General features: G+C 71.7%; 50 protein-coding genes, 1 tRNA gene and 2 pseudogenes (2 of these 53 running past the window's edge). 22 read left to right on the forward strand and 31 right to left on the reverse strand.

What is annotated here, in order from left to right; translation table 11 throughout:
• Positions 1–390, forward strand: the end of a protein-coding gene (locus tag ACZ5Y0_RS14915) for a helix-turn-helix transcriptional regulator (protein ID WP_469129067.1). It extends 627 nt beyond the left edge of the window; 390 of the gene's 1,017 nt are visible here — the last part of the coding sequence; its start codon lies beyond the left edge, outside the window; the stop codon is at positions 388–390.
• Positions 387–1,370, forward strand: coding sequence for a LuxR C-terminal-related transcriptional regulator (locus tag ACZ5Y0_RS14920; RefSeq protein ID WP_469129068.1), 984 nt, complete (start codon positions 387–389; stop codon positions 1,368–1,370). Before ACZ5Y0_RS14915 ends, ACZ5Y0_RS14920 begins: the two co-directional genes overlap by 4 nt.
• Here the strand turns inward: ACZ5Y0_RS14920 and ACZ5Y0_RS14925 are convergent.
• The 8 genes from ACZ5Y0_RS14925 to ACZ5Y0_RS14960 form a co-directional block, all read right to left on the reverse strand.
• Positions 1,328–2,299, reverse strand: a complete 972-nt coding sequence (locus tag ACZ5Y0_RS14925) for a helix-turn-helix transcriptional regulator (protein WP_469129069.1) — start codon at positions 2,297–2,299, stop codon at positions 1,328–1,330. The two genes, ACZ5Y0_RS14920 and ACZ5Y0_RS14925, sit on opposite strands and share 43 nt — an antisense overlap.
• Before the next feature lie 1,491 nt (positions 2,300–3,790).
• A complete protein-coding gene (locus tag ACZ5Y0_RS14930) occupies positions 3,791–4,906 on the reverse strand; it encodes a sugar ABC transporter substrate-binding protein (protein WP_469129070.1) in 1,116 nt (371 codons plus the stop codon).
• 439 nt (positions 4,907–5,345) lie between these two features.
• On the reverse strand, positions 5,346–5,678 hold the full coding sequence (locus ACZ5Y0_RS14935) for a DUF5925 domain-containing protein (protein ID WP_469129071.1): 333 nt from the start codon (positions 5,676–5,678) through the stop codon (positions 5,346–5,348).
• 55 nt (positions 5,679–5,733) lie between these two features.
• A complete protein-coding gene (locus ACZ5Y0_RS14940) occupies positions 5,734–6,186 on the reverse strand; it encodes a heat shock protein transcriptional repressor HspR (protein ID WP_469129072.1) in 453 nt (150 codons plus the stop codon).
• Positions 6,187–6,191: 5 nt separating this feature from the next.
• A complete protein-coding gene (dnaJ, locus tag ACZ5Y0_RS14945) occupies positions 6,192–7,373 on the reverse strand; it encodes a molecular chaperone DnaJ (RefSeq protein ID WP_469129073.1) in 1,182 nt (393 codons plus the stop codon).
• Positions 7,374–7,409: 36 nt separating this feature from the next.
• On the reverse strand, positions 7,410–8,063 hold the full coding sequence (grpE, locus tag ACZ5Y0_RS14950) for a nucleotide exchange factor GrpE (RefSeq protein ID WP_469129074.1): 654 nt from the start codon (positions 8,061–8,063) through the stop codon (positions 7,410–7,412).
• Entirely contained in the window at positions 8,060–9,904 is a 1,845-nt protein-coding gene (gene dnaK, locus ACZ5Y0_RS14955; RefSeq protein WP_469129075.1) for a molecular chaperone DnaK, read from the reverse strand. The genes grpE and dnaK overlap by 4 nt, the downstream gene beginning before the upstream one ends.
• Positions 9,905–9,999: 95 nt before the next feature.
• Complete coding sequence (locus ACZ5Y0_RS14960) at positions 10,000–11,187, reverse strand: MraY family glycosyltransferase (protein WP_469129076.1); 1,188 nt, start codon at positions 11,185–11,187, stop codon at positions 10,000–10,002.
• A gap of 217 nt (positions 11,188–11,404) precedes the next feature.
• On the opposite strand from ACZ5Y0_RS14960, the gene ACZ5Y0_RS14965 reads away from it, so the two are divergent.
• Both ACZ5Y0_RS14965 and ACZ5Y0_RS14970 read left to right on the forward strand, forming a co-directional pair.
• A complete protein-coding gene (locus tag ACZ5Y0_RS14965; RefSeq protein ID WP_469129077.1) occupies positions 11,405–13,696 on the forward strand; it encodes a (Fe-S)-binding protein in 2,292 nt (763 codons plus the stop codon).
• A 262-nt stretch (positions 13,697–13,958) separates the two neighbouring features.
• Positions 13,959–14,963 (forward strand): Yip1 family protein, encoded by a 1,005-nt coding sequence (locus tag ACZ5Y0_RS14970; RefSeq protein ID WP_469129078.1) that lies wholly within the window; start codon positions 13,959–13,961, stop codon positions 14,961–14,963.
• Positions 14,964–15,056: 93 nt separating this feature from the next.
• Here ACZ5Y0_RS14970 and ACZ5Y0_RS14975 read toward each other — a convergent pair whose 3' ends face one another.
• The 3 genes from ACZ5Y0_RS14975 to dcd all read right to left on the reverse strand — a co-directional run bounded on the left by ACZ5Y0_RS14975 (position 15,057) and on the right by dcd (position 17,926).
• A complete protein-coding gene (locus tag ACZ5Y0_RS14975; protein ID WP_469129079.1) occupies positions 15,057–16,415 on the reverse strand; it encodes a phosphatase PAP2 family protein in 1,359 nt (452 codons plus the stop codon).
• Positions 16,416–16,833: 418 nt separating this feature from the next.
• A complete protein-coding gene (locus ACZ5Y0_RS14980) occupies positions 16,834–17,343 on the reverse strand; it encodes a phosphoribosyltransferase (protein ID WP_467509861.1) in 510 nt (169 codons plus the stop codon).
• Positions 17,344–17,350: 7 nt separating this feature from the next.
• A complete protein-coding gene (gene dcd / locus ACZ5Y0_RS14985) occupies positions 17,351–17,926 on the reverse strand; it encodes a dCTP deaminase (protein WP_137307896.1) in 576 nt (191 codons plus the stop codon).
• Positions 17,927–18,542: 616 nt separating this feature from the next.
• Between dcd and ACZ5Y0_RS14990 the strand changes: the two genes are divergently transcribed.
• Positions 18,543–18,616 (forward strand) — tRNA-Gly (locus ACZ5Y0_RS14990).
• A gap of 715 nt (positions 18,617–19,331) precedes the next feature.
• Positions 19,332–21,995 (forward strand): RICIN domain-containing protein, encoded by a 2,664-nt coding sequence (locus ACZ5Y0_RS14995; protein ID WP_469129080.1) that lies wholly within the window; start codon positions 19,332–19,334, stop codon positions 21,993–21,995.
• 344 nt (positions 21,996–22,339) lie between these two features.
• Here ACZ5Y0_RS14995 and ACZ5Y0_RS15000 read toward each other — a convergent pair whose 3' ends face one another.
• The 3 genes from ACZ5Y0_RS15000 to ACZ5Y0_RS15010 all read right to left on the reverse strand — a co-directional run bounded on the left by ACZ5Y0_RS15000 (position 22,340) and on the right by ACZ5Y0_RS15010 (position 25,575).
• Positions 22,340–23,206 carry an AraC family transcriptional regulator gene (locus ACZ5Y0_RS15000; protein WP_469129081.1) on the reverse strand — a complete coding sequence of 289 codons (867 nt, stop codon included), beginning with the start codon at positions 23,204–23,206 and terminating at the stop codon, positions 22,340–22,342.
• A gap of 164 nt (positions 23,207–23,370) precedes the next feature.
• A complete protein-coding gene (locus ACZ5Y0_RS15005) occupies positions 23,371–24,267 on the reverse strand; it encodes a L,D-transpeptidase family protein (RefSeq protein ID WP_469129082.1) in 897 nt (298 codons plus the stop codon).
• A gap of 102 nt (positions 24,268–24,369) precedes the next feature.
• The gene (locus tag ACZ5Y0_RS15010; RefSeq protein WP_469129083.1) at positions 24,370–25,575 is read right to left on the reverse strand and encodes a L,D-transpeptidase; all 1,206 of its coding nucleotides are present in this window, start codon (positions 25,573–25,575) and stop codon (positions 24,370–24,372) included.
• A gap of 223 nt (positions 25,576–25,798) precedes the next feature.
• Between ACZ5Y0_RS15010 and ACZ5Y0_RS15015 the strand changes: the two genes are divergently transcribed.
• The 7 genes from ACZ5Y0_RS15015 (at position 25,799) to ACZ5Y0_RS15045 (ending at position 32,668) form a co-directional block, all read left to right on the forward strand.
• Positions 25,799–26,488: a response regulator gene (locus ACZ5Y0_RS15015; RefSeq protein ID WP_469129084.1), complete on the forward strand. Its 690-nt coding sequence runs from the start codon at positions 25,799–25,801 to the stop codon at positions 26,486–26,488.
• Entirely contained in the window at positions 26,485–28,311 is a 1,827-nt protein-coding gene (locus ACZ5Y0_RS15020; RefSeq protein ID WP_469129085.1) for a sensor histidine kinase, read from the forward strand. Before ACZ5Y0_RS15015 ends, ACZ5Y0_RS15020 begins: the two co-directional genes overlap by 4 nt.
• 185 nt (positions 28,312–28,496) lie before the next feature.
• On the forward strand, positions 28,497–29,057 hold the full coding sequence (locus tag ACZ5Y0_RS15025) for an RNA polymerase sigma factor (protein WP_469129086.1): 561 nt from the start codon (positions 28,497–28,499) through the stop codon (positions 29,055–29,057).
• Complete coding sequence (locus ACZ5Y0_RS15030) at positions 29,054–29,872, forward strand: zf-HC2 domain-containing protein (protein WP_469129087.1); 819 nt, start codon at positions 29,054–29,056, stop codon at positions 29,870–29,872. The genes ACZ5Y0_RS15025 and ACZ5Y0_RS15030 overlap by 4 nt, the downstream gene beginning before the upstream one ends.
• A 20-nt stretch (positions 29,873–29,892) precedes the next feature.
• Positions 29,893–30,702 (forward strand): ATP-binding cassette domain-containing protein, encoded by an 810-nt coding sequence (locus ACZ5Y0_RS15035; protein ID WP_469129187.1) that lies wholly within the window; start codon positions 29,893–29,895, stop codon positions 30,700–30,702.
• A complete protein-coding gene (locus ACZ5Y0_RS15040) occupies positions 30,699–32,096 on the forward strand; it encodes a hypothetical protein (protein ID WP_469129088.1) in 1,398 nt (465 codons plus the stop codon). The genes ACZ5Y0_RS15035 and ACZ5Y0_RS15040 overlap by 4 nt, the downstream gene beginning before the upstream one ends.
• The gene (locus tag ACZ5Y0_RS15045) at positions 32,093–32,668 is read left to right on the forward strand and encodes a hypothetical protein (RefSeq protein ID WP_469129089.1); all 576 of its coding nucleotides are present in this window, start codon (positions 32,093–32,095) and stop codon (positions 32,666–32,668) included. Before ACZ5Y0_RS15040 ends, ACZ5Y0_RS15045 begins: the two co-directional genes overlap by 4 nt.
• Positions 32,669–32,767: 99 nt before the next feature.
• Here ACZ5Y0_RS15045 and ACZ5Y0_RS15050 read toward each other — a convergent pair whose 3' ends face one another.
• The 5 genes from ACZ5Y0_RS15050 to ACZ5Y0_RS15070 all read right to left on the reverse strand — a co-directional run bounded on the left by ACZ5Y0_RS15050 (position 32,768) and on the right by ACZ5Y0_RS15070 (position 40,933).
• Positions 32,768–34,738, reverse strand: a complete 1,971-nt coding sequence (locus ACZ5Y0_RS15050) for an Ig-like domain repeat protein (RefSeq protein ID WP_469129090.1) — start codon at positions 34,736–34,738, stop codon at positions 32,768–32,770.
• A gap of 277 nt (positions 34,739–35,015) precedes the next feature.
• Positions 35,016–36,350: a type III PLP-dependent enzyme domain-containing protein gene (locus ACZ5Y0_RS15055; protein ID WP_469129091.1), complete on the reverse strand. Its 1,335-nt coding sequence runs from the start codon at positions 36,348–36,350 to the stop codon at positions 35,016–35,018.
• A gap of 364 nt (positions 36,351–36,714) precedes the next feature.
• Entirely contained in the window at positions 36,715–38,367 is a 1,653-nt protein-coding gene (locus tag ACZ5Y0_RS15060) for a PucR family transcriptional regulator (RefSeq protein WP_469129092.1), read from the reverse strand.
• A 325-nt stretch (positions 38,368–38,692) separates the two neighbouring features.
• Positions 38,693–39,895: an NAD(P)/FAD-dependent oxidoreductase gene (locus ACZ5Y0_RS15065; RefSeq protein WP_469129093.1), complete on the reverse strand. Its 1,203-nt coding sequence runs from the start codon at positions 39,893–39,895 to the stop codon at positions 38,693–38,695.
• A gap of 93 nt (positions 39,896–39,988) precedes the next feature.
• Positions 39,989–40,933: an RNA polymerase sigma-70 factor gene (locus tag ACZ5Y0_RS15070; protein ID WP_469129094.1), complete on the reverse strand. Its 945-nt coding sequence runs from the start codon at positions 40,931–40,933 to the stop codon at positions 39,989–39,991.
• A 431-nt stretch (positions 40,934–41,364) separates the two neighbouring features.
• On the opposite strand from ACZ5Y0_RS15070, the gene ACZ5Y0_RS15075 reads away from it, so the two are divergent.
• Positions 41,365–41,661 (forward strand): hypothetical protein, encoded by a 297-nt coding sequence (locus ACZ5Y0_RS15075; RefSeq protein WP_469129095.1) that lies wholly within the window; start codon positions 41,365–41,367, stop codon positions 41,659–41,661.
• A 9-nt stretch (positions 41,662–41,670) separates the two neighbouring features.
• On the opposite strand, the gene ACZ5Y0_RS15080 is transcribed toward ACZ5Y0_RS15075, so the two are convergent.
• Entirely contained in the window at positions 41,671–42,366 is a 696-nt protein-coding gene (locus tag ACZ5Y0_RS15080) for a hypothetical protein (RefSeq protein WP_469129096.1), read from the reverse strand.
• Between the two features lie 434 nt (positions 42,367–42,800).
• Here ACZ5Y0_RS15080 and ACZ5Y0_RS15085 point away from each other — a divergent pair, with 434 nt between their 5' ends.
• From ACZ5Y0_RS15085 to ACZ5Y0_RS15105, 5 genes and pseudogenes are all read left to right on the forward strand, one after another.
• On the forward strand, positions 42,801–43,124 hold the full coding sequence (locus ACZ5Y0_RS15085) for an SCO5918 family protein (protein ID WP_469129097.1): 324 nt from the start codon (positions 42,801–42,803) through the stop codon (positions 43,122–43,124).
• A gap of 179 nt (positions 43,125–43,303) precedes the next feature.
• Positions 43,304–43,852 carry a tellurite resistance TerB family protein gene (locus ACZ5Y0_RS15090; RefSeq protein ID WP_469129098.1) on the forward strand — a complete coding sequence of 183 codons (549 nt, stop codon included), beginning with the start codon at positions 43,304–43,306 and terminating at the stop codon, positions 43,850–43,852.
• Between the two features lie 676 nt (positions 43,853–44,528).
• Positions 44,529–44,732 (forward strand): cold-shock protein, encoded by a 204-nt coding sequence (locus ACZ5Y0_RS15095; protein ID WP_073493870.1) that lies wholly within the window; start codon positions 44,529–44,531, stop codon positions 44,730–44,732.
• 229 nt (positions 44,733–44,961) lie between these two features.
• Positions 44,962–46,524, forward strand: coding sequence for a DEAD/DEAH box helicase (locus ACZ5Y0_RS15100; protein ID WP_469129099.1), 1,563 nt, complete (start codon positions 44,962–44,964; stop codon positions 46,522–46,524).
• Between the two features lie 266 nt (positions 46,525–46,790).
• Positions 46,791–47,123: pseudogene (locus ACZ5Y0_RS15105) on the forward strand (helix-turn-helix domain-containing protein); the annotation flags it as partial.
• Here the strand turns inward: ACZ5Y0_RS15105 and ACZ5Y0_RS15110 are convergent.
• A complete protein-coding gene (locus ACZ5Y0_RS15110; protein WP_469129100.1) occupies positions 47,077–47,928 on the reverse strand; it encodes a ferritin-like domain-containing protein in 852 nt (283 codons plus the stop codon). The pseudogene ACZ5Y0_RS15105 and the gene ACZ5Y0_RS15110 sit on opposite strands and share 47 nt — an antisense overlap.
• 401 nt (positions 47,929–48,329) lie before the next feature.
• On the opposite strand from ACZ5Y0_RS15110, the gene ACZ5Y0_RS15115 reads away from it, so the two are divergent.
• Entirely contained in the window at positions 48,330–48,674 is a 345-nt protein-coding gene (locus tag ACZ5Y0_RS15115) for an antibiotic biosynthesis monooxygenase family protein (RefSeq protein ID WP_469129101.1), read from the forward strand.
• 11 nt (positions 48,675–48,685) lie between these two features.
• Positions 48,686–49,066, forward strand: coding sequence for a hypothetical protein (locus ACZ5Y0_RS15120; protein ID WP_469129188.1), 381 nt, complete (start codon positions 48,686–48,688; stop codon positions 49,064–49,066).
• A gap of 51 nt (positions 49,067–49,117) precedes the next feature.
• Here ACZ5Y0_RS15120 and ACZ5Y0_RS15125 read toward each other — a convergent pair.
• Positions 49,118–49,918, reverse strand: a pseudogene (locus ACZ5Y0_RS15125) (HEAT repeat domain-containing protein); the annotation flags it as partial.
• A 274-nt stretch (positions 49,919–50,192) separates the two neighbouring features.
• Between ACZ5Y0_RS15125 and ACZ5Y0_RS15130 the strand changes: the two are divergent.
• Complete coding sequence (locus ACZ5Y0_RS15130; RefSeq protein WP_469129102.1) at positions 50,193–50,609, forward strand: luciferase domain-containing protein; 417 nt, start codon at positions 50,193–50,195, stop codon at positions 50,607–50,609.
• A 387-nt stretch (positions 50,610–50,996) separates the two neighbouring features.
• On the opposite strand, the gene ACZ5Y0_RS15135 is transcribed toward ACZ5Y0_RS15130, so the two are convergent.
• From ACZ5Y0_RS15135 to ACZ5Y0_RS15175, 9 genes are all read right to left on the reverse strand, one after another.
• The gene (locus ACZ5Y0_RS15135) at positions 50,997–51,368 is read right to left on the reverse strand and encodes a DUF952 domain-containing protein (protein ID WP_469129103.1); all 372 of its coding nucleotides are present in this window, start codon (positions 51,366–51,368) and stop codon (positions 50,997–50,999) included.
• A gap of 39 nt (positions 51,369–51,407) precedes the next feature.
• Positions 51,408–51,767 carry a hypothetical protein gene (locus tag ACZ5Y0_RS15140; protein ID WP_469129104.1) on the reverse strand — a complete coding sequence of 120 codons (360 nt, stop codon included), beginning with the start codon at positions 51,765–51,767 and terminating at the stop codon, positions 51,408–51,410.
• On the reverse strand, positions 51,743–51,964 hold the full coding sequence (locus ACZ5Y0_RS15145; RefSeq protein WP_469129105.1) for a DUF397 domain-containing protein: 222 nt from the start codon (positions 51,962–51,964) through the stop codon (positions 51,743–51,745). The genes ACZ5Y0_RS15140 and ACZ5Y0_RS15145 overlap by 25 nt, the downstream gene beginning before the upstream one ends.
• A gap of 142 nt (positions 51,965–52,106) precedes the next feature.
• The gene (locus ACZ5Y0_RS15150; RefSeq protein ID WP_469129106.1) at positions 52,107–53,345 is read right to left on the reverse strand and encodes a PP2C family protein-serine/threonine phosphatase; all 1,239 of its coding nucleotides are present in this window, start codon (positions 53,343–53,345) and stop codon (positions 52,107–52,109) included.
• Between the two features lie 250 nt (positions 53,346–53,595).
• A complete protein-coding gene (trhA, locus tag ACZ5Y0_RS15155) occupies positions 53,596–54,387 on the reverse strand; it encodes a PAQR family membrane homeostasis protein TrhA (protein WP_469129107.1) in 792 nt (263 codons plus the stop codon).
• 60 nt (positions 54,388–54,447) lie between these two features.
• Positions 54,448–54,780 carry a MerR family transcriptional regulator gene (locus ACZ5Y0_RS15160; RefSeq protein ID WP_469129108.1) on the reverse strand — a complete coding sequence of 111 codons (333 nt, stop codon included), beginning with the start codon at positions 54,778–54,780 and terminating at the stop codon, positions 54,448–54,450.
• A 231-nt stretch (positions 54,781–55,011) separates the two neighbouring features.
• A complete protein-coding gene (locus ACZ5Y0_RS15165; protein ID WP_469129109.1) occupies positions 55,012–55,728 on the reverse strand; it encodes an ABC transporter ATP-binding protein in 717 nt (238 codons plus the stop codon).
• The gene (locus ACZ5Y0_RS15170) at positions 55,725–56,621 is read right to left on the reverse strand and encodes an ABC transporter ATP-binding protein (protein WP_469129110.1); all 897 of its coding nucleotides are present in this window, start codon (positions 56,619–56,621) and stop codon (positions 55,725–55,727) included. Before ACZ5Y0_RS15170 ends, ACZ5Y0_RS15165 begins: the two co-directional genes overlap by 4 nt.
• A 5-nt stretch (positions 56,622–56,626) precedes the next feature.
• Positions 56,627–57,148: the final stretch of a branched-chain amino acid ABC transporter permease gene (locus ACZ5Y0_RS15175; RefSeq protein ID WP_469129111.1), read on the reverse strand. The gene runs 1,305 nt beyond the window's last position; the window shows 522 of its 1,827 coding nt (coding positions 1,306–1,827); its start codon lies beyond the right edge, outside the window — the gene reads right to left on this strand; the stop codon is at positions 56,627–56,629.

Consider the following 57,148-nt stretch of genomic DNA (forward strand, 5'->3'; position numbering starts at 1 on the left):
GTGGTCGAGCGGCTGATCATCTGTGACGAGACGGTCGCCTTCATCCCGGCGCGCGAGGACCAGCAGGTCGCCCTGGAACTGCGCCACCCCGGCCTGGTGCGCTACCTGATCAAGGTGTTCGAGTTCCTCTGGGACCGCGCCGTCCCGCTCACCACCGGCGCCCCCTACGAGACGGCCCCCGACGGCATCACCGAGATTCAGCACTCCATCGCCAAGCTCCTCGTCGAGGGTCACGTGGACGAGGCCATCGCCCGCCGTCTCGGCATGAACGTGCGCACCTGCCGGGCCCACATCGCCAAACTCGCGGCGATCCTCGGCAGCGGCAGCCGGGCTCAACTGGGCTTCCTCATCGCGCAGTCGGGAATCCTGGAACAGGACACCGCCGGATGACGACGTCCGTCCACGACCACGGCCCGGACGAGCCCTGTGAGGCGGCTCTGGAGCTGTACGCGCGCGCCCTGCGGTCGGGCCACGTCCCCGCGCGCGAGGGCGCCTCGCCGCCGTGTGCGGTCCATGCCGGGCTGCTCCGCCCGGACCACCGGGACCCGGACCGGCTGCGTCCGGTGCCGCCGGCTGTCGCCCTGCCCCGGCTGCTGCGCGCCGTCGCCGAGGACATCGCCGTCCACCGCCGGCGGGAGACCCGGCTGGCCGAGGCGTTCGAACCGCTCCTCGCCTTCGCCACACCGGACGGCGACGCCACCGGCACCGGTGAGATCCACACGCTGAGCGGGCTCGACCGGATCAACGCGGTCATCACCCGGACCATGGCGGAGGCCTCACAGGAGGTGCTGGCCATCCAGCCGCACGCCGGCCACGCCGGCCCGCCCCGCGAGATCCACAGTCAGGCCCTGGACCGCGACCAGGCCTTCCTGGACCGCGGCGGCCGCATCCGCACCCTCTACCAGCACACCACCCGCCACGCCCCCACGGTGCTGGCCCGTTACGAGCGGCTCCACGGGGACGTCGAGGCCCGCTCCCTCGACGAGGTGACCGAGCGGCTGCTGGTCATCGACCGCGGTGTGGCCTTCATCCCGGCCGCCAAGGACCGCACGCTCGCCCTGGAGATCCGGCTGCCCGCGCTGGTGGACTACCTGGGCACCACCTTCGACCGCCTGTGGCGGCTGGCCACGCCCATGTTCCCCGAGACGGTCACCCAGCCCACCCTGAACGGAGTCACCCCGCGCCAGCGCGCCATCGCCGCGCTGCTCGTCGAGGGCCACACCGACGCCGTCATCGCCGACCGCCTCGGCATGAACATCCGTACGGCCCGGGTGCACATCGCCAAACTCGCCGCCACCCTCGGCAGCGAGAGCCGCGCACAGCTCGGCTACCTCATCGGGCGCTCGGAGATGCTCGACCCGGAGGGCTGAGCGGAGTCCGCGGCGCGCGGCACGTCGAGGCCGACCTGCGCGATACGCACGCCGAGTTGGGTACGGCTGGCCGCCCCGAGCGTCTCCGAGAGGCGGGCGATGTGCGCGCGGCAGGTGCGTACGCTGATGCCGAGGCGTTCGGCGATCACCGCGTCCTGGTGCCCCTCCGCCAGCAGCGCCGCGATGGACTGCTCGCGGTGGGAGACGCCCTCGACACCGGTGTCGGGCAGCGGGGCGGTCAGCGGGACCGCCAGCCGCCACAGCCGTTCGAAGACCGTCCCGAGGTAGGCGACGAGCGCCGGGTGGCGCAGCTCCAGCGCCATCGTGCGGTCGGCGTTGGCGGGAATGAAGGCGACCGTGCGGTCGAAGAGGATCAGCCGGTCGATGACCTCGTCGAGGGTGCGGGCCTCGACCGCGTCGCCCATCAGCTCCAGGTAGTTGAGCAGGCCCTGGCCGTGCCGGGCCACGTGGTTGTAGAGGTCGCGCATCCGCACGCCCCGCCCGCGCAGCGCGAGCGCCCGGTGCAGCCCCTCGGACAGTTCGTGCTCGCGCCGGATGCCACCGGGCTGCACCGTCAGCACCTCGGTGGTGCACGCCTCGGTGGCCTCGTCGAGGGCCGCCTGGATGCGGGAGGCGCCGTCCAGGACGCGGATCGCGGCGCCCTCCCCGGCCAGGGTGCCCGGCGCGGGCCCGCCGAGCCCGGCGTACCACTCGAAGGCGGCGACCGCCGAGCCCATCCGCAGCCGGCTGGCGCTCACCTCGTCGTAGAGGCCGCGCAGCAGCCGGGTCATGACCTCCTGCGGGGAGGTCGGGACCAGCCAGTCCATGTCGTCGGGGTCGGGGTGCAGCAGGGCGAGGTCCAGCAGGCAGGGGACCGGCTCGGCGTCCTGGCGCGGCACCCGGCCCCGCCGTACGGCCCGGGAGTACACGCGGTCCCCGGCCTCGCACAGTCGGTCAGCACCGTGAGGATGCTCCTCCGCCCCGTGCCCGGCCATCGCCCATCCCACCCCCGCTGTCCGCGTGTCGCGCGTCGTCCGCGTTTTCCGCAGCGCAACTATGCGTGGCCCCGGACCGGCTCCGCAACACGGCTCCTCCCGTCGGCCCGCTGGAATTCCGGCCATTTTCGCGGGTTCCTCCCGGCCTCCGCCCCTCCACCGCAACAAGCTGATGCTCCCCGCGTGCGCCCGGCGGCAACCTGGCCGGGTCCTCGTACGCCCGTGCGCTCCCGGTGACCACCGAGTGGCCGCCGCGTCGCGTCCCGCACCCGGCGTCCCCTCATGGCGGACGTGTCGGACGCGTGCACGTCGGCCGATGCGCGGGACGAGGTGTTCGAGCGGCCGGGTGCGGCCAGGAACGCCTACGAGCAGCACCGGCGGTGCCCCAGCCGATCCCACCGGGTGAACCGCTGTCGCCTGTCGCGGAGCCCGGCGGATGGCCGCGTGTTCACCGAGCGGGGCGGGACGTACGCCTTCGCGGATGAGGAACGCCCCTGACCCTGCACCTCGTGACGAACATCCTGGACACCTTCGAGCGGGACCGCGTGACAACGGCCCGCGTGGCCGTGGCGCGCCTCGGACGGCTCGGGTGGCTCCTCGTGCGCGCCACGGACGGGGAGAGGCGCCGGACGGCCGCCGTTCGCCACGGCCGCGGCGCGCCTCGGCCCGTCGTACGGCCGGCGACCGCCTCTCCCCGCCCGTCGCCGACCGGGCGACCCACCCGCCCGGCGTCACGGGCGCGAACACCTCGCCCGCCGAGGCACGGGGCAGGACGGCGGGGCCTGCCGGGACATCGCCCACCCCACCATCGCTCGCCGGTACGCCGTCGGCCGCGGGTCCGGCCGCCCCCTCGCTGCGCCCACCGACCGCCGCCGTGGGCGCCGGCCCCGCGCCCTGATCTTCCTGTCCGGCACCGTGGACGGCCTGGTAGGGGCCTCGTCGGCAGGCCCCCGCACCGACGACCCCGCGATCCGGGACCGGCGACGGCAGACCGGACGTCCCGTCGGCCCGGTACCGACGGCCGAGCGAGTCCGGGCCCGGCTCGCCGCCCCGAGCCCTCGTCCCCCGCTCCGACCGCGGGCGGAGACCTGCGTCCGCCCCCTCGCCCAACCCGACCGGGCGGGGGCCGACTTCGCACGCGCGACCGTACGGCCGACGCGCGCTGCCCGCGCCGAAGGCCGCCGTCCAGGCATACGGGAGACGTCTGGACGGCGGCCTTCGGCAAGGCGTACGGCCGTGCGGCGGCATGGCCCGACCGGGACCGAACCGGCCCGCGTACCGGTCTCCTCGGCCGCCGCACGCACCGGCGAGGACGGCGCCGCACGCCCGCACCGGCGGGGTGCTCCGGGGCGCCTGCTCGACCTGTCCGGCACGGACGACGTCCGCCGGGTGGGCACCGCCGGCCGGTTCCCCGGCTCGCGCCGCTCAGTTCAGCTTGAGGGCCTGGCAGGCGGCCGCGTACTTGGCGGTGCAGATGTCGGACGCCTTGTAGATGCCGTCCGCGATGACGGTCTCCTTGATGTTCTTCTTGGTCAGCGCCACCACCGTGACCAGCTGGGCCGGGATCTTCTTGTCGGTGGGGCTGTCGACCTTGTCGCGGGTCAGGGCGTCGAACTCGATGTCACGGCCCTGCACCCTGGCGACGGCCATCTCCGCGGCCGCCTCCGCCATCTGCGGGTAGGGCTTGTACACGCTCATGTACTGCTCGCCGCCGATGATCCGCTGCACCGCGGGCAGCTCCGCGTCCTGTCCGGTGATCGGCGGCAGTTCCTCGACGCCCGCGGCGCGCAGCGCCTTGATGATGCCGCCCGCCATGGCGTCGTTGGCGGAGTAGACGGCCGCGATGTTGCCCTTGCCGATCTTCGCGATCGCCTCGGCCATGTTGGACTGGGCGATCTCCGGGCTCCAGTCCTTGGTGTCGAAGGACTCGGCGATCGTCACCCGGCCGCTCAGCTCCGACATCGCGCCGTCCTTGAACTGCTTGGCGTTCGGGTCGGTGGGCGAGCCGTTCATCATGACGATCTTGTCGGCGGTGCTGGGCGACTCGATCGACTCCACCAGCGTGCGGCCCTGCACCTCGCCGACCAGCTCGTTGTCGAAGGAGACGTACGCGTCGATCGGACCCTCGGCGAGACGGTCGTAGGCGATGACCGGGATACCGGCGTCCTTCGCCTTCTGCACGGTGTCCGCGATGGCGTGCGAGTCGACGGCGTCGAGCAGGATGATGTCGACCTTCTCGTCGATCATCCGCTCCATCTGGGTCACCTGCGTCGCGCTCTTGGCGCCCGCGTTGGCGTACTCGGTCTTGCCCTTGTTGCCGGTGAGGGAGGCGACCTTCGCCTTGATGATGGGGTAGTCGAACTCCTCGTAACGGGTGTTCGTCTTCTCCGGCATCAGCACACCGACGGTGATGTCGTTGCTCTTCGTCGGCGTCGCTTCGCCGCTGTCCTCCGTCGCGCTCAGCATCCCGCATCCGGCGAGCGAGAGGGACATCGTGGAGGCAGCCACGGCTATGGCGATACGACGCATTCGAGGGCTCACTTCAGGTGCGTTCCGGACATGGGTGCGACATGTTGACCCAGGTGGCTCAAAAGCCAACGCGGCGGCGGACGTCGGCGTCAAGCCGTACTACTTAACGAAGTGACAACATCACCCTCCGCTCAACACGTGAAGACGCATGGAGACGAGAGGGAAACCTCTCCGAACACCCTTTACCGACCCTCCACCCAAAGGGAGTTCACGAACCGACGAGCAAGCGCGTCACCGGGTCCGTCCCTCACGGATCGTGACCACGACGGACCGTCAGTCCGTCTCCACTCGCCCGCGAGGACCGTCCGGCCACCCTCACTCGAACAGAGGAACGCACGAAGCCGGCCAGACTCGCGACAGCCGTCGCGCTCGTCACGACCGCCGGTCTCCTCACCGCCGTCACCGCGCCCGCTCCGGCGGCGACCACCCGCGCCTCGTCCCTGCACAGGCGTCAGATCCCCCCGCACGCCGCCTCCACCACGTACACGGGACACCGCCCTCCCGCTGGTCGGCGCCCGGCACTGCGGCCGACGGCACGCCTACGACGAGGTGGGGCGACGAGCCGACGGGCATCGCCGTCAGGACCGGCGGCGCCACCGCGTGAAGCGGCGCCCGACGTCGCGGTGGCGGTGACGTCCGCGTCGCGGTTCCAGCGGGAGACCAGCAGCGTCCAGCCGTCGCCGTCGGCGAGGGTGGCGCTGCGGTCGTCGTCGCGGGCGACGCGCAGCACGCGCGCGTCGGGCGGGACAAGGTCGGCGCGTCGCCCCTCGCGCGTCCGGCGCACAGGAAGGGGCCCGGAGGAATCAACCTCCGGGCCCCTTCCGCGTGTTGCCGTGCCGTCAGTCGGGCGACTGCTGTCGCCTCGGACGCCACACCACCAGTGCGCTGGTGTGCTGGACCTCCTGGTACGGCACCAGATCGCGCCGGTAGGACGCGTGCACCGCGGCCTCGCGCTGCTGCATGGCCGCCGCCGCGCCGTCCAGCGCCGACTCCAGTTCCGCCACGCGGGACTGGAGGGCCAGGACCTGGTTCTCCAGCTCGATGATCCGCTTGATGCCCGCCAGGTTGATGCCTTCGTCCTGCGACAACTGCTGCACGGTGCGCAGCAGTTCGATGTCGCGGGCCGAGTAGCGGCGACCCCGGCCGGCGGTGCGGTCCGGGGACACCAGGCCCAGGCGGTCGTACTGGCGCAGTGTCTGCGGATGCAGGCCGGAGAGCTGGGCCGCCACCGAGATGACGTAGACCGGGGTCTCCTCCGTCAGTTCATACGGATTGCGCCGACGGCCGTCCATCACTCTCAAGCTCCCTTCGCTGCCTCGAACAGCTCCGCCCGCGGGTCCTCACCCGCGGTCGCCTCGCGATACGCCTCCAGTGCGTCCCGAGCATTCCCCGAGAGGTCCTTCGGAACACTCACCTCGACGGTGACCAGCAGATCGCCACGGGTGCCGTCCTTGCGGACCGCACCCTTGCCGCGCGCCCGCATCGTGCGCCCGTTCGGCGTGCCGGGCGGCAGCTTCAGCGTGAGCGACGGGCCGCCCAGCGTGGGCACCTTGATCTCGCCGCCGAGGGCCGCCTCCGCGAACGTCACCGGCACGGTCACCGTGAGGTTGTCGTCCTTGCGGCCGAACACCGGGTGCCCGTCGACATGGACGAGCACGTACAGATCGCCGGCCGGGCCGCCGCGTTCACCGGGCGCGCCCTTGCCGCGCAGCCGGATGCGCTGCCCGTCGGTGACGGCCGCCGGGATGCGGACCTGCATGGTGCGCGAGGACTTGGCACGGCCGCTGCCCTTGCACTCCATGCAGGGGTGCTCGGCGATCAGCCCGCGGCCCTTGCAGTCCGGGCAGGGGTCCGTCAGCGAGAACCCGCCGCCCGAGCCCCGCGCCACCTGGCCGGTGCCGACACAGGTCGGGCACACGCGCGGCGTGCCGTTCTTGTCGCCCGTGCCGGAGCAGGCCTTGCACGGGGACTGCGAGGACATGCGCAGCGGAACCGTCGCGCCCTCGATGGCTTCCGTGAAGGTCAGGGTGACCTCGGTGTCGATGTCCTGCCCGCGCCGGGGCTGGGTACGGGTGCCCGGACCCGCGCCGCCGCGGTTGAACAGGCCGCCGAACACGTCACCGAGTCCGCCGCCGAAGCCGCCGGCTCCCTGGCCGCCGCCCTGGGCACCCCCGAAGAGGTCGCCCAGGTCGAAGTTGAAGGAGCCGCCGCCCGCGCCCGGCCCCGGACGGAACCCGCCGTTGCCGAAGAGGGCGCGTGCCTCGTCGTACTCCTTGCGCTTCTTGGGGTCGCCGAGGATGTCGTTCGCCTCGGAGATCTCCTTGAAACGCTCCTCGGCCTTGGCGTTGCCCTTGTTGGCGTCCGGGTGGAACTCGCGGGCGAGCTTCCGGTACGCCTTCTTGATCTCGGCCTCGGTGGCGTCCTTGGGGACGCCGAGGACCTTGTAGTAGTCCTTCTCGATGAAGTCCTTGGTGCTCATCCTCGACGTCCCTCCTTCCTCGACCGCCTGTCAAGCTCAGCCCTCGTCCGGGCCACCGCTCTCCTCGTCGTCGCCGGCCTCCGCCTCGTCGCCCTTGACGGCCTGCGCGCCGGGCTGGGGCTCGGCGACCGCCACACGTGCGGGGCGGATGGTGCGCTCGCCGATCCGGTACCCGGGCTGGAGAATCGCCACGCATGTGGTCTCGGTGACGTCCGGGGCGTAACTGTGCATCAGGGCCTCGTGGATCGTCGGGTCGAAGGGCTCGCCCTCCTTGCCGAACTGCTGGAGGCCCATCTTCGCCGCGACGGTCTCCAGTGACTCGGCGACGGACTTGAACCCGCCGACGAGTTCCCCGTGTTCGCGCGCGCGGCCGATGTCGTCGAGCACGGGCAGGAGTTCGGTCAGGAGGTTCGCGACGGCGATCTCCTTGACCGCGATCCGGTCCCGCTCGACCCGGCGACGGTAGTTCTGGAACTCGGCCTGGAGCCGCTGGAGGTCCGCCGTGCGCTCGTCGAGCGCCTTGCGGGCCTGGTCCAGCTGGGCCACCAGCGCCGCTGTCTGGTTCGCGTCCCCGGCCGGGTCCGTCCCCTCCGCCGCAGCGGAGGAGTCGGCCTTCGGCTCGGCGTCTTCAGGGGTGGCGCCGGAGGGGACGTCGGGCTTCTCCTCGAAGCCCGGGGTCTCCTCCGTCACGCGGCACCGTCCTTGCGCTCGTCGTCCACGATCTCGGCGTCCACCACGTCGTCGTCGGCGGCCTTGGCACCGGCGCCCGGAGCCTCGCCACCGGCGGCCTGACCGGCCTGGGCGTCGGCGTACATGGCCTGGCCCAGCTTCTGGGAGACGGCCGCGACCTTCTCGGTGGCGGTGCGGATCTCGGCGGTGTCCTCGCCCTTGAGGGCTTCCTTCAGCTCGCCGATCGCGCTCTCGACCTCGGTCTTGATCTCGCCCGGAACCTTGTCCTCGTTGTCCTTGAGGAACTTCTCGGTCTGGTAGACGAGCTGCTCGCCCTGGTTGCGGGCCTCGGCGGCCTCGCGGCGACGGTGGTCCTCGTCCGCGTACTGCTCGGCCTCCTGGCGCATGCGGTCGACCTCGTCCTTCGGCAGCGAGGAGCCGCCGGTGACGGTCATCTTCTGCTCCTTGCCCGTGCCGAGGTCCTTCGCGGTCACGTGCATGATGCCGTTGGCGTCGATGTCGAAGGAGACCTCGATCTGCGGGACGCCACGCGGGGCCGGCGGCAGACCGGTCAGCTCGAACATCCCGAGCTTCTTGTTGTACGCCGCGATCTCGCGCTCGCCCTGGTAGACCTGGATCTGCACGGACGGCTGGTTGTCCTCGGCGGTGGTGAAGATCTCGGACCGCTTGGTCGGGATCGTCGTGTTCCGCTCGATGAGCTTGGTCATGATGCCGCCCTTGGTCTCGATACCGAGGGACAGCGGGGTGACGTCGAGGAGCAGGACGTCCTTGACCTCGCCCTTGAGGACACCGGCCTGGAGCGAGGCGCCGATGGCGACGACCTCGTCCGGGTTCACACCCTTGTTGGCGTCCTTGCCGCCGGTCAGCTCCCTGACCAGCTCGGCGACGGCGGGCATACGCGTGGAGCCGCCGACGAGAACGACGTGGTCGATCTCGGAGAGGTTGATGCCGGCGTCCTTGATGACGTTGTGGAACGGCGTCTTGCAGCGCTCCAGCAGGTCCGCGGTCAACTGCTGGAACTGAGCGCGCGTGAGCTTCTCGTCCAGGTGCAGCGGGCCTTCGGCGGACGCCGTGATGTACGGCAGGTTGATCGAGGTCTCGGTGGACGAGGACAGCTCGATCTTGGCCTTCTCGGCGGCCTCACGGAGGCGCTGGAGGGCCATCTTGTCCTTGGCGAGGTCCACGCCGTGACCGGACTTGAACTGCTGCACCAGGTAGTCGACGACCCGCTGGTCCCAGTCGTCACCGCCGAGGTGGTTGTCGCCGTTGGTGGCCTTCACCTCGACGACGCCGTCACCGATCTCCAGGAGGGACACGTCGAAGGTGCCGCCACCGAGGTCGAAGACGAGGATCGTCTGGTCGTCCTTGTCGAGGCCGTACGCGAGCGCGGCCGCGGTGGGCTCGTTGACGATGCGAAGGACGTTGAGACCGGCGATCTCACCGGCTTCCTTCGTCGCCTGGCGCTCGGAGTCGTTGAAGTACGCCGGGACGGTGATGACCGCGTCGGTCACCTTCTCGCCCAGGTAGGACTCGGCGTCCCGCTTCAGCTTCTGCAGGATGAACGCGGAGATCTGCTGCGGGTTGAAGTCCTTGCCGTCGAGCTGGATCTTCCAGTCGGTGCCCATGTGACGCTTCACCGAACGGATGGTCCGGTCCACGTTCGTGACCGCCTGGCGCTTGGCCACCTCGCCGACCAGCACCTCGCCGTTCTTGGCGAAGGCGACGACGGACGGCGTGGTCCTGGCACCCTCGGCGTTGGTGATGACGGTGGGCTCGCCGCCCTCCAGAACGCTGACGACGGAGTTAGTTGTGCCCAGGTCGATGCCGACCGCACGTGCCATGGTGATCTTCCTCCAGCTGACTTGAGTGGAACAGGCTCAAGTGTGCACCACACTCACCGCTGGGTCAACAGACATGAGTCAGCTGGACTCAACTCTTATCCGTTCCTTACACGCAAGGAGCCGCTGACCTGCGATGATTCGATACGGCGCGCTGCCCGCAGGGGTGATTCGGCCGATTCCCGAGGGCGCTGAACCAGGGACACGGGTTGCCGTCGGGGACGGAAACGGCCACGCGGGGAGAGCCGTGCGGGGACCGCGCGCCCCACCCGCAGACCATGACCCGGGCGCGCCCGCGCACCTGTCCGTCCCTGCCCCGGCACCCGCGCGCGTACGCGCCACAGCACGAGCACGACGACCGGCACACCTCCCGCCACCCAGAGCACGGCCCGCGCGCCCAGCCCCTGGGTGTGCACCAGCGTCCCCACGAGCACCCCGGCGAAGGCGGCCACACCGACGCCCACCGCCGCTCCGGCGGGCGTGAGGCCGATCCGCCGCAGCCGGTGGGCGAGATGGTCGGGTCCTCGGCGCAGCAGCGGGCGGCCGGCCGTGCGCCGGATCAGCACGACGAGCGCGACGTCGGCGACGGCGACCGCGGTGAGCGCGAACAGCACGCCCGCCCCGGTGGCGGCGTCCTGTCCCGCGCGCGCGGTGACGGCCGCGGCGGCGAGCAGGAAGCCGGTGAACAGGGCGCCACAGCCGCCGAGCGCCACCCGCGCGGGAGGCCAGTTGTGCATGAGGAAGCCCGTCAGCGCGGCGGCGAGCACGCTCAGCAGCACCGCGAGACCGTCCCTCACCTCGGCCGCGGCACAGGCGGCCACCCCGAAGGCGGTGACGACCCCGACGGTGCCGGCCACCCCGTCGGCGTGGTCGAGCGCCCGGAAGGCGAGGGCGACGAAGGCGATCCAGCCGACGGCGGCCACTCCGGCGGGGGCACCGGTGTCGCCGTACGGGACGACGAAGGCCGCCGCCACCGCCGTACCGACCACGAGGAAGCGTGTCTTCAGCCGCCAGGCGTCCGCGGCCAGGCCGAGGACGGCGACGCCCGCGCCGGCGGCGAGGAACGTGCCCATGTCCTCACCGAGCGGCGCGAAGCCGGTGCGGTCGCCGGTGACGGCGACGAGGCAGGTGGCGAGGACGACGGCGACGCCCCCGGACAGCGGAACGCGTCGCTGGCGCTGCCGCCGGTCGAGCAGCCCGAGGCGCAGGGCGGGGACGCGCAGCAGCGCGGCGAGGACGGCGGCGAGGAGCAGGGCGGTGGTGGCGGCGACGATCCCGTAGAGCACGGATATAAATTAGTCATAAATGTACCAATTTGGTACGAATAACACGGTGAGATTTCCACCATTCCTGAGGTGACCCTCAGCGATCCAGATCACCCCGCGCCCGGCTACAGTGCGGCAGAAGATAGGGGTAGTCTCAGACGGACTGCATAAGTTACCGCTTAGTAATGTCGGCGCCGCCGACGAGACCCCGCAAACCTCGCAGGCCCGAGGAGCCCCCATGCAACTCGCCGCGATCATCGTGTCGCTGGCCCTGACCGTGGTCGGCGTCGCCCTGCTCGCCCGCGCCATCGGCCAGTTCGTCCGGTACTTCAGGCTGGGCCAGCCGGTCCCGGCCGGCACCCGGACCGACAACCCCTACCAGCGCAGCGTGACACTCGTCCGCGAGTTCCTCGGCCACACGCGCATGAACCGTTGGGGCATCGTCGGCTTCGCCCACTGGTTCGTGGCCGTCGGCTTCCTGACGCTGCCGCCCACCCTGGCGCAGGCGTTCGGCCAGCTGTTCCAGGCCGACTGGACGCTGCCGCTCATCGGTGAGTTCCTGCCGTTCGAGATGTACATCGAGTTCATCGGCGTGATGACGATCCTCGGCATCGCCGTACTCATCGTGATCCGCCTGCTGAGCCTGCCCTCCCGGCCCGGCCGCAAGTCCCGCTTCGCGGGCTCCAAGGCAGGTCAGGCGTACTTCGTCGAGTACGTCATCCTCACCATCGGCCTCGCCATCTACGTGCTGCGCGGCCTCGAGGGCGCGCTCCACCACGTCGAGCACTACGAGGCCGGCTACTTCGCCTCGTACCCGCTGGTCCTCGCCTTCAAGGGCCTGTCGGTCGGCGTGCTGCAGAACCTCGTGTACCTCACCGCGATGATCAAGATCGGGACGTCCTTCGTCTGGATGATCGTCGTCTCGCTGAACATCAACATGGGTGTCGCCTGGCACCGCTTCCTCGCCTTCCCGAACATCTGGTTCAAGCGCGAGGCCGACGGCGGCACGGCCCTCGGCGCCCTCCAGCCGATGACGTCCGGCGGCAAGCCGATCGACTTCACCGACCCCGGCGACGACGACGTCTTCGGCGTCTCCCAGGTCGAGCAGTTCTCCTGGAAGGGCCTGCTGGACTTCTCCACCTGCACCGAGTGCGGGCGTTGCCAGTCGCAGTGCCCCGCCTGGAACACCGGCAAGCCGCTTTCCCCCAAGCTCCTGATCATGTCCCTGCGCGACCACGCGCACGCCAAGGCCCCCTACCTGCTGGCCGGCGGCGGCAAGACCATGGAGGGCGAGGAGAAGGCGTCCGAGGAGCAGCTCGCCTCGGTGCCCGCGGCGGCACTGGCCGAGGCCGAGCGCCCCCTCATCGGCACCGCCGAGGAGAACGGCGTCATCGACCCGGACGTCCTGTGGTCCTGCACCACCTGCGGCGCCTGTGTCGAGCAGTGCCCGGTCGACATCGAGCACGTCGACCACATCGTCGACATGCGCCGCTACCAGGTGATGATCGAGTCGTCGTTCCCGTCCGAGGCGGGCACGATGCTCAAGAACCTGGAGAAGAAGGGCAACCCCTGGGGCCTGGCCAAGAAGCAGCGCCTGGAGTGGACGAAGGAAGTCGACTTCGAGGTGCCGGTCGTCGGCAGGGACATCGAGGACCTGTCCGAGGTCGAGTACCTGTACTGGGTCGGCTGCGCCGGCGCCCTGGAGGACCGCGCCAAGAAGACCACCAAGGCCTTCGCCGAACTCCTCCACATCGCGGGCGTGAAGTTCGCGATCATGGGTGGCGACGAGAAGTGCACCGGTGACTCCGCCCGCCGTCTCGGCAACGAGCCCCTGTTCCAGGAGCTGGGCATGGAGAACGTCATGGCGCTGAACATGGCGTTCGGCGAGGAGACGGACGAAGAGGGCAAGGTCACCGAGGAGTCCCGCAAGCCCCGGTCGGCGAAGAAGATCGTCGCCACCTGCCCGCACTGCCTCAACACCATCGGCAACGAGTACCCGCAGCTCGGCGGCGACTACGAGGTCATCCACCACACGCAGCTGCTCCAGCACCTCATCGACGAGGGCAAGCTGATCCCTGTGACCCCGGTCGACGGCCTCATCACCTACCACGACCCCTGCTACCTGGGCCGCCACAACAAGATCTACTCGCCGCCGCGGGAGATCATGACCGCGGTGCCGGGCCTGCGCCAGCAGGAGATGCACCGCCACAAGGAACGCGGCTTCTGCTGCGGCGCCGGCGGCGCGCGGATGTGGATGGAGGAGCGGATCGGCAAGCGCATCAACAACGAGCGCGTCGACGAGGCTCTGTCCCTGAACCCCGACATCGTCTCCACCGCCTGCCCCTTCTGCCTCGTCATGCTCACGGACTCCGTGAACGGCAAGAAGAACGACGGCAAGGCCAAGGAGTCCGTCCAGGTCGTGGACGTCGCCCAGCTCCTCCTCGACTCCGTCAAGACCCCGGTCGACGACGAACCCCCCGCGGGTACGGCCGAGTCGGAGAACGAGCCGGAGCCCCAGCCGGTGAAGTGACCGCCGGCGACGGTACGTCGCGACGCCCCCTGTCCCGAGCGGACGGGGGGCGTCGTCGTGCGGGAGCCGTGCGGTGATGCGGGAGCCATGCGGTGATGCGGGGCCGCGCGTGGCCGTGCGTGGCCGTGCGTCGGAGCCACGCGTGGTGACGCGGGGAGCCGTGGGTGGTCGTGTGGGAGCCGGGATACGGCTCCTGGGTCGCCCCTCGCCGTACTCCGGGCCCCGGGTCCCCCGGACGGTCGTACGGGTCTGCCCTTAGGGGATGTCACAGGTCGGCCGCAAAGCCGCTTCCGGGGGGCCGGGCCCCGCACGTCACTCTGCGGGACCAGGTACGTTCGATGACGTGGCTGGATTCAGGATCGGACGTGGCGGCCGGGACGGCCGCGCCCCGCAAGCGCGACCCCATGACCCGCCCCACGGGCAGCAGACGCCCCAGGGGCCGCCGCCGCACGGCTACTCGCCGGCGCAGCAGCCGTACCCGCCGCAGCAGCGGCCGCAGTACGGCGGAGGCGGAGGCCGGCAGTGGCCCCCGTCGGACGGCGGAGGCCAGAGGGGCGGCGAGCCGGAGTACTTCGGCGGCGGCGACAACTACGGCGCGCCCCCGCACGACCCGTACGCCGCGAACAACCCGGGTCACACCCAGGCGTTCTCGATCGACGACCACCAGCAGTACAACCAGGGCGAGACGTACCACGCGGGCACCGCCGCCCCGGCCGGCCCGACCGGCCCGCGCCTGCACTGGAAGGAACTCCTGCGGGGCGTCGTCCTGTCCCCCGACCGGACGTTCCTGCGGATGCGGGACTATTCGCTGTGGGGCCCCGCCCTCGTCGTCACCTTCCTCTACGGCCTGCTCGCGGTGTTCGGCTTCGACGACACGCGCCAGGACACGATCAACGCGACGCTGTCCAACGCCATCCCGATCGTCCTGACGACGGCCGTGGCGATGGTTCTCAGCTCCTTCGTCCTGGGCGTCGTCACCCACACCCTGGCCCGCCAGCTCGGCGGCGACGGCGCCTGGCAGCCCACGGTCGGCCTCTCCATGCTGATCATGTCGCTCACTGACGCCCCGCGCCTGGTGGTCGCGATGTTCGCGGGCGGCGACGCGTCGTTCGTGCAGCTGCTGGGCTGGGCCACCTGGGTCGCCGCCGGCGCCCTCCTCACCCTCATGGTCAGCCGCTCCCACGACCTGCCCTGGCCGAAGGCGCTGGGCGCGTCGGCGATCCAGCTGATCGCCATCCTGTCGATCGTGAAGCTGGGCACGTTCTGACACCAGGACCAGGACCGGCACGAGGAGGGCCCCCGGCGTTCACGCCGGGGGCCCTCCTCGTGCCGCGTATGACCCTCGTCGGGGTGCCACGGTTCAGATCAGTTCGGGCTGCGGTTCCGGTTGCCGCGTCGGTGCGGACGTCGCTTCCCACCGTCCAGTGGTCCGTACGTAGCCGAGGACCACTGAGGCCATCGCCAGCAGGAGAAGCGGTCCGGCCAGCCACGGGTGCTCGGCCATCTCCGACGGCAGACAGCGATACGACACCAGGAGCGCGGCGAAGACGGTCGCGCCGTACGCGGCCAGCCGAAGCCCCGACCGGTCCCAGCCGCGGTCGAACGCGCGCAGTGCGGCCTCGATCGTGAGTACGAACACCACTCCGGCAATGAGATCCACGCCGTAGTGGTAGCCGAATCCCAGCGTCGCGCAGAGCGTGGCGATCAGCCAGAAGGTGCCGGCGAAGCGCAGGGTTCGCGGTCCTTTCCGTGAATGGATGAAGATCGCGGTGGCCCACGCCGTGTGCAGGCTGGGCATGCAGTTGCGTGGGGTGATCCCGTCGAACGGCATGTGGTGCGGGGTGTCCAGCGGCGGCGGCGTGTCCGGCCACAGGTCGGCTACCGCCCACTGCACGCTGGGCGGCGTCTCCGACCACAGGCTGACCGACGCCCAGTGCGCGGCGCCGGTGCCGTAGGCGAAGACCGGTCCGACCACCGGGTAGATCATGTAGATGGCGGGCCCGAGGAGGCCGATCACCAGAAAGGTGCGCACCAGGTGGTGGCGCGGGAAGCGGCGCTCGACGGCCACATTGCGCAGTTGGTAGAGCGCGACGATGACGGCGGCCACCGCGAGCTGGCCGTAGACGACGTCGAGAAGGTTGAAGCCGATCGGGCCGGTGGCCGTGACGATCCGGCCCGCCACCCATGACGGGTCGCCCAGCGCGTGATCGGCGGTGGCCATGTACTGGTCGAGCACCGTGGGGCGGGTCTTCGAGGTGATGACCAGCCAGGTGTCGCCGACCTTGCGGCCGGCCACCAGCAGCAGGCCCAGCCCGACGCCCTTCAGCAGCAGGACGCGTTCACGGCCGGTGCGGCGCGTGACCGCGATGACCGCACAACCCAGGATCACCCACAGGGCGCCGTTGCCGAAGGGGTGGCCGTCGGTCACCCTGGCGCCCACTACCCACCGGACCGCCAGGAAGGCGATGTCGACACCGATCGCGACACCCACGGCGATGAACCGTTGCCGCCAGGTGAACACGACCATCATCAAGGCCATACTGGCGTAGAGAAGAAATCCGGATTTGGGAGCGAATATCACCTCCCGCAGCTGGCAGGTGATCGGCCCCGGCAGGCCGTAGTGACGCGCCACGCCCTCCAGCGCGATGACGAATCCGAGAGCCACCGCACCCACCGTGACCCACAGCAAGACCTGGGGTCGACGCCACTCGGGCGACACGGTTCTGCCTTTTGTTCGCGAAAACACCCGCGACGCTATAGGTATCAATTCTTTGACCGATTTAGTAGATTTTGGCTGACTACGTTACTTATCGCGCCGAATGGCAGGGTTTCCGGTGAACGAAGGGTGACAGGGGCGTTCATCGCGAGTTCGAACATGTTAGCGGCGCGGCAGGAACGGGTTAAGTGGGCAGAACGAATCGTCGCCGGGAGGGGCGAGCACGTCGTCGGTCCGCGGTCGGCCGACCGGCGACGAACGACACACGGCAAGAGGCAGACCTGCACGGGGAGCGGCCCGCACGAGGCGCGGCCTGCAAGGGGAGCGGCCCGCACGAGGCACGGCCCGCACGACGAGAGGCCCCGGAGTCACCGAGGCCTCTCATTCCGCCCGAAGGGCGGGAAGTGAATGTCCGCGCCGGTCAGAGCGCTTCCTTGTTCGGCTTGGCCGCTTCCCCCGACCTGTGGACCGGAGGCAGCACACTCCACGGAAAGTTGATCCAGTCGTCGGTGCGCTTCCAGACGTACTCGCACTTGACGAGGGAGTGGGACTTCTCGTAGATCACGGCACTGCGGACTTCCGCGACGGCGTCGAGACAGAAGTCCCGCACCAGCTTGAGCGTCTTGCCGGTGTCGGCGACGTCGTCGGTGATCAGGACCTTCTTGTCGGAGAAGTCGATCGCGTTCGGCACGGGCGCGAGCATGACGGGCATTTCGAGGGTGGTGCCCACGCCGGTGTAGAACTCCACGTTCACCAGGTGGAGGTTCTTGCAGTCGAGGGCGTACGCCAGTCCTCCCGCGACGAAGACGCCGCCACGGGCGATGCTGAGCACGATGTCGGGCTCGTAGCCGTCGTCGGCGATGCTCTGGGCGAGTTCGCGGACGGCGACGCCGAACCGTTCGTAGGTGAGGTTCTCCCGTACGTCGCTCATACGCCGCTCACACCTGGGTCCGGTGGAAGTTGAGGAAGGAGCGGGAGGCGGTCGGGCCTCGCTGCCCCTGGTACCGGGACCCGTACCGCTCGCTGCCGTAGGGGTGCTCGGCGGGTGAGCTGAGCCGGAACATGCACAGCTGCCCGATCTTCATGCCCGGCCAGAGCTTGATGGGCAGGGTGGCGAGGTTGGACAGCTCGAGGGTGACATGTCCGGAGAAGCCGGGGTCGATGAAACCGGCGGTGGAGTGCGTGACGAGACCGAGCCGGCCGAGGGAACTCTTCCCTTCGAGTCGGGAGGCGAGGTCGTCGGGGAGCGTGATGACCTCGTAGGTGGAAGCGAGGACGAACTCCCCGGGGTGCAGGATGAACGGCTCGTCACCCTCCGGTTCCACGAGCCGCGTGAGGTCCGCCTGCTCGACCGACGGGTCGATGTGCGGGTACCGGTGGTTCTCGAACACCCGGAAGTAGCGGTCGAGGCGCACGTCGACGCTGGACGGCTGCACCATGGATTCGTCGTAGGGATCGATCCGTACCCGTCCGGCGTCGATCTCGGCCCGGATGTCCTTGTCAGAGAGAAGCACGCCCCGAGGATACGCAAGGCGCGCGGACCCGCCACCATCAGGACGATTCCGCGCGCCAGGCCTGGTACTGCCGCTACTGCCACGGCCGCTGCTCGCTGCCGCTGTTACTGCGGGTACTGCCGGTACTGCTGTATTGCGGGTACTGCTGGTCTGCCGGTCTACTGGCTGCCGATACTGCTCGCGTCACCGCTTCACGAGGGCCACCGGCACCACACTGCGGAGCCGGGCACACCGAGGACACCGGACGAGCCGTCCGGGACCGAGCCGCTCGGCCTTCTGCATCGGGAACGAAGCAGTGCTGAACACGTGCCCATCGGCACAACGGACGACGGTGCTCTCCATCAAGTCCTCGAGTCCCTTCCCCAAGAGCCGCGTCCGACTGCTGCTCGCCGGACGACGAAAGCCACATTACGGGACGAACGAGACGACCCTCCAGGCGGCACTCCGTTCACACCCGGACCCTCTGCCACCCCTCCACCGTACGCCCCAACTCGGGCCCCTGGCACCCGGATCCCGGCCCTCGAAGCGCACTCGGCCCCCAGGGCTTCAGCGCCGGGGGCCAGGGATGAGGTAGAGTAACCGCGCGATCAGAAACCGGTCACGACCGGCGTCTTACGCGGGTGTAGTTTAATGGTAGAACATCAGCTTCCCAAGCTGAGAGCGCGAGTTCGATTCTCGTCACCCGCTCCACGGAGAAGGCCCAGGTCATTGACCCAGGGCCTTTTTGCTGTGCTCGGCGATCACTCGCCGAGTGCCAGATCCGTATCAGAAGGCTCGTCCGGGGCTCTCCAGGCTGGGGCGGACCACGCCTTTCGTACCGGGGCATCGAGGCCGGCTGCAACTGCCTGCTGTCCGTCGTCGTCGGAGTGCTGGTAGGTCAGAGCGGCCTTCCCCGGCGTCGCCCCGTGCCGCTGCCCACCGGCCGGCCGGCGCCGGGAGCATTCTCCGAGGACTGGCCGGCACGGACCACCGCGGGGTCGGATCCGGCAGTCGGCGGATGGCGGGCACGAGGCCGAGGGCCTGCAAGACGGCCGGACCGAGAATGATCCAGGGCAACCCAGCCGGGTATGTCCGCGGTGCGCACCGTATCGCTCCGCCGGGGCCCCCGGAACGACACTGTTCGGCCGGTCCGCGCCTCCGCGGGCCGCAAGCCGTCCCTGACGCCTGACCGGCTCGGGACCCCCGGCTCGGTGTCCTTCCCGGGCCGGTGCCGTCGGCGCTTGGGGCGGCCGGATCGTCCCGGAGGCTCGTCGGCGCCTGCCGCCCCATGAGGTGACCTCGGAGAGGTTTCCGGTTCGAGGCAACCCTTTGCGGAGCCTGTGACCACAAGGAGTCGGATCCGGCCGTTTCCGAGGCCTGGATCCGCCTTCCTCTGGTGAGCGGTATGCAAGGAGAACACCTCCCGATGAACAACCCCACGAACGGCGGGCGACGCGGCCGTCATCGTCGTCGCTGGACCGCGACCGGTCTGCTGCTCGGCCTGCCCGCCGTCGTCGTGCCGTATCTCCTGTTCGTGCAGGAGGACTCGCAGGCCGCGACGATCGACGGTGACGCCTACTACCGGCTGGTCGCCGTGCACAGCGGCAAGGTGCTGGACGTCGACAGCTTCTCCACCGCCGACGGCACGCGTATCCAGCAGTGGACCGACCAGAACACCGCCAACCAGCAGTGGAGGCTGAAGCCCACCGGGGACGGCTACCACGAGCTGGTGAACCGCAACAGCGGCAAGGTCCTGGGCATCGCGGGCGGTTCGACCGCCGAGAAGGCCGCCGCCGAGCAGCAGACCGACAGTTCCTCCGCCTCCCAGGAGTGGCGGATCGACGTGGTGAGCGGTTCGGGCGCCGTCACCCTCACCTCCCGCAGGAGCGGGCGGGTCCTGGACGTCTCGGGAAGCTCCACGGCCGATGGCGCGGCGGTCATCCAGTATCACGGCCGGGGCAGCACCAACCAGCAGTGGAAGCTGGTGAAATCGGCCCAGGCCCAGGCCCAGGCCCAGTCGGACGGGGCCGGCAGGGAGCGGACCACTGCCGCGGCCGGACCCTATGTGTGGAACAACGCCCGGACAGTGGGCGGCGGTTACGTCACCGGGCTGGTGTTCAACCCGCGCGAGAAGGGCCTGCTGTACGCGCGCACCGACATGGGCGGCGCCTACCGCTGGGACGTCGCGGCCGAGCAGTGGATCCCGCTGACCGACTGGGCCGGCGAGAAGGACTGGAACCTCCTGGGCATCGATTCGCTGGCCACCGACCCCGCCGACCCCGACCGGCTCTACCTCGCCGCGGGCACCTACACCAACGGCTGGGCGGGCAACGCCGCGATCCTGCGCTCCACCGACCGCGGGCGCACCTTCGAGCGCACCGATCTGCCCTTCAAGCTGGGCGCCAACGAGGACGGCCGCGGGGCGGGCGAACGGCTGGCCATCAACCCCGCGGACAACGGCACCCTGCTGCTGGGCACCCGCAAGAACGGCCTGTGGCGCAGCACCGACCACGGCGCGACATGGAGTCAGGTCTCCTCGTTCCCCGTCAGGGACGGGGCCGGCAGCGGCGCGGGCATCTCCTTCGTGACGTACGGCCCGGCCGGAAGCAGGACGGTCTATGCGGGTGTCGCCGACAAGGCCACCTCGCTGTACCGCTCCACCGACGGCGGCAGCACCTGGCAGGCCGTCTCCGGGCAGCCCACCGGCCAGTTGCCGCAGCACGGCGTGGTCTCCGGTGACGGCTCGCTGTACCTGACGTACACCGACGTCCTCGGACCCAACGGCGTGACCGCGGGTTCGGTGTGGAAGTACACGGCGGCCGGCGGGGCGTGGAAGAACGTCTCCCCGTCCCGGGGCGCTTACGGGTTCTCCGGTCTGGCCGTCGACCCGCAGAAGCCCTCCACGGTGATGGTCACCACCCTCGACCGCTGGTGGCCCGAGGACGAGATCTACCGGAGCACCGACGGCGGCGCGAACTGGAAGGCTCTGACCTCGAAGTCGGCGCGGGACGCCTCCGCCGCTCCCTACGTCGGTACCGGCGTAGGGCACTGGATGACCGCCCTGGCCATCGACCCCTTCGACTCCGGGCACGTGATGTACGGCACCGGCAGCGGTATCTGGCGCAGCGAGGACGCCGACGCCTCCGACGGCGGCGGGACCAGCCACTGGGTCATCGGGGCCCTAGGGCTGGAGGAGACCGCGCTGCTGGACGCGGTCGCCCCACCCGGCGGCGCCACCGTCGTCACCGCCATGGGTGACCTGGGGGGTTTCCGCCACGACTCCCTGACGAAGGTGCCCGCCGGACGGCTGGACAACCCGCTGATGACCAACAGCACCGACATCGACTTCGCCCAGTCCAACCCGTCGGCGATGGTCCGCGTCGGCCGTGGTGGCGCGCAGGACGGCGCCTACTCCACCGACGGCGGCGGCAGTTGGCACGGCTTCGCGTCGGAGCCGGTGGGCGGCGCCGACAGCGGCCAGGTCGCGCTCTCGGCGGACGGCTCCGCCATCGTCTGGACGCAGGCCGGTCAGGCCCCGTACCGCTCGACCGACCGGGGGGCGACCTGGTCGAAGGTCAGCGGCCTGGGCACCGGTGCCGTGGTCGTCGCCGACCGCTCCTCGGCCAGGACCTTCTACTCACTGGTTGACGGCACGCTCCACGCCAGTACCGACGGCGGCGCGACCTTCACCGCCCGCGCGACCGACCTGCCCGCCGGCCGGCTCGTGGCCGTCCCCGGCATCGCCGGGGACCTGTGGATCTCCGGCGGCGGCAAGGGGCTGCTGCGTTCCACCGACGGCGGCCGGACCTTCACCGCGCTCACCACCGTGCGGTCCGCCTCCGCCCTCGGCTTCGGCAAGGCCGCGCCGGGCGCCGACTACCAGGCCCTCTACCTGATCGGCACCGTCAAGGACGTCACCGGAGTCTTCCGCTCGACCGACAAGGGCGCCACCTGGCTCCGCGTCAACGACGACGCCCACCAGTGGGGCAGCATCGGCGGTGTCGGCGTCGTCACCGGGGACCCGGACACCTTCGGACGCGTCTATGTCGGCACCAACGGACGCGGCCTCCAGTACGGCGACCCGTCCTGACCCCGCCTCCGAACGGGGCCGCGGGCACGACGTTCCGCGGCCCCGCCATGGCCGGCGCCTCGCCTCGCCCTGCCCGAGCCGCTGCCGGGGGGGCAGCGGTCGAGCCCCGCCGAGGTGCGGGCACTCCTCACCGAGCACGGCTGCCAGGGGCGCCGGGTCGTCCGGACGAGGCGCGCGGCCATCCCGCGTCCCGTCCCCCCGCGCGAGCTTCTGGCGCCGGGCTGTCCGGACGAGGCGCGCGGCCACCCCGCCTCGTCAGGGGAGCAGCAGCGGAACCAGGACGACGGAGTGCCGGCAGGTGAGGGCGGCCCGTGCAGCGGCGGCCCCGGATCGCCGTCTGTCGTTCAGACCGCAGTCCGCTCCACGGGGATCCACAGCTCCGCGTCCGCCTGCGTGGCATCCTGCGACAGCCGGGTCCGCAGGATCTCGGGTCCCGGCCGGCTCTGGTACGGATTGGACGGGAACCACTGCGTGAACACGTCCCGCCAGAGGTGCTGGAGCGCCTGCGGAAACGGCCCGGAGCCCTCGAAGACGGCCCACGTCCCGGCCGGCACGCCGAGCGCGTCCATGTCCTCGGGCGCGGCGGTTCCGGTCACCACCCCGTGGTAGTAGTCGAGTTCGGTTCCTTCCGCCCGGCTCGGGTCGAGGTTGTCACTGACCCCTACGATTCCCTGCGGCTCCTGATCAGACAGACTCCGCATGCGTTGCAGCGTCTCCTGCCCGATGCCCCGGATGAAGTCGGCGATGGCAGGGTTCATCCCCTCGTGCACGAGGGGGACGCGCGTCTTCCTGCCGACCACTCGGAACTCGCCCTTTTCCACGACCCGGTATCGCATGCTGCTGCTCCCTTCGACGGTGAGGCGGAAGGACAGCCGTGACTGGGACCGCAGGCTCGCACCGGACCGCCTGGCCTCGCCGGGACCGACGCCGTGCATGGCGCGGAACGCGCGCGCGAACGCCTCACCCGACGTGTAGCCGTACCGCACCGCGATCTCCAACAGCGTCCGGTCCCCGGCCAGCACCTCGGCGCCGGCGACCGTGAGCCGCCTGCGCCGGACGTACTCCGACAGCGGGATTCCCGCCAGCGCGGAGAACAGCCGCCGGAAGTGGTACTCCGAAGTCGCCACGATCCGCGCCAGGTCGGCCGCCTCGATCCGTTGGTCGAGGCGGCACTCGATGTGCTCCATGGCCTGGTTCAGCCGCTCCAGCACCCCGGCCTCCTTCCCTTTCGCTCACCACGTTAGGAAGGGACCACCCTGCCGGACCCGACATCCTGTGCCCGGTCCGGTCGGGTACGACAGGTGGCGCACGTCCGCTCGTGAGTGTCGCCGCAGCGGCGACCCGTACGTGCCTGGCAGGCATCGACGTTCCACCCTCAGCGTTCGAGGGATTCGGCGTCCCCCATGACGATCACGGGGTGCTGGTCGGGGTCGAGTGCGAGCAGGAGTTCCTTCATGTGCTTCCGCGTCAGGCTCACGCAGCCGTGGGTGGGCCCGCCGTGGTCCACGTGCAGCCAGATGCCGCCGCCCTTGTTCGCGCCGAGCGGGCGGGTCCAGTCGAGCGGGGAGGTTCCGGGCTTGCGGTTGTAGTTGATCGCGACGACGTAGTCGAAGGAGCCCGCGAGGGGCTCGCCCTCGAAGCCGGTACCGCCGCCGGTGAAGGCCGGCCCCTGGTCGTACGGCAGCTTCGTGCCGGGGTCGGCGAGCCGTCCGCCCGCGTCGGTGAGGGTGAACACACCGACGGGCGAGCGGAGATCGCCGGCGTGGTGGTCGTCCGTCCAGCCCTTGAGGGCGTTGTGGGCCGGCCAGGTGGGTCCGGGTTCCCAGCCCGCGCCGGTGCGCCGGTACAGCACCACCTGTGACGTGGGCGAGTTCTTGCCCCGGCCGGTGACCAGGACGGCCTGGCGGGCGTCAGCCGGGATCTCCGCCAGCGTCCGCGGTCCCAGGCCCGGTAGCCGCGCGGGGGCGGACGTGGTGGCCGCTCCGGGGTCGGCGGACGTCCGGGGATCGGCGGATGTCGGTGGGGGAGCGGCCTGTGTCGTGCCGGGAGCGGCGGACGCGACGCCCGTACCGCCCGAGGCCGACCGGGCGGCGTCGGCCGGCCTGACGCCGGCCGTCGTACCGGCGCACCCGGCGAGTGTGACGGACAGGGCCAGGACGGCGGCCGATATCCCCAGACGGCAGAGGCCGGGGCTGGTGGAGTCGGTCGCTCGGGTCCGGAACGGGGCGCGGGAGCACCGCGGTCGGGACGGCAGGGAGTTGGATGCAGCCATGTCCGTCAGCCTGGACGAGACATGTGAGGAACTGATCAGCTCCGACTCACGGTGTCGGACCACGGTGCGTGCCGGCCGACGACGGCTCGCGGCGGGTCCACCTCAGCGTGCGGAGCCGGCCTTCCACCGGCCCCATGGCATGTTCCAGCCGTTGATGCCGTTGTCGGGGGCGATCGTCCTGTCGTCGGAGTTCTTCACCACGACCACGTCACCGACGAGGGAGTGGTCGTAGAACCAGGCGCCGTCCTGACCGGCGTCGCCACCACCCCGCGCGTCGTTCAGCCCCACGCAGCCGTGGCTGATGTTGGACCGGCCGAAGACCGAGTCCGCGGCCCAGTAGTTGCCGTGGATGAACGTGCCCGAGGTGGACAGGCGCATCGCGTGCGGGACGTCGGGGATGTCGTACTCGCCGGCGAATCCCACCGTGGCTCCGTTCATCCGTGTGCTGACCAGCTTCTCCGATATGACCATCTGGCCGTTCCAGGTGGGTGAGCTCGCCGCGCCCGCCGTGACGGGCAGGGTCTTGAGGGTCCTGCCGTCGCGGACGACCGTCATCCGGTGCGTGGAGGCGTCCACGGTGGAGACCTGACTGCGGCCGACGGTGAAGCGGACGGTTCTGTCCTGTTCGCCGTAGGCGCCCTCGGCACCTTTGACTCCGTCGAGGCGGATCCTGACGGTGACGGTCGCGTGGGCCTTCCAGTAGTGCTGCGGACGGAAGTCGAGGCGCCGCGCGCCGAACCAGTGGCCGACGACGGGCTGTCCACTGCCCGCACGGACCTCGATGGCGGACTCGACGGCCTTCTTGTCGGTGATCGCCTTGTCGAAGGTGAACGAGACCGGCATCCCGACGCCGACCGTGGATCCGTTGTCCGGGGTGAACGTGCCGGTGAGGCGGTCGGATTCGGCGACGGTCGTGAACGCGACCCTCTTCGTCGTCCGGTGGCCGTCGCCGCCCGTGGCCACCACCGTCAGCCGGTAGGCGGTGCCGTGTTCGAGGGGGGCCTGCGGCGCCCAGTTCCCGCCGTCCGAGGACAGGGCGCCGGGCACGGCCCGACCCCCCGCGGTGGCCAGGGAGACCTCGGTGATCCGCCCCGCCTCCACCCCGACTCGGCCGCCACCGCTGACGGAGACGTGCTTCTGCCCGTCGGCGGCGTTCAGTCGTATGCGCGGAGCGGCGGCGGTGCCGGAAGCGGCGGGCAGCCCCTCGGCGCGGTCGGCTTCGGGTGCCGGCCCGGGGTTGCAGCCGGCGAGGAGGCACACCGAGACCGACAGGGCGGCCAGGGTGAGAACGGGGTGGGTGCGGTGCATGGGGTCTCCGTCGTTCGCGTCGAGTGGCCTGCCCACCGAGTCGGGGAAGGCGGCCCCGGGTGCGAGCGGCAGGGCGTCGACGCCGTCCGGCGTGCCTGTGCGGTGCCGGTACCCGACAAGGCCGAGAGGTCAGCCTGACGTCCGGATATCAGGAAGTTGTCAGGGTGTGGGAAGGTCCTCACGCAGCCCTGGACAGGCATCGCACGCCCTTACAGTCGGCGGCGTGTGCGCACATATTCTGGTCGCGGAAGACGACCCCATGCAGGCCGAACTCATACGACGGCTGCTGCTCCAGGAGGGTCACACCCCTGTGGTGGTCGCCGACGGACGGGCCGCGATCGACGAGGCCAGGAGCCGCAGACCCGACCTGGTCGTCCTGGACCTGATGCTGCCCCATGTCGACGGTCTCGGCGTGTGCCGGGTGCTGCGGCAGGACGGCGACGTACCCGTCCTCATGCTCACCGCTCGCTCCGCCGAGGACGACGTCCTGCTCGGCCTGGAACTCGGCGCGGACGACTACATGACCAAGCCGTACAGCCCACGGGAACTGCTCGCCCGCATCCGCACCGTGCTGCGCCGCACCCTCCGCCCCACCGTCGACTCCCCGGTGCTGCGCGCGGGCGGCATCACCGTCGACCCCGCGCGGCACGAGGTCACCTGCGACGGCGTCCCCGTCCCGTGCACCCCCGGCGAGTTCGCCATCCTCCACGCGATGACCGCGGAGCCCGAACGGGTCTTCTCGCGCCGTCAGTTGTTGCAGCACACCCGGGGACTCGACCGTGCCTCCACCGAGCGCGCGATCGACGTGCACATCATGAACCTGCGCAAGAAGATCGAGGCCGACCCGCGCAGACCCGTCCGACTGCTGACCGTCTTCGGCGTCGGCTACAAGCTCACCGGGCAGTCGTCGTGACGCCCGGTCCCCGCATCCCCTGGCGCAAGAGCCTGCTGGTGCGGCTGCTCCTCACGTCCGTCGCCATCGCCGTGGTCTCCGTGGGCGCCACCGCGTGGCTGGCCGTGCAGACCACCACGCGGGCCATCCAGGAGGAGCGCGGGCAGGTGCTCTCCGACGACACCGACATCCTGCGGCAGCTCAGCGGCTTCGCCGCGACCCATGCCGACTGGGAGGGTGTGCAGTCGTCGGTGCGCGATCTCTCCCGCACCATGGGACGGCGCATCGCCCTGACGACGGAGGCCGGCCGCACCATCGCCGACTCGGCCGCACCCGGCACCGCTCTGCCCGCCCGCGCCTCGGCCACCGTCGACCCGCTGCACACCGACACCTCCACCGAACCTGGGGCCCAGCTCGCCGGCATCGACCCGCGGGCGGTGGGACCGTATCGGCTCCCGGAGGCAGAACGCGAACGGGTGAAGGCGCTCGCCGAGAAGCGCCTGGCGTGTGTGCGCGCCCACCTCGGTGACGGAGGCGTCCGGGAGCTTCCCAGCGGCCGCACCGTGCTCGTCGCCGACGGCGGAGAAGACGTGTCCGTGCCACCGCAGTGCGCGGACGGAGTGCTCAACACCCCGACCCGCACCGAACAGAAGGCACTCGACGAACTCCTCGCACTGACCGCTCCCTGCCTCGGACCCGACGGCTGGCAGGGGGCGGCCAACCCGCTGGCCGGCATCGGGGTCGATGTCATACCGGGCTACACCGCCGCGGGCCAGGACTCCGTACGCCGGCTCGGTGACGGCCGGCAGACGCAGAGCTGTGTCGACGACGCGCGCCGCACCCAGCTCGATCCGTACGTCGCCCCCAGAGCGCGGCTCTATCTGGGCGCCCTCGGCCAACAGCCCGTGGGCTTCGACCTCTCCCCCGCCAACAAAGCGAAGATCGTGGGTGTCGCGGGGCTGGTCCTCGTGGTCACCGTCGCCATGACCACCGTGGTCGCCGTCCGCCTCGTCCGTCCCCTGCGAGCCCTGACGGCGGCGGCCCAGCAGCCGCCGCAGCGGCACACCCGCGTCGCGGTCACCACCAACGACGAGACGGGTTACCTGGCCGCCGCCTTCAACGACCTCACCGCACGCCGCCAACAGCTGGAGACACAACGCAAGGCCATGGTCAGCGACATCGCCCACGAACTGCGGACCCCGCTGACCAATATCCGCGGCTGGCTGGAGGTCACCCGCGACGGGCTGATCGAGCCGGACCCGGATCTCATCGCCTCCCTGCACGACGAGGCACTGCTCCTCCAGCACATCATCGACGATCTTCAGGACCTCGCCGCCGCCGACGCCGGCACGCTGGCACTGCACCGCGAACCCGTCCGCGCGGACGACCTCGTCGCCCAGACGGTGTCGGCCCACCGCACCCGGGCGGAGTCCTCGGACATCCGCCTGCGCACCCACACCGATCCCGACCTCGTCCTGGACGCCGACCCGGTGCGGTTGCGGCAGGTGCTGGGCAACCTGACCTCCAACGCGCTTCGGCACACCCCGGCGGGCGGCACTGTCACGCTCACTGCCCGTCAGGTCGGCGACCTGGCCGTCCTCACCGTGGAGGACACGGGCAGCGGTATCGCCGCCGATGACCTCCCCCAGGTCTTCGAGCGCTTCTGGCGGGCCGAGAAGTCCCGCAGCAGACGCACCGGCGGCAGCGGCCTGGGCCTGTCCATCGTCCGCCAGTTCGTCCAGGCGCACGAGGGAACCGTCACCGTCGACAGTGAGGCCGGCAAGGGTTGCGTGTTCACCATCAGGCTTCCCCGGGCCCGGCGCACGGACCGACCAGTCCCATGAGGTGCGCGGCGTGAGGCACGGCCGACGGGTGCGCTCGGCGGCGACCTCCCGCTGTCCGTCGTCGTCGGCGCGCCGAATGCCATCAGATCGGCACCGCCGGCCTGGGGATCCCCGCATGACCCCCGCGTATGACGGGGATCACACGCTGGGCAAAACCCGCCGTGCGGTCCGGGCGTCTAGCGGGTGTGAGATCAGTCAGGAAGGCACCGGGCGAGCCGGACGAGGAGCGTCTCGTCCGGCTGGTGGCCACGGGTGACCGCGCGGCGTTCGAGGAGCTGTACCGGCGCACCGCGCCGTGGATGGCGGTGCGGCTGCGACGTCGCTGTGCCGACGAGCAGATCGTCGCCGAGGTCATGCAGGAGACGTATCTGGCGGTGTGGCGCGCGGCGGGCGCGTTCGCGGGAGCCTCGGTGGGCGGGACGGCCGTCGGATGGCTGTGGACGATCGCGGCGCGCCGCCTGGTCGACGCCTTCCGGCGCAGGGCTCACCACGCGGACCCGCCGCCCGCGGCGGCCCCGCGGCCCGTGGCGCCCGCCGCCGAGGAGGAGGCGCTCGCGGTGACCCTCGGCGGGGACGTCGGCGACGCGCTGCGGCGCCTCGCGCCGGAACTCAGACAAGTACTTCAGGCCATGGTGCTCGACGGGCTGTCCGTCCGGGAGACCGCGGTCCTGCTCGGGTTGCCCGAGGGCACGGTCAAGACCCGTGCCCGCCGGGCCCGGATCGCGATGCGGAGGGCGCTGACATGAGCGTGGAACACGCGTCGACGCGCGTCATCGACGGTTACGCGCGCGGCGGCACGGACCTCGCCGCCGACGAGGTGTGGGCCCTGGAGGCCCATCTGGAGGCGTGCCGGGTGTGCCGCGACCGGCTCTCGGCCGCTGCCGGTGCCGCGGTGCCCGCCGTGGTGTCGCTGGTCGACACCGTGTGGTCCGGCCTCGCACCCCAACTGTCCGCCATCGCCCCGGTGCCGCGCGGACGGCGCTGGACGGCGCGGCTGTCGAGGTGGATGACGCCCACGATGGTGCCGTGGCTGGCCATGGTCGTGGGCGTGACACTGCTCGCGCTGCTGCTGGACCTGGTCGACAACGGCTCCGGCGAGGTGTCGTTGGTGCTGCTGTTCGCTCCGGTCCTGCCCGTGCTCGGCGTCGCGGCGTCCTGGTCCCGCGGCCTGGACCCGGCGTACGAGCTGACGGCCGCCGCGCCGAGGGCCGGGCTCCACCTGGTGTTGCGGCGCACCGCGTCCGTGCTCGGCGTGGTCGTCCCCGCGCTGCTGGTGGGGGGATGGGCGACAGGGGTGATGGTGGCTCAGTGGCTGCTGCCCTGCCTGGCCTTCACCTCGGTGACGCTGGCGCTCGGCGGTGTCGTCGGTGTGACCCGCGCCGCCGTCGCGCTGGCCGTCGTGTGGGCTGCCGTGGTCGTGGCGCCGACCCTCGCCGCCAGCCGTACGACCTTCGCCCTACAGACAGGCGGTCTGCCCGTGTGGGGGCTGATCCTCGCGCTCGGCATCGGTGTCGTGATCGCGCGCAGGGGCGCCTACTCCGTGCTGGGAGCCCATCGTTGACCATCGGAAAGGACCACCACATGATGCCCGCGGTGAGCGCGGCCGACATCGCGCCGACGGCCTACGTCTGGGAGATCCAGGCCACCGGGCTGAGGGTCGGGGTCGGCAGGAAACGGATGGCCGTCGACGGGCTCGACCTGTCGCTGGGCACCGGCGTGCACGGCCTCCTCGGCCCCAACGGGGCGGGAAAGACCACCCTCATCCGGACACTGGCCACCGTGCTGCGCCCCACCGAGGGCACCCTGGAGCTGCTCGGCGAGTCCGCGGGCGGCAGGGGTGAGCAGCGGACGCTGCGCCGCCGGATCGGCTATCTGCCGCAGGAGTTCGGCTACTACAAGCGCTTCACCGTGCGGGAGTTCGTCGAGTACATGGCCTGGCTGAAGGAGGTACCCGAGGCGGACATCCCGGCGGCGGTACAGCGTGCCGTGGAGCGGGTGGGCCTGGCGGACCGCGCCGATTCGCGGATGAGGACGCTGTGGGGCGGCATGGTGCGGCGGGCGGGCATCGCCCAGGCCATCGTCAACGATCCGTCGATCCTGCTGCTGGACGAGCCGACGGTGGGCCTGGACCCGGCGCAGCGGCTGCGCCTGCGCGAGTTGCTTCAGGAGTTGGGCACAGACACCTGCGTGGTCGTCTCGACCCACCTGGTCGAGGACGTCGCCGCCGCCTGCACCGACGTGGTGCTCCTCGCCGAGGGCCGACTGGTCTTCCAGGGCACCCCGGACGAGTTGGCCGCCGCGGGCGGCCCCGAGCACGTGGGCGACAGTCCGCTGGAGCGCGGCTACTCGGCGCTGCTCCAGGGCCCCGAGCAGTCGAGGGGCGCCTGGTGAGCGTCCGTGTCCTGCGTATCGAGCTGAGGCGCTCCGTCGCCCCGTGGGCCGGCGCCGTGGTCCTGATGAGCGCGCTGGGGTTCCTGTACCTGGTGGACGCCGCGTGGTGGAGGGGCACCACGGCGTGGACGGCACAGTGGACGTCCCTGGCCCTGTGGACCCGCTCCCTGCTGTTCTACCTGTGGCCGCTGACGGTGGGGCTCGGGGCGTTGCAGGGCCTGCGCGACCATCGCTCCCGGATGTCCGAGCTGCTGACGAGCACACCGAGGCCCGCCCGGCACCGCGCGGCCACGCTGGCGGGCGCGACGGCGATCACCCTGGTCTCGGCCTTCGCGCTCCTCGTCCTCGTGGGCGCGGTCCAGGTGGTCGGCAACACCGCCTACACCCACCTGGGGTGGCTGCCGATCTCGCTGGTGGGGGCGCTCTTCCTCGTCGCGGGTGCCGTGCTGGGCATGGGGGCCGGGCGGGCCCTGCCGTCTGCGCTCACCCCGCCCGCTCTGACCATGGCCGCCTTCGTGTTCACAACCCTCATGCACATGTCGTTGGGCCGGACGGAGACGACCACGGCGGCGGGCATCACGAGCACGGAGCCGAACCGGGTGTCCCTGCTGTCACCGGCGGTGCGGGAGGTGCACGACGTGTTCGTCACCCTCTCCGCCTCCGTGCACGTCGGACAGGCGATCTGGCTGCTCGGCATGGCGGCGACCGGCTTCGCGCTGCTGGTCGCCGCGACCCCGCGCGCCCGGCTGATCGCCCTGACGCCCGTGCTGGCGGGCGCGGCGCTCGCCCTGCTCGTCCTCCCCTCCGACCCGCGCCGGATGTACGTCGTCGACGAGGCCGCCGCGGAGCCGGTGTGCGACGGCCCGGTGTGCGTGACGAGGACGCAGCAGGCACGACTCGCCGACCTCGCGGGTCCCGGTAAGGAGGCGCTGAGCCTGCTGCGCGGCGCCCTGGGCGGCCGGGCGCCGGTCTCGGTCCGGGAGAACACCGCCGTACTGCCGGACGGCACCACACCGCGGTGGTCCCGCGAGGCCGTGTTCTTCGACTTCGACGACGAGGTCGTCGCCGCCGCCACGGGCGAGGAACTGACCTGGGCCCTGGTCGCGAAAGGCATGGTGCCGGGGTGCTCCCCCGTCGGCTGGAGCGACTCGACGGGAGACGTCCTCGCGCGGACCGTCGCGGTGGGCTGGGTCCTCGGGGACCTCAGGTCGCTTCCCGGTACGGAGCAGGCGGGGTGGGGGCGCGAAGTCGACGCCCGGGCCCGCCCGGTGTGGCAGGAACTCAGGGCGCTTCCGCGGGCCGGGCAGCTCGCGCGCATCAACGCGATGCGTGCCGCCGCGCTCTCGTGCAGAGGCGACGCCTTCGAGGCGCTGAACGGGGGTGCGCCCCGGTGAGATGGCTGACGTTGTACGCGCGTTCGCGTCAGGTACCCGCGTCGCTCGCCGCGGTGGTGATCAGCGCGGTGGCGGTGTGGGCACTCGTCCGGGACGGGGGCCAGGGGCCGGGGGATCCGCGGCCGCCCCTGCTCGTCCTCGCCGCGGGGGCGATGGCGGCCTCGGTCGGGCTCAGCGGGCAGGACCTCGCGCTGGACCGGACGGCCGCGATCCGCTGGGTCCCCCGCAGAGCGGCTCACGTACTGCTCGCCGCCGTGGTCGTCGGCACGGTGCTGCTGACCGTGCAGACGATGGGCGAGGACATGGCCGCCACCGCGTTCGTCCTGCGGGACAGCGCGGGCCTGATGGGCCTGGTCGCCCTGGGCGCGGTGCTCGCGGGCGGCCGGTACGCATGGACGCCGCCGTTCGCCTGGCTCTCGTTCTCGTTCTTCGCCCCGCCCGCCACGAGTACGGCGGCGCAGGTGGCGGGCTGGATGCTGCTGCCACCCGGCGCGGCACCGGGCACCTGGACGGCCCTGGTCCTCACGGTCGTCGGCACCACGGCCTACGCCTTCGCCGGACCGAGGCGGTAACAGGACCGGCGAGGGCGTGGGCCGCCCGGCCGAGGCGGCGACACCCTCCGGGTCGGGGACCCGGAGGGTGTCGCAGTGGTCCTTCGAGTGCGGTGCCGGTCAGTTGGTGAAGGCGAAGTACTTCCAGGCGCCGTGGGTCGTGGAGTTGACCGTGTCGCCCGAGGAGCCGTTGATGTACGACGAGCGCATCCTGGCCCGGATGCCGGAGTCGCCCGGCGCTTCCAGGCTCACGGCCGACCTGCCGTTGGTGCCCAGGGCGAAGTACTCGGACCCGGAGTCGTACCAGGCGCCCTGGTAGTAGACCTGGAGCTGGAACCGCTGCTGGCGGCCCGAGTAGTAGTTCATCGTCGTGGTGAACAACGGGTCGGTGTTCTTGCGGAAGTAGTAGTACGTCGTGGAGCCGATCTTGCCCGTCTTGTAGTGCCGGGAGACGGCGGTGGAGATCTTCGCGTTGGCGTACGCGGTCGACTTCACGGTCTTGGACGCGTACCGGGCATCACCGTCGAAGACGGCGGTGACGGTGGTGTCACGGGTCATGTCGACGATCGCCGACAGGTTGCCGCTGGAGTTGACCTTCGCCTTCTTCAGCAGCTTCCTCGGCTTGTCGGAGCCGAAGGGGTCCGCGTACAGGGAGACGGTCCGGTTCTTGTACGTCGTACCGAGGTGCGCGGTGAAGGTGACGTCCTTGCCGTACGCGTACAGCTTGCCGTTGTTGTTCAGGGTCAGCGCGGTCGCCTTGCGCGAGACCTGTACCGCGTCGTGGCCGGCGGCGGGGGCGTGCGTGGCGTCGCCCGCGTAGGACACCTTGTAGGTGACCTTGCCGCCGGCGGGCGGGATGTCCGTGAAGGAGAAGGTGCCGTCGGCCTTCGTCCTGACGGCGGCCAGGGCCTTGCCGCTCGGCGACTCCAGGTCCGTACGGATCGCCTTCAGGACGGTGCCCGCGGGAAGGGGTGTCTTCGAGGTCAGCTTGCCGGTGGCGGTGAGCGTCTTGGCCCGTTCCGCCGTCGCGGGGGCCGACACCGTGAGGCTGGGCAGTTCCTTGGTCGGGTCGGTCAGGGCGCGCAGGGTGTACGTGCCGTAGGTGTTCACGGAGACGGCGAAGACGCGGCTCGCGTCCGGCGCCCAGGCCAGTGCTCCGTCCACGAGGGTGTCGGCGCCGCTGCTGTTGCCGGTGTTGGGGAAGTCGTACTCCCGGGTCGGCGTCGGGTCCTGGGGCCGGTGGATGTGCACGTCGGGCTCGTACCAGGAGAAGCTGCCGCCGGCGACGCTGCCGTCGGGCGCGACCCGCACGGCGTTCGGGTACGCGTCGGTGGGGTAACCCGGCTGCTCGGTGAGGTCGGCGCTCGCGTAGGCGCCGATGCCGTAGCCCTGGTCGGGGCTGCCCCAGGAGGTGAGCACCTGGGCGCCGTCGGGCGTCAGGTCCAGCTGCTTCACGGCGGTGTCCATGTCGCCCTTGACCCGCAGCGTGGCGCCGTCGGCTGTGACGTCGTACACGGCGAGCCGGCCGCCGTTGCCCGCCACCAGGACGCCCGGGACGGCCGGATCGGAGGCGAGGAACATCCCGTACGCGCCGTGGAATTCGACGTCGCCCCGCTCCGCGAGGTGGACGACGGGTTCGGTGCCGGAGACGTCGAGCGAACCGAAGTCGGTGCCGTGGGCGAACCAGATCCGGCCGTCCACCACCTCCAGGTCGCCGGGGGCCGTGCCGACCGCGTAACTCGCGGTCTCGGTGTACGTCCCCGTCTCCACCGACACGATCCGGTCGGCGTTCGTCACGGCCGCGTACACCTGCCCGGAGTCGGCGGACAGCGCGAGGCCGGTCACGCCGGAGAGCCCGGTCAGCGTCGCCTTCACGGCGCCCGCGTAGTCGGTGACGACGATCTTGCCGCCGGTCGGGTCGGAGACGTAGACGCGCTGGTGGGCGCCGTCCACGACGATGTCGCCGACCGACTTCACCGGAAGCGTCCTGGCGGAGTCGGCCGCCGCCGGTCCCGCCGCGCCCACGGCGAGGACCGCGGAACTGAAGACGACCGCGAGTGCGGTCGCGGTCGAGATGGTGCGCCTGCGCACAGTGATGTGAACCCCCACAGAAGCAGCCCGGTTGTCACCGGGCGGAGCTGAATCGGACGCGCGTCCCCCCTCACACCGACGACGGGTGTGCGGACGCTGCCGAGGAGAGCAGGGTATGGCATGCCAGTGACAACTGGGGATCGAAATATCACGTGCACAGCGGGGACGCCGTCACCCCGCCGTGCCCGGCCGCCCGTCGGGGCGGCGGCGGGGGACGCCCCGGCGGGGCGCGCCGTGATGTCATGGCTGCTGCACCTGCCTTTCCTCGGTGAGACGGTCATCGCCCCGCGAGGGCCGCTGCGGCCGGGTCGACGGTCCGGGCGGCGCGGAGCGGGCGGAACGTGACGCGGCCGTCCGCGTCGACCCGGACGCCGTGGACGGCGGGTTCGGGCAGGCTGTTGTAGTGGAAGGGCGTGGAGAAGTAGTAGGCGCCGGTGTCCGGCACGACGACGAGGTCACCGGCGTCCAGGAGGGGCAGCGCCCGGTCGCGGGCCAGCAGGTCACCGGCGAAGCAGCACGGGCCCGCCACGTCCTGGGACACGGGCCGGCCGTGCTTGGCGTTGCCGCCGGGGTCATAGGCCTCGATCCGCAGGGGCCAGGCGTCGGGGGCGAACACGGTTCGGGTGGCGACCTGGGCGCCGGCGTGGGTGATCGCGATGGGGCGGCCGCCGACGGTCTTGGTGTACTCGACGTACGCGGCCATGAACCCGTTCTTCGCCAGGACGGAGCGGCCGAACTCGGTGACGATCCGGTACTCGCCGGAGAACAGAGCGGGTGCGTGATCGCGCAGCCGGTTCACGTAGGTGTCGAAGCCGGGGATCGTCTCGTCGCTGTCGAAGTTGACCGGCAGTCCGCCGCCGATGTCGATGCCGGTGACCTGTCGGTGGCCGAGGTGGGCGTTGATCTCCTCGGCGAACTCCACCGCCTTCGCGACGCCCGCGGCGATCAGGTCCAGGGGGCAGCCCTGCGACCCGACGTGCGTGTGCACCCAGGTGAGCCAGGGACGGTCCCGGTACGCCTGGAGCAGGCGCTGCCGGTTGCCGTCGTCGTCCAGGGGGACACCGAACTTCGAGGTCGCGGTAGCCGTGCTCATGGCGCTGATCGAGCCGCCGCCGACCTGGGGGTTGAGGCGTACGCCGATGCGCGAGTCGGAAGGGCGGGTCGCCAGGATCTCGTCGATGCGCGCGAGTTCCTGGAAGCTGTCCGCGTTCACGGCGACGCCCAGGCTCAGTGCCCGGACCAGTTCCGCCCGGGTCTTGGCCGGGGAGTCGAACACGATGTCGGCGGGGTCGAAGCCGGCCGCCAGCGCCTGGGCCAGCTCGCCGGCGCTGGCAACCTCGCAGCCCATGCCGTTCAGGCGCAGTGCCTCCAGCACGGGGACCAGGCAGTTCGCCTTGGCCGCGAAGGCGTGCAGGACCTGGAGGGTGTCGGGGAACGCGCTCCGCAGGGAGGTGACCGTGTCGTCGACGCCGTCCAGGTCGACGAATCCGGCCAGCAGCGCCGACTCCGGGTCCAGGAGTCCCTGCCGTACGGCTGCTCGCAGTATCCGTTCACGCCGGCCCGCCCGGGCCGTGGTCCCGGCGTCGTCCCTGTCCCTCGCGGAAACGCTCATCGTGCACCTTCCCGAAGCCTTGAGTTGCGCGCCCGGTCGCCGCGCGGCGGACCACCAGGTTCCCTCGCAGCGGTGCCGGTGTCTTCGTGGGGAGTTCCGGTGTCCCGTCCCGCGCTTCTCACCGTGGAGCGACACCACGGGCGGGGAGCGGTGGCCGTTGTGCGCGGGCACGAAGAAGCCGCCCTTCCATCGTGGCGGCGCCCAGGGATTCAGGCCTCCCGACGGCTCGGGCCGAAACGGCGGCCCAGGCCTCCCAGTGGGCCGGAGCTCACGGCGGCTCGGGCCTCACGGCAGCTCAGGCCTCCCGCAGACTGGGGGTTCTCCCGTCGGCCCAAGCCCGGCGGCCCAGGCAATCTTCAAGGACTCAGGCCTCCCGGCCGTCGCGGTCGAGGAGGCGCAGCTGGAGCTGTGCGAGCAGTCGGGCGTCCGGGCTGCGCAGGTCGAGCCCGGACACCTCGGTGAGCCGGCTGATCCGGTGCCGCAGGCTGTTCGCGTGCACGCCCAAGGCCCGTGCGGCGTCCGGCACATGACCGAAGTGGTCGAGGTAGGCGCGCAGGGTCTCCACCATGGTGCCGCCGCCGTTTCCGGCGTCGTACGCCACGAGTCGCGCCACGGGCGTGTCCCGTGCCGGCGACGCCGTCCCCGTCAGCGTGTCCAGCATCTCGTTCAGGGCGATCGTCTCGGCCACCTCGCTCGCGAAGGCGACGGCGCGGTGCTCCCCCGACGACAGCAGGGCTCGCAGGGCCAGGTCCGCCGACCGGCGGGATGCGGGCAGGTCCGCCAGGGTTTCGACCACGGTGCCCAGACCGATCCGCGCGTCCGGTCCGAACGTGTCGGCCACCTGCCGGACCAGTGACGCCCCGAGGCGCGAGACCTGATCGACGGCCCGCGCCGGGTCCTGGTGCAGCGCGCCGAGCAGGACCAGAGCACCCTGCTCGACCGGCAGCACCACCGGAGTGACGTCATACGCGCCGCAGCGCACCGCCAGCAGGGCGCACAGCCTTCCGTTCTCCTCCGCCGTGCCGGTGACTCCGGGGCGTACCGCCAGGACGGCGCAGTGTCCCCGCGCCGGGAGGCCGGTCCGTTCGGTCAGTACGGCGGCGGATCCACGTCCGTCGAGCAGTGCGCGTGCCGCGTCCTCGGCCAGGCGGGCGGGCGACCGGTGGGACCGGTGGTGCAGCAGGTGCGCGGCGGCCACCCGTGCCGCCGACCGCAGGGTGTCGGCGGCGTGCGGCGGCAGGTCGCTGCCCGCGGCCGCCACCCAGATCGACCCCAGGACCTCGCCGCCCGCCCGGACGGCCACCACCAGGCGCTCGGGGTCGTCCCCGTGCGCCGGCCGGTGGATGACGTCCCCGGAACCCCACAGGGCCCGGAAGAATCCGGCCTCCCGCATGGCGGCCACCCGCCACTCCGGAACCCGGCGGCCGAGGATCGTCAGGCGGCGCAGCTCGTCCACGTCCTCCTTGGTGGACGAGTACGCCAGAACGCGGGACTCCGGATCCTCGATCGTCACCGCGCCCCCGACCAGGACGCCGACCGCGTCGGCCAGCCCGTTGAGATCACCCGACGTCACGGCGGAGACGGCCGGATCGGCGGGGACCCCGGACAGGACCAGACCGGCCCGCAACGCGCCGACCAGCTCGGTCCAGCCGCACCACGTCGTCCGGAACAGCAGCGCCGTACCGGTGCCCTCGGCGGCCGACCGCAGCGCCTCCGGGGGCCGCCCCGACGGGCCCTGCCCGAAGACGACCGCGGCAGCGCCCGATCCGGCGGCATCGCGTACGGCGTCGACGGCGGCCGCCGACCGCGGATCGACGCCCACCGCCAGCAGCACGTGCCCCCGCGACGGCGCCGGTTCCAAGGGGTCCAGCACGGCGACCCCCTCGACCACGACCCGGAGGCCACGCGGAGCCACGCACACCTCCAGCGCTCCTGCCCCCATGACCGACAGCAGTCTCTCCAGCGTCGCCCCCGGCACGGCGTCGTCCCCCGGCCCGGCCACGGCGTTCAGCGGCATCCGGCTCCCCCTCCACGTCGGCACGGCGCGTGACCGCGACGAGTGTAGGAGCAGTCACGGGAGCCGGTCATCGGAACGGGTCACCGGAACGGCCGTCGCTGTGCCGCCCGGTCCTCGATGACCGGGCGGCACAGCGACAGGAACAGGTCGAGAGCGGCCCTGGATCCCCCCTCCGGCCAGCACGGGGAAGGGCCACGGACGGGGCGTCGGAGCGGTCACTGAGCAATCCCTCGCGGCTCGGCGGCCGTCGAGGCGCCGTCGTCCGCCGCGGAGCCAGGCCACCGCCGTCCGCCGTCAGGCCGTCGGCAGACCGCGTCGTCCGCCGTCAGACCGCCGTCCCGACCGCGGTCTCGGGCCGCGCCGCCGTCCCCGCGACTCGGCGTCGGCGGGTCGGCAGGACGGTGGGGTTGGCCACTCCCCAGGCCGCGCCCTTGCAGACCAGTTCCTTGTAGAGGGCGGCGATGCGTCCGGTCAGGGCCGCGCGGACGGCCCGGTCGTCCGCGGTGACGTACTGGATCAGGCCCTGCCTGCGGCCGAGGGAGACGCACTGGTTGAAGTAGCGCAGGGGCACTTCGGGGATCTTCGTGCCGGTCAGGCGGGCGGCTATGGCGTCGGCCGCCTGCCAGGCGGTGGGTACGCCCGACGCGCACGACATGCGCAGGGGCTTGTCGGCGGGGCCCGTCACCCTGGCCGCGTCGCCGATGGCGTACACGTCCGGGTGGGAGACCGAGCGCATGGTCCGGTCCACCACGATCTGACCGCTGTCGGTGACCTCCAGGGTGGTGGCCCGCGCGATCGGGTGGACGGCGAAGCCGGTGGTCCACACGGTGACCGCGGCCGGTACGGACGTGCCGTCGGCGGTGGTGACGCGGTCGGCGCCGACGGCGGTGACGGTGGCGTGCTCGTGCACGGTGATGCCGAGGTCGTCGAAGACCTTCCGCAGATGCCCGCGGCCCTTGGGGGAGAGCCAGTCGCCGAGGGCGCCGCGGGCGGCGAGGGTCACGTCGAGGTCCGGGCGGGCCTCGGCGATCTCGGTCGCGGCCTCGACGCCGGTGAGGCCGCCGCCGACCACGACCACGGGCTGTCCGGCGTCCAGGCCGGCCAGGCGTTCGCGCAGCCGGAGTGCGCCGGGCCGACCGGAGATCTCGTGGGCGTGCTCGGCGACACCCGGGACCCCCTGGTCGTCCCAGGCGCTGCCGAGGGCGTACACGAGGGTGTCGTACTCCAGTTCCTCCGCGTCGGTGCCGCCGTCCGTGCCGGTGACGGTGACCGTCCTGCGCTCGGCGTCCACGGCGGTGACCCTCGCGAGCCTCAGCTCCACGCCGGTGCCCGCGAACATCTCGCTGAAGGGGCGGGGCCGGAGGTCCTGGCCCACGGCGAGCTGGTGCATCCGCACGCGCTCGACGAAGTCGGGCTCGGCGTTGACGAGGGTGATGGCGACCTCTTCGCGGTGCAGTCGCCTGGCGAGGCGCCCGGCGGCGATGGCTCCGCTGTATCCGGCTCCGAGGACGATGACGCGATGCTGCATCTCCATGCTCCTGTCTTGGGCGGGTTCGCTCCTTGAACCGGGCGGCCCCGCGTTTCCTGACAGGAAGGTCGTGTGAAGCAGCTCACACCGGCGTCAGAACGGAACGAGGAGAGGCTCGCCGTGGTCCGTGGCCGCCCACAGCCGCGTCGCGCGTTCGAGCTTGTCGGGGTTCACCTGGTTGCGGAACGCGGCGATTCCCTCGGGGGTGATCTCCACACACATGACACCGATCACGCGGCCGTCGACGACGGCGACGACCGCGGGTTCGCCGTTGGCGATCGTGACGTAGATCCCGGGCGAACCGCCGGCCAGGTCGCGCTTGGCCTTGCCGGGCTTGAACAGGCCGCGCATGAACTTCGCGACCGCGAGCGCGCCCTCGAACGCCCTGGCGCGGGCCGGGACCTTTCCGCCGCCGTCACCGATCGAGACGGCGTCCTCGGTGAGCAGCCGTACGAGCGGCTCGGTCCGGCCGCTGGTGGCGGCGGCCAGGAACTCGTCGATGATCCGCCGGGCGGCGGCCTCGTCGACCGCGGTGCGGGCCTTGCCCTGCGCGACGTGCTTCTTCGCGCGGTGGAACAGCTGCTGGCTGGCGGCCTCGGAGATGTCGAGGATCTCGGCGATCTCCCGGTGCGGGTAGTCGAAGGCCTCCCGCAGCACGTACACCGCGCGCTCGTTGGGCGACAGACGCTCGAGCAGCGTGAGGACCGCGTACGACACCGATTCGCGCTGTTCGGCGGTGTCGGCGGGGCCGAGCATCGGGTCCCCGGCGAGCAACGGCTCGGGGAGCCACTGACCCACGTAGGTCTCGCGCCGGGCGCGCGCCGAGGTGAGCTGGTTGAGGCACAGGTTGGTGAGAACCTTCGTCAGCCAGGCCTCGGGAACCTCGACGCGTTCGACGTCGGCGGCCTGCCAGCGCAGGAACGTCTCCTGCACGGCGTCCTCGGCCTCGCTCGCCGAGCCGAGGAGGCGATAGGCGATGACCTCCAGGCGGGGCCTGAAGTCCTCGAACCGTTCCACGTCGTTCACGGTCAGGGCCATGGCCCGGATCCTAGCCCGCGCTGCCGCGAGGTGGCGTGAGTCTGGGTGGACGGGGCCACCCCCTCCGCGTGCCGCCGCTCGCCCGTGTCGACGCGGGGCCGTTACCGCCGGGGCGGCCGGGAACACGCGGCCGAGGCGCCGAAGACCGTCGTGCGGCCGTGCGTCCGGCCTCGCCCGCCCCGGGCGGGTCAGCCGCCGCTGACCCACCTGCGGATGCGCCGCCTCACGCCGGCCGCCGACCTGCCGCGGCGAGGAACCGACCGGGCCGCGGTGGCGGACCGCGTCGGCTTCGCGGGCTCCTTCGCCCTGAGCGCCGCGTCCGGGCGGGAACTCGGCGTCGACCGAGCGGGCACCGGCCGCGGGAGACCCGCCGGTCCCGAGCGTCGGAGGCAGGCGAGCGGGCATAGTCTTCGAGGAGCGGGCCGTACGTCGTGAAGCGTGCCGGCACATACGTACGGGAGGTCCGGGTGGGTCAGGAGCCGTTGCCCTCGGAGGGTTACGCGGAGGTCCGTATCGTCGCGGCGACGCCGGACGTCGCGCGTCGTGTCGCCGAAGTACTGCGCCACTGTTTCGCCTCGGCCGAGCAGCGCAGTTATCCGGTCGGTCTGGAGGGCGGGACCCGGCTGCATCTCACCATCGACACCTCCCGGGCCGCCGGGCCCGCACGGTCCTGGTTGTCGGCCAGCGAATCGTCCTCGGAGGGCCCCGCGCACACCGACGAGGTGTGAGCGCCCGTCTCAGGCGTCGAGGATCAGAGCGTGCCAGGCGGCGGCGGGCAGCGGCGCGTCGCCGGTGTCGCCCTCGGCGTGCCGCCATCCCCAGGACAGCAGCGCCTTCAGCGTCCCGGCGTCGGTACGGCTCACCAGCGTGACCCCCGCCGCGGCGGCGTGGTCGGCGAGCAGCCGCCGCTGGAGACGCCGGGCCAGGTTCCAGTCGCGGCCCTGGTGGCGGGTGCGCACGGCGGGCTGGACGACGATCCGGGAGACCGCGAAGAGGCGCCCGCGGGCGGCGAGGCGGCCCAGGTCCGCCGACAGGTGCCCGTCGGGGCTCACACCCCGCCACCAGGCCCCGCGGTCGTCCACCGGAAAGCCGTAGGCGCACGCGGTGACGACCGTGGTCTCGGCGATCAGCAGCGCGAACCCCGGCCGCCGTACGTCGCCGGCGAGCCCCCGCAGAAACGCGTCCCGGTCCCGGTCCCGCGCCCACGGCTTGCCGCCGGAGGTGTCCGCGTAGAGATCGCCCAGCTCCCCCAGCCGGTCCTCGACCTGACTCCGGCTCAGCGCGCGGACACGGTCGGCCTCCCAGGGGGACGGGTCCTGGTCCCGCTGTGTCGGGCCCGGTCTGCGGTCGGGTGTCGGTTCGGGTGTCCACCGGTGGACACCGGGCCGCACGGGCTCCGGGGTCGGCGGCCGGCTGGGGACGTTCACGGTCATGGGGCGAGCCCTGCTCCGGGCGCGGACGGATCCGGTCCGGCGTCGTCGGTCACCGCGAACGGCAGCGGCGGGCGGCCGGTGCACGAGATGCTCCCGGCCCCCTCACGGTACTCCAGACCGGTTTCCGCCCCCCTCAATGATCGAACCTGCATTCGAGTATGGGGCCGCGGACATCCCGCCCCACGGTCGTCCGAGAGAGTGAAATCCTTGACCGGCCGGGCCCGATAGGCCCGTGCTACTGTCGATTTCAGTTGCCGTCACCGCCCGGTACCGGCACCGACCCGCACTTCGCAGCTGGGGCCCGCACCTTGGGGTGCGGGCCCCAGTTCGCTGATTCGGGGATGCGGCACGCACCACCACTCCCTCACCGCTCGCCCCTCCCCCCTGGTTCCCGTATCCCGGGCCAGTCCCTTCTCTTCGCTCTGTGAGGCAACATGCGCTGTGTCATCGCCCGGTACCCGTTCGACCTGACCAAGAGCGGGGTGCTGGCCTCGATGGCGGGCGTCACTCCCGAGCTGATCACGGGCGAGTCCGTCACCATCGGCCGCCGCCGCTACCCGGTCAAGCAGGTCGGCGAGGTCGTCACCCGGCAGGACCGCCGTGACTTCAGCAGCGGCGAGGTCGTCCGGGCCATGCGCCGCCTCGGCTTCACCTGCCACGGCCTCCCCGAGGAGGCCGCGCCCGTGAGCGCCATGTCCCTCTCCCCCATGCAGTCCGCGTCCGAGATGCTCGGCGGCCCCGACCCGCGGGACCAGTAGGGCGGACCGGAGCGCCACGCCGGCGTCGTGCCTCGCGGCCGCGCCGGCGCCCTGAGCCCAGCCCCGTGCGACGGCCGGACCGCCGCGGAACTTCGCCGGTACGGCGGCCGTTGGCAGGGTGACGCGTGCGACACGCGCGTCGGACCGGAACGACAGGGCTGAAGCCGAGGGTGGCACGCGTGGCGATGTGGGATCGGATCAAGGACCAGGCCAAGGGGCTCCAGCAGGCACAGGGAGCGCGGGGCGCCGGTGGCCACGGGCGGCCGGGGGCCGCGGGACCGGGTGGTTCGCGCGCTCAGCTGGTGAGCACGCTCAAGTCGCAGCTCACCTCCCTCAAGACGGAGTTGAAGAGCGGCGCCTACCGTGACGCCAGCATGGCCATGTGCGCACTGGTCGCCGCCGCCGACGGTCACGTCGACCCGACCGAGCGGCAGCACGTCGAGTCGCTCATCATGAACAACGACGTCCTTCAGAACTTCCCGCCCGAGCAGCTGCGCCAGCGCTTCAACAAGCATGTGGACCGGCTGGCTTTCGACTTCCCCCAGGGCAAGGCCGAGGTTCTCCAGGAGATCGCCAAGGCCGCGAAGAAGCCGACGGAGGCCAGAGCCGTCGTACAGACCGGGTTCGTCGTCGCGGGTGCGGACGGGTATGTCGCGCCGGCCGAGGAGCAGGTCCTGCGTGAGGCGTGCTCCGTCCTCGGCCTGTCGGCACAGGAGTTCGGCCTGTAGGACCACGTGGCCGCGGGGTCAGGCCTCGGGGATCGGCGGCAGCGCCGTCGTGGCCTCGGAGCCGCCCTCCGCGCGGGGGCCAGGCGAAGTCCACCGCTGCGGTGCCGACTGTCGGCCCGGCCCCGCCGCCCCGCCCGCGCCCGCCGATCCTTCGCGTGCCCGCCGTCCTGCCCCGCCCCGAGAGCGCGCGGTACGGCTGGTCCTCGGGGCCGACCGGTGGGACCACCGGGCACGGTCCCCGCGTCCCACGGCGTTCCTCGAGTCCGTGCTTCTTCCCCTCGGAGCGCGAGGGCCTCGTCGGACACATGCTCCTCCGAATGTGTCCTTCGTCGCAGTGGCAGCGGTTTCGGGCATTCGCGGGTGTCGTGCGGAGAGATCGTGCTGACGGCCGTCGTAGGAGGTCACGGAGGTGTGGTCGGCGACTCCGGCAGGAATGCGGAAGCGTCGGCGGAGCAATATCTGTGGTCGCGAGGTAAGAAATTGCCGCAGCACCCGATGAATATTCCCGCGACCGGCTCACCAGGCGAAATAGTCCAGCGCACCCGCCCGAACGCACCGTGCTACTGTCTTCATCAGTTGCAGTTGTGGTTGCCAGAAGGTTTTTCCATCGGGGTGATCATCACGGCGACCGGAGGCACACAGGGTGACTCCGAACCGTCCCTCGAAGGAGAATAAAATGGCCAGTGGCACCGTGAAGTGGTTCAACGCCGAAAAGGGCTTCGGCTTCATCGAGCAGGACGGCGGCGGTCCCGACGTCTTCGCTCACTACTCGAACATCGCGACCCAGGGCTTCCGTGAGCTCCAGGAAGGCCAGAAGGTGTCGTTCGACATCGCTCAGGGCCAGAAGGGCCCGACGGCGGAGAACATCGTTCCCGCCTAACCCTGCCTGACGCGTAACGTCGCAGCCGGGGCCCGCACCGTGGGGTGCGGGCCCCGGCTCGACGCTTTTCCGGGTGCCGCGCGGGACGACCTGATTCCCGCAGGACGGTGACGCGATTCCCGTCCACCTGTTTCGGCCCCACCCATTCAGGCTCGTTCTCGCAATTCTCCGCGCCTTCATGTGCTCCGGGAATTCCTTGATACGCGCCGCATCAAGGAAGGTTCCCTGCATGAACCGTGCACGTTCCAGCGCTCGCTCGTACGGCCGCTCCGGAGGCGGCGCCCCGCAGCGCTCCTCCGGCTCCGGCAACCGCTCCTCCGCGCCCCGTCGTTCGCAGGGCGGCTCCGGCCGTCGGCCGATGGCCCAGCAGGGCGAGTTCGCGCTGCCGGAGACGGTGACGCCCCCGCTGCCCGCCGTCGAGTCGTTCGGCGACCTGGGTCTGCCCGCGCCGCTGGCCGCCGCACTGGCCAGCGAGGGCATGACCGTCCCGTTCCCCATCCAGGGCGCGACCCTGCCGAACTCCCTGGCCGGCCGTGACGTCCTCGGCCGTGGCCGCACGGGCTCCGGCAAGACCCTCGCGTTCGGCCTCGCGGTCCTGGCCCGTACGGCGGGCCTGCGGGCCGAGCCGCGTCAGCCGCTCGCGCTCGTCCTCGTGCCGACCCGCGAGCTGGCCCAGCAGGTCACCGACGCGCTGACGCCGTACGCCCGCGCCGTACGCCTGCGGCTGGCCACGGTCGTCGGCGGCATGTCGATCGGCCGTCAGGCGAGCGCCCTGCGGGGCGGCGCCGAGGTCGTCGTCGCCACGCCGGGACGGCTGAAGGACCTCATCGACCGGGGCGACTGCCGCCTCGACGAGGTCCGCATCACCGTCCTCGACGAGGCCGACCAGATGGCCGACATGGGCTTCATGCCGCAGGTCACCGCGCTGCTCGACCAGGTCAAGCCGGACGGACAGCGGATGCTGTTCTCGGCCACCCTCGACCGCAACGTCGACCGGCTGGTCCGCCGCTACCTGTCCGACCCGGTCGTCCACTCCGTCGACCCGTCGGCCGGCGCCGTCACCACGATGGAGCACCACGTCCTGCACGTGCAGGACACGGACAAGCAGCGCACCACCACCGAGATCGCGGCCCGCGAAGGCCGCGTGATCATGTTCCTGGACACCAAGCACGCGGTGGACCGGCTGACCAAGCACCTGCTGAACAACGGCGTGCGCGCCGCGGCTCTGCACGGCGGCAAGTCCCAGCCGCAGCGCACCCGGACGCTGACCCAGTTCAAGACGGGCCATGTGACCGTGCTCGTCGCGACGAACGTGGCCGCACGGGGCATCCACGTGGACAGCCTCGACCTGGTCGTCAACGTGGATCCGCCGACCGACCCCAAGGACTACCTGCACCGCGGCGGCCGTACGGCCCGCGCGGGCGAGTCCGGCAGTGTCGTCACCCTCGTCACCCCGGACCAGCGCCGCGCCATGAGCCGGCTGACGGCCGCGGCCGGTGTCACCGCTCAGGTCACCTCGGTGCGCTCGGGCGAGGAGGAGCTGACCCGTATCACCGGCGCTCAGACCCCGTCCGGTGTGCCCGTCGTGATCACCGCGCCGGTAGCGGAGCGCCCCCGGCGCTCCGCTTCCTCGGGCGGCTCCGCCTCCCGTGGCCGTCGCGGTCGCGGTGGCGGTGGCGGTGGCGGTGGCGAGCGGGGTGAGCGCGGCGGCGAGCGCGGCCGGTCCACCGGCGACGCGGCGTCCTCGCGCGGCCGGTCGCAGCGGCGGTCCGCCTTCGGTTCGGCGGCCTAGCGAACCGGGACACCACGTCCCGGAGGTGTGCGGGAAGGGCCGGTAAACGGCCTGCCACCTGCGAAGAAGGGCCCCACCGACAGCTGTCGGCGGGGCCCTTCCGCATGCCCGGCCACGGGTGGTCCGACCTGGAGGGCAGACGGGCGGGGTACCCGTAACGGCGGACCGGCACGGCGGCACGACCGGTGGACGGTGTTGAATCTCCTCAGGGGCCCGGGTGCCGGACGGCGGCAGGGTCCCTTCTACGCGGCGATCAACGAGGTGACATGACAGCAGACAACCCGCTCATCGGTCGTCTGGACGACGACGACTACCCGGCGTACTCGATGGGCCGGGCGGCCGAGATGCTCGGCACCACCCCCGGCTTCCTCCGGGCCATCGGGGAGGCCCGCCTGATCAGTCCGCTCCGCTCGGAGGGCGGGCACCGCCGGTACTCGCGCTACCAGCTGCGGATCGCCGCCCGAGCCCGCGAGCTGGTCGACAAGGGCACCCCGATCGAGGCCGCGTGCCGCATCGTCATTCTGGAGGACCAGCTCGAGGAGGCCCGGCGGATCAACGCCGAGTACCGCCGTGCCGCGAGCGAGGCGCCGGCATCCCCTGCGGATCGGGCCGCGCATTCCCGCGCGGATCCCCGTGCCGATTCCCGTGCGGTTTCGCATTCGGGGTCCGGTGCGGGCCGGGGTTCCAACTGACCGGAGCGAGCACCGCGGAGACCACCTCGCCGGAGGAGGCCATGACGTCCGCCACGAAGCGCCTTCGTCCGAGGCCGAGTCGGCGCAGTCCCGGACCGTGGTCGGCGGCGACGACGAGCGCCGCCGTGAGCAGGAGCAGCCGCCACGACGCCATCACCGGGAGCCGGGCCGGGCGGGGCAGCTCCGCGAGACAGGCACGCAGCCGCTCGCAGTGGAAGGGGACGTGGCGCTGTTCGTCGGCGAGGATACGGTCGGCGACATCCGCGGTCAGCGGGTCGTCGGTACCGTCACGCAGGGCGCGGTAGTAGCGCAGTGCCACCACCTCCGCGATCATCAGTACGAGCAGTTCCAGGCGCAGGCCCATGAGACGCCGCAGCCGTACGAAGGCGGTGTCGCTCCAGTGGCCGACCAGGGTCGGCATGCCGCCCGCGGTGAGCAGCCGGGCGAGGAGCCGGGCGTGGTTCTGTTCCTCGGCGACGAAGAGCCGGACCGCCCGCGCGTAGTCGGGGTCCCCCGCCCGGCCGGCCTTGGCGACGAGGTTGGCGCCGTCGCCGTCCTCGCCGACCTGGAAACGCTGGATGCCGGACCACACCGCCGGGTGCAGGGTCGCTCCACGCTCCCAGTCCGGGCCGCCCTGGGCGTTCCGGCGCTCGCGTTCGTCCTCGAAGCGCAGCGTCCACAGCGCGAAGCCGCCGCTGTCGGGCCGGGTCATCGGCCCTCCGTCGGCTTGGCGACCGTCCGTGTCGGCCACCGGTTCGAGAGGAGTCGCGGTTCCTCACCCTGTTCCATGGGATCAACCTAACGGCCCCGCTCGTACACACGTGCGGGTTTCGCGGGCGGCCGGGGCCGACCGGCGGGGTCGGGACAGTGCCGAGGAGGACCTTGGCGGGAACACCAGGGTCGCCGGGTCGGGGACCGGCACCGGGGCGGAACGGGGACCGGCCCTGGAACCGGGCGGGGACCGGCCCTGGGCGTGAGACAGGCCGGCCGGACCGCGGGGCGGCGGGCGGCAGGCGGCCGGAGGCAGGCGGCAGGCGGCAGGCGGCAAGAGGCAGGAGGGTCGATCTCGACGATACGGAAGCCCCGACCAGGCGGACGGCGGACAATGGGAGCATGAGCATCGTCAAGATCAATGTGCTGACCGTCCCCGAGGAGCAGCGCGAGACGCTGGAGAAGCGGTTCGCCGCGCGGGCGGGCGCGGTGGAGAACTCGGACGGGTTCGAGTGGTTCGAGCTGCTGCGCCCGGTAGAGGGCACCGACACCTATCTCGTCTACACGCGCTGGCGCACGGAGGAGGACTTCCAGAACTGGATGGCCGCTCAGGGTCGGTCGGCCCACGGAGGAGGCGGGACCGAGGGCGCCGAACGGCCGAAACCGGCCGCTTCGGGTGCCACGCTGTGGTCCTTCGAGGTGGTCCAGCAGGCGGCCCCCGGGCAGAGCCGACCCGGCACCGAGTAGGCTCCTCACTCATGGCGCACGCTGATGACCTGCTCGTCGACATCGCCGCAAGGGTGGAGTCGGAGCACAACAGTCGGATGTCCCTCACCGTGGTGATCCCCGGAGCCGTGATCACGGGCCGGCTCGCACCGGAGACCCTGTGGAAGCAGAGGGTTGCGGAGGTGCTCGAGGCCTCCGATCAACTCGGGGCGTTCTCCTCGGTGTTCACTCGCCCGGAGGACACCGGCACACCCCCCGAACCACGGGCCGAGCGGCCCACCCACCTGCACTTCCACGTCGCACGGATCCTCCAGGGCAACGTCGGCATCCCCGACACCGGCGGCATGTACCGCGTCGCCCTGGAGGACGTGAGCGCGTGGACGATCGGGGACATCGGGTACTCGGACCAGTGAAGTCGCGGTGAGAGGCGGCAGGCTGCCGATGCCTGTCGCCTGGTTCGGCGGCTCCTCCTCCCGCACCGCGTCCACCGCTTCCCGCACTTCCTCGTCGGGATCGTCCGCGAGGGTGCCCAGGAGGCCGGCGACGCCCGGCGTACGCCAGCCGGCGACCGCCCAGACCAGCGCCTCCCGGACGCTGGGGGCGGGGTGCGCGGCCAGCGGGGCCAGCCGGGGCAGCGGGCCGCGGCGGCGCATGCCGAACCAGTGCAGGGCCTCGCACAGCGCGGCCGGGTCACCGGGGTCCCCGGCCGCCGCGATCCTGGCGAGGAGGGTCCTCGCCGGGGGTGGCGGTCCGTCCAGGGGATGCGGCCGCCGCTCGCGCAGGCGCCGGGCGCCGTGTCCGCCGCGTACCCGGCAGCCATGGCAGGTGCAGGGGCGTGTGCCGTGCGCGTCGGGAAGGTACCGCCAGCCCGCCACCTGGGGTGCGCTGCGGATCCGGTGCACCTCGCGGGGGCGGGTCGCGCGCGGCACGAAGACCTCCCAGCCGCGCGGGTCGTCGAGTGCCGCGATCCGCCGTACGGCCTCGGCGGCACCGACCCTCGACTGCCTGCCCCGCCGCCGGTCCGGGTACCGCCCGACCAGTACCTCCTGCATGTCGTCCAGGCGGACGTGCACGGCCACGAGGCCGCCCCGGCTGCCGAAGCGGGCGAGTTCCCGCAGCCACTGGTGGGTGAGCGTGTGCGACGCGAGCACCGGGAAGCAGAACACCCCGCGGGCGCCGCCCTGCCCCTCGCTCTCCGCACGGACGCCGGAGCGACGAATGCGGGGCGCGTGGGCCGCGGAGGTGAGGTGCACGAACATCGCCATGGTCAGGGATGGTAGGCCCGCACCGGCCGCCGGCGTTCCCGGCGAAGCGGTGAACGCCTGGGACGGCCTCGGGGCGGGCGTCGCCGGCGGTGGCGCGGACGAGGAAGTCGCGCCGGCTGGCGGAGTCGTGCCGTGGCGGAAACGTCACGGTGGCGTGGGACGGGTGTCGTGCTCTCGTCGGCGGCCACGCGTCGCGCGCCGCCCTCAGCTCACGCCCCGGTTACATTTCGCTCAACCCCTGGTAGCCGGGCGGTGTGCGAGCGACCATGGCCGCATGACTCTGGCCGAGCGCGCCATGGAGCGACTGGAAGTCTGGCCCGACCTCAGTGCGGGACAGGCCAGTTGCGGCGCAGGACGGGCGTTGCGCTCCGCCCACAGCGAGATCCTCCACTTCCACTCCGACCGGGACGTGGACCTGCACCTGACCGTCCCGGCCATCCGGCGGATCCACTCGGACCTGATGGAGTCGACGGCGGTGCGGGTGGTGCCCGGTTCGCGCTGGGTCACCGTCCACCTCGACTGCGACACGGACGTGGACCTGCTGATGAGCCTGGTCAGTGTCGCCCTCAAGGCCCACCTGTCCCAGGGCCCGGCGCCCGCCCCGGCGCCGTCCCCCTTCACGTGCAACCTGCACCGGGTCACGCTGGTGCCGCGCGACGATCCGGCCGCCGCCGAGGCACGGCTTCGGTGAGCCGACGTCCGTTCCTCTGAGGCGACTCGGGCGGCAGCGTCGGCGCGAAGGTGACGTGGACGACGACCGGTCAGTGGTCATGGGGCGCGGTACGAGTACGGCACTCGTGGTTCCGCCGCCGCGTCCCCGAGCCGGTCTCACCCACCGCCGCCGCGCCGCCCTCGCCGACGGCTGGACACCGGCGACCACGCCCGAGGGCGCACCCCGCCCGACCACGTCACCGAGCCGGTCGGCGCCACGACGCTGAACTTCGTGGCGAGGGTGAATCGGTCGGTCACGGCGAGTGGACGCCCTGCCGGACGCCCTCCGCCACGCGCACGCCCCGCCGCCCGGCGGCTTCCCTGACGGTCACCCGGTCCTCCGGGTTCGCGTGGACGTCGATGCGCTTCAGGGACAGGTACCCAGCGCGGTCAGTCGCGTCGCCCGGTCCTCCTCGTCCCAGTGGACCACCAGGACGCGGGTGACCGCGGCGCGGTCGAGGGGGCCGAAGACGTGGGGGAACCGGGTGGAGTCGGGGACACCGGGAGGCGGGGCCGGGGCCGCCTCCTCCCATGCGCAACGGGCGGTCAGGCGGCCCTCGTCGAGGAGGACCGCCAGAAGCGGTCGGGGGGCCGTGCGGTAGAAGGCGTCGGCGACGGCCAGCGTCGTCTCCTCGTCGGGGGAACAGTGCACGAAGCCGTCCTCGCCGAGGGAGGCGGGCGCGTAGGGGTGGTCGGGACGGGCGTCCCACTCCGTCTTCGGCACGAGGTGATAGATCATCGTCCGGTTATATCCCGCCGGCCGGGCGGCCCGACCGGGTCATGCGGCCGTCATGAGCAGCGCGTACGGCAGCAGCACCGCGGGGAGCGTCAGAAGGCGGTACGTGAGCGGCCGGCCGGCCGCCAGTGGTCTCACCACGTCGAACAGTACGACCAGGCCCACCACCACCAGGGCCGACGTGATCAGGCCGAACAGCACGAAGCCGCTGTTCTCGATCTGGTCGTACGTGCACTGGTCCAGATCGCGGCGGCCCAGGTCCTCGTACTCACAGTGCCCGTGCTCGGCGTACCAGCGGGCGCAGGCCACGAGGGCGGTCGTCGGTATGCCGATGGACAGGTTCACCAGCAGGGGCGCGAGGAGACGGCGGGCGGCGTTCACCCGGCGGCGCACGCCACGCACTCGGACTCCGCCGTCGGGGCGAGGGTCTGGTGCGGGCCGTCGGTGACCTCCGAGTCACGGACGTGGAGGGTGGCGGGGGTGGGGGCGGGTGCGGCGACCTCGCGGGAGTCGCCGTCGAGGCCGTCCCTGTACCTGCTCACGAACCTCACCGGTTCGGGGATCTTTTCTGCGGAGGCGATCTTTTCCACGCAGGCCATGCGGATCATCTTTCTCCCATCGGTCGGTCGACGAGGGCCGGCCCTCCACACTGGGGGTTCGCTGCTTGCCGAGGCGCTCGCCATCGGAGCATCCGAACGGTCTCGGATGTGCTGGTCGCCCGCGGACCACACCCCCCCCTGGTCATCGCCCGGCAGTGGTCCGTCCCGTTCTCGACGGCCGTGAGGCGTCGGTGAGGTCGGCGCCGGTGGAGGCGTCGCGCCGGGAGTGACCGACGCCGTGCCAGTCCAGGCACATGACGGTCGCGTCGTCCTGCGGATGACCCTGGTGGGTGTCGACGACCGCCGCGATGAGGGTGCGGGCGGCCTCGCGGGGGTGCAGCGCACGGGTGCGCACGATCAGGTCGGACAGGTCGAGGCTGTTGGCGTTGCGTTCCAGCATGCCGTCGGTCAGCATCACCAGCCGGTCACCCGGCCGCAGGTCCAGTGACTGGACCCGGTAGGTGTGGGGGAAATGGAAGCCGAACGGCAGATCGATCTCCGGAGTGATCTCCCGCACCCGTCCGTCTCGCAGGCGCAGCGGCCAGGGGTGCCCGGCGTTGACGAACTCGGTTTTGCCGTCGATCAGGCTGATGCGCAGGAGCTGGCCGGTGACGTAGGCCTGGCGGCCGTGCTCGCGCAGGGCCTGGTCGGCCTGGCGCGCCTGTTCGGCGAGGTCGGCACCGGCCCGCCGGGCCCGCCGCAGAGCGCCCACCAGGAGGGTGGCCAGCAGCGCGGCGTCGACGTCGTGCCCCATGGCATCGGTGACGGAGAGCTGGACCGTGTCCCGATCGATCACGTAGTCGAAGGTGTCGCCCCCGACGTGGTCGGCCGGCTCCAGCGCCCCGGCCACCGCGAACTGTGCCGCCTCACAGGCCAGCGACGCCGGGAGCAGCCGGTGCTGGATCTCCGCGGCCAGGCTCAGGGGGGTGGTGCGGCGGCCCCACTGGTACACGTCGGTGAAGGACCGGTTCGCGATGACGATGTACGCCAGAGCGTGCGCGGTCTCGCCGATCTCGCGCATCGCGTCCGCGTCCGGCGCCGCGGGCAGGAACAGTTCGAGGAGCCCGAGGGCGTCCCCGCGGTTGGTCACCGGGGCGACGACCCGGACCAGCGCGCCCTCGCCCTTGTCCTCCACGCCCGGCCGCTGGGTGCGGATCACGTCGTCGTACAGGGTGCCCCGCAGCGTGATGCGCCGGGCGGGTTCATCGGTGTCGACGCTGCCCGCCGCTCCCAGCCGGACGACCGAGCTGCCGGTGAAGTCGGTGATCAGGAACGACACCGACGCGGCGCCGAGGTGCTTCCTGAGCATGCGGGCGACCACGTCGAGCGACTCCACGGGCGCCGCGGCCTCCGCCGCCTCCAAGGTCCCCGCCAAAGTCATCGCCCTGCCCGGGCGACTCCCGTCCCCGGCAGGCCGAGCGGCCCGCCCGCGGTCCGGCCCTTCTGCGCTCACAGCGACTCCTCACCGCTCGATGACGCCCAGGACTGCGTCTCGTGGACGCGAAAGACCCGTGCCGAGCGCGGCACCGGACAGTTCACCTTGCACCACGGGCGGCGAGTCCGCCCACCAGCCTCGCTCGGAGCACGCGCCGCCAGGCCCGGCGCGTCCCGCGCCCGTGCCCCGGAGGCGGTCATGTGGCTGCCAGGAGGATGGCCGTCCAGTGCGCGGTGAAGGCGGCGATGGTCAGGGCGTGGAAGACCTCGTGGAAGCCGAACCAGGCCGGTGACGGATCGGGGCGCTTGAGGCCGTAGACGACGGCGCCGGCGGTGTAGAGCAGACCGCCGGCGATGACGAGTACGGCGACCGCGGTGCCGCCGGTGCGCGCGAACTCGGGCAGGTAGAAGACGGCCACCCAGCCCAGCGCGATGTAGCACGGGGTGTACAGCCACCGGGGTGCCCCGATCCACAGGATGCGGAAGGCGATGCCGACCAGGGCCCCCGCCCACACCGCGGCCAGCAGCAGCCGCTGCTGGCCCGCCGTCAGCAGCAGTACCGCCAAAGGGGTGTAGGTGCCGGCGATGATCAGGAAGATGTTCGCGTGGTCCAGCCGCCGCAGGACCGCCTCGCCGCGTGGACCCCACGTTCCGCGGTGGTAGACCGCGCTGGTACCGAACAGCAGGCAGGCCGACACCGCGTACACGGAGCAGGCGAGCACTGCCGCGGCCGAGCGCGAGACGGCGATGAGGACGATGCCACCGACCAGCGCGAGGGGGAACACGCCGGCGTGCAGCCAGCCCCGCATCCTCGGCTTCAGCACGGCCGCCGCGCGCTCCACCCCGCCCTCCAGGCCGGTCGGCGCGGTCGGCCGACCCGTCCGGGCGGGCGCGTCGGCCGTCGGGCCCGGCAAGGGGTCGGGCTCGGTGCCGGGGAGGAGCTGGGACTTCCGTCCGGATGACGGCGGCTGAGGATCTTCGGCGATCATGCGCTCATATTCTGAGGTCGGCGGAAGAGGACGGCCCGGCGCGTCGCCGCGGACTGCGGGTCAGATGCCCACCGGGTGCCGGGGCGCGGTGCGGCGGTACTCGGCGTTGACGCGCTGGGCTTCTTCGAGTTGGTCTTCGAGGATGATGATGCGGCAGGCGGCCTCGATGGGGGTGCCCTGGTCGACGAGTTCCCTGGCGCGGGCGGCGATGCGCAGCTGGTAGCGGGAGTAGCGGCGATGTCCGCCCGCGGAGCGCAGCGGGGTGATCAGGCGGGCCTCGCCGATGGCGCGCAGGAAACCCTGCGTGGTGCCGAGCATCTCGGCGGCCCGGCCCATGGTGTAGGCGGGGTAATCGTCGTCGTCGAGACGGTCGTAGGTGTCGCCTGCTGTCACTTGCACCTCTCTGTGGAACTCGTGGAATGCCTGAAACGCGTGGAGGGCCCCGGGGGGGGGGGGGGGGGGGGGGGGGAAGGAAAGACCCACCCCCCCCCCCCCCCCCCCCCCCCTCCCTCCCCCCTCCCCCCCCCCCCCCCCCCCCCCCCCCCCCCCCCCCCCCCCCCCCCCCCACCCCCCCCCCCCCCCCACCCCCCCCCCCCCCGGGCCTCGTCGTGGGCGGGGTGGGGCTCAGTCCTCGCCGAGGTACGCCTTGCGGACGGACTCGTCGTGCAGGAGGTCGCGGCCGGTGCCCGAGAGCACGATCTTTCCGATCTCCATGACGTGGCCGTGGTCGGCGAGCGAGAGCGCCGCCTGGGCGTTCTGCTCGATGAGCAGGATCGTCATGCCCTGGGACTTCAGCTCCGCGATGGTCGCCATGATCTTCTGCATCATGATCGGGGACAGGCCCATCGACGGTTCGTCCAGCATCAGCAGCTTCGGCTGGGACATGAGGGCGCGGCCCATGGCGAGCATCTGCTGCTCTCCGCCGGAGAGGGTGCCCGCGGCCTGCTTGCGGCGCTCTCCCAGGATGGGGAACAGGTCGTAGGCGCGCTGGATGTCCTTCTCGATGCCCGCTCTGTCGTTGCGCAGGAACGCGCCGAGGCGGAGGTTGTCCTCGATGGTCATGCGGGGGAAGATGTGCCGGCCCTCGGGGGAGTGGGCCAGTCCCAGCGAGACGATGTCGTGGGCGGGGATCTTCTTCAGCGACTTGCCGTTGAAGCGGATCTGGCCGCCGACCGGCTTGAGCAGCCCGGACAGGGTGCGCAGGGTGGTGGTCTTGCCGGCGCCGTTGGTGCCGATGAGGGTGACGACCTCGCCGGCGTCGACCGTGAAGGAGATGCCCTTGACGGCTTCGATCTTGCCGTAGGCGACCCGGAGGTCCTCGACTTCGAGCAGTGCGGTCATCGGTCGTTCTCCTTGCCGGGCGCGGCGTCCGTCGTGGTCTCGGCCTGTGCTTCGGCGGCCTCGACTTCGGCGATCTCCTCGGCACCGGGTGCGTCCTCGTAGGGTTCGCCGAGGTAGGCGGCGACGACGCGGTCGTCGCCCTGCACGGTGGCGCTGTCGCCCTCGACCAGCTTCTCGCCCTGGACGAGGACGGCTACGCGGTCGCAGAGGTTGAAGATGAAGCGCATGTCGTGCTCGATGACGAGGACGGCGATGCCCTGGTCGCGGATGGCGAACACCAGTTCCTCGGTGGCCCGCGTCTCCTGCGGGTTCATGCCGGCCGTCGGCTCGTCGAGCAGCAGCAGGCCGGGCTCGCTGGCCAGGGCCCGGGCGATCTCCAGCTTGCGCTGTTCGCCGTAGGGCAGGTTCCGTGCGAGGTGGTCGGCCTTCTTCTCCAGGCCCACGAACTCGAGGAGTTCCATGGCGCGTGCGCGGGAGGTGGCCTCGGCCTTGTGGAAGCCGGGGAGGCGCAGGACGGCGGACCAGAAGCCTTCCTTGGTGCGGGTGTGGCGGCCGACGAGCACGTTCTCCAGGACCGTCATGTTGGCGAACAGGCGGATGTTCTGGAAGGTGCGGGCGATGCCGGCGGCCGTGACCTTGAAGGACTTGGGCGGCAGGACGGTGCCCTTGTAGCGGACTTCGCCCTCGGTGGGGATGTAGAGGCCGGTGAGGCAGTTGAAGAAGGTGGTCTTGCCGGCGCCGTTGGGGCCGATGAGACCGACGATCTCGCCGGCGTCGACGTGCAGGTCGACGTCGCGGACGGCGGTGAGGCCGCCGAAGCGCATGGTGACGCCGCGGGCTTCGAGGACCCTTTCGCCGGTGGGGGCGACCGTGGTGGTGGTGTCGGTGGTCATGGTGGTCAGGCCCCTGCCTTCGTCAGGACGGTGGGAGCTTCCGCGTCCTCGTGGAACTCGAGCTGACGCCGCCGGTTGGGGATGAGGCCCTCAGGGCGGAAGCGCATCAGGAGGATGAGTGCGAGACCGAAGGCGAAGAGCTGGTAGTCGCCGAGGAACTGGAGCTTGTTGGGGATGAGGAAGAGCAGTGCGGCGCCGATGAGGGGTCCGCTGATCGTCCCCATGCCGCCGAGGACGACGGCGGCGAGGAGGAAGGCCGAGTTGGGCGGGATGGGACCGGCGAAGAGGTACTGCTCGGGCGTCACGGTGTAGGTGACGTGGGCCTGGACGGTGCCGGCGAGACCGGCCAGCGAGGCGCCGACGGCGAAGGCGATGAGCTTGACGCGGAAGCCGTTGATGCCCATGGCGAGGGCGGCGGTCTCGTCCTCGCGGATGGCGACCCAGGCGCGTCCGATGCGGGAGTCACCGCTGCGCCGGAAGACCAGGACGACGACGGCGGTGATGAGGAGCATCAGGAAGAAGTAGTT

The sequence above is a fragment of the Streptomyces sp. NPDC033216 genome, from assembly GCF_055577115.1.

Coding starts and splice junctions, on each gene's coding strand:
- ACZ5Y0_RS14920 (WP_469129068.1), top strand. CDS start 387: ATGACGACGTCCGTCCACGACCACGGCCCGGACGAGCCCTGTGAGGCG.
- ACZ5Y0_RS14940 (WP_469129072.1), bottom strand. CDS start 6,186: ATGGACGGCCGTCGGCGCAATCCGTATGAACTGACGGAGGAGACCCCG.
- dnaJ (WP_469129073.1), bottom strand. CDS start 7,373: ATGAGCACCAAGGACTTCATCGAGAAGGACTACTACAAGGTCCTCGGC.
- dnaK (WP_469129075.1), bottom strand. CDS start 9,904: ATGGCACGTGCGGTCGGCATCGACCTGGGCACAACTAACTCCGTCGTC.
- ACZ5Y0_RS14965 (WP_469129077.1), top strand. CDS start 11,405: ATGCAACTCGCCGCGATCATCGTGTCGCTGGCCCTGACCGTGGTCGGC.
- ACZ5Y0_RS14970 (WP_469129078.1), top strand. CDS start 13,959: ATGTCACAGGTCGGCCGCAAAGCCGCTTCCGGGGGGCCGGGCCCCGCA.
- ACZ5Y0_RS14980 (WP_467509861.1), bottom strand. CDS start 17,343: ATGAGCGACGTACGGGAGAACCTCACCTACGAACGGTTCGGCGTCGCC.
- ACZ5Y0_RS14995 (WP_469129080.1), top strand. CDS start 19,332: ATGAACAACCCCACGAACGGCGGGCGACGCGGCCGTCATCGTCGTCGC.
- ACZ5Y0_RS15005 (WP_469129082.1), bottom strand. CDS start 24,267: ATGGCTGCATCCAACTCCCTGCCGTCCCGACCGCGGTGCTCCCGCGCC.
- ACZ5Y0_RS15010 (WP_469129083.1), bottom strand. CDS start 25,575: ATGCACCGCACCCACCCCGTTCTCACCCTGGCCGCCCTGTCGGTCTCG.
- ACZ5Y0_RS15030 (WP_469129087.1), top strand. CDS start 29,054: ATGAGCGTGGAACACGCGTCGACGCGCGTCATCGACGGTTACGCGCGC.
- ACZ5Y0_RS15035 (WP_469129187.1), top strand. CDS start 29,893: ATGATGCCCGCGGTGAGCGCGGCCGACATCGCGCCGACGGCCTACGTC.
- ACZ5Y0_RS15055 (WP_469129091.1), bottom strand. CDS start 36,350: ATGAGCGTTTCCGCGAGGGACAGGGACGACGCCGGGACCACGGCCCGG.
- ACZ5Y0_RS15060 (WP_469129092.1), bottom strand. CDS start 38,367: ATGCCGCTGAACGCCGTGGCCGGGCCGGGGGACGACGCCGTGCCGGGG.
- ACZ5Y0_RS15065 (WP_469129093.1), bottom strand. CDS start 39,895: ATGCAGCATCGCGTCATCGTCCTCGGAGCCGGATACAGCGGAGCCATC.
- ACZ5Y0_RS15070 (WP_469129094.1), bottom strand. CDS start 40,933: ATGGCCCTGACCGTGAACGACGTGGAACGGTTCGAGGACTTCAGGCCC.
- ACZ5Y0_RS15080 (WP_469129096.1), bottom strand. CDS start 42,366: ATGACCGTGAACGTCCCCAGCCGGCCGCCGACCCCGGAGCCCGTGCGG.
- ACZ5Y0_RS15085 (WP_469129097.1), top strand. CDS start 42,801: ATGCGCTGTGTCATCGCCCGGTACCCGTTCGACCTGACCAAGAGCGGG.
- ACZ5Y0_RS15095 (WP_073493870.1), top strand. CDS start 44,529: ATGGCCAGTGGCACCGTGAAGTGGTTCAACGCCGAAAAGGGCTTCGGC.
- ACZ5Y0_RS15100 (WP_469129099.1), top strand. CDS start 44,962: ATGAACCGTGCACGTTCCAGCGCTCGCTCGTACGGCCGCTCCGGAGGC.
- ACZ5Y0_RS15110 (WP_469129100.1), bottom strand. CDS start 47,928: ATGACCCGGCCCGACAGCGGCGGCTTCGCGCTGTGGACGCTGCGCTTC.
- ACZ5Y0_RS15115 (WP_469129101.1), top strand. CDS start 48,330: ATGAGCATCGTCAAGATCAATGTGCTGACCGTCCCCGAGGAGCAGCGC.
- ACZ5Y0_RS15120 (WP_469129188.1), top strand. CDS start 48,686: ATGGCGCACGCTGATGACCTGCTCGTCGACATCGCCGCAAGGGTGGAG.
- ACZ5Y0_RS15130 (WP_469129102.1), top strand. CDS start 50,193: ATGACTCTGGCCGAGCGCGCCATGGAGCGACTGGAAGTCTGGCCCGAC.
- ACZ5Y0_RS15135 (WP_469129103.1), bottom strand. CDS start 51,368: ATGATCTATCACCTCGTGCCGAAGACGGAGTGGGACGCCCGTCCCGAC.
- ACZ5Y0_RS15145 (WP_469129105.1), bottom strand. CDS start 51,964: ATGGCCTGCGTGGAAAAGATCGCCTCCGCAGAAAAGATCCCCGAACCG.
- ACZ5Y0_RS15150 (WP_469129106.1), bottom strand. CDS start 53,345: ATGACTTTGGCGGGGACCTTGGAGGCGGCGGAGGCCGCGGCGCCCGTG.
- trhA (WP_469129107.1), bottom strand. CDS start 54,387: ATGATCGCCGAAGATCCTCAGCCGCCGTCATCCGGACGGAAGTCCCAG.
- ACZ5Y0_RS15165 (WP_469129109.1), bottom strand. CDS start 55,728: ATGACCGCACTGCTCGAAGTCGAGGACCTCCGGGTCGCCTACGGCAAG.
- ACZ5Y0_RS15170 (WP_469129110.1), bottom strand. CDS start 56,621: ATGACCACCGACACCACCACCACGGTCGCCCCCACCGGCGAAAGGGTC.